A 56,642-nucleotide genomic window follows, 5' to 3' on the forward strand; every position below is an offset into this window, starting at 1 on the left:
AAGTACGTGGAGCGTGAAGGCGTCACCGGCCAGGTGCTAGTGGGCATCGACTCCGGCGCCAACGTCAACTTTGACCGCCTGCGCCATGTCGCTGAGCGCGCCGAACTGGGCGAGGGCCGCGAAGCCATCATCGCCGTGACCATTCCGGAGAAACCGGGCAGCTTCAAAGCCTTCTGCGAAGCCATCGGCAAGCGGCAGATCACCGAGTTCAACTACCGCTACCACACCGACAAAGAAGCGCACATTTTCGTTGGCGTGCAGACCCACCCGGAGACCGACCCCCGCGCGGCGCTGGTCGACGGCCTGCGTGCCCAGGGTTTCCCGGTGCTCGATCTGACCGACAACGAACTGGCCAAGCTGCACATTCGCCACGCCGTTGGTGGCCATGCAGCGGCGGTGCCGGATGAAAGCGTATTCCGCTTCGAATTCCCCGAGCGTCCGGGCGCGCTGTTCAACTTCCTGACCAAGCTGGGTGGGCGCTGGAACATCACCATGTTCCATTACCGCAACCATGGTGCGGCGGACGGTCGCGTTCTCGCGGCGCTGCAAGTGCCGGAAGATGAGCGTCATCTGGTGCCGGCCGCACTGGAAGAAATCGGCTATCCCTACTGGGACGAAAGCAACAACCCGGCCTACAAACTGTTTCTGGGTTAATTAACGAACAGATGCGCCGCCACCGCGGGTGGTAGGCGCACACCGCCTGACAGGGACGCAAGAATGGAACACTACCTGCTGTTCAAGATCATCCACAGCGCCGTCGCTGTGCTGCTGCCACTGGGCGTGATCGGCCATATCTTCATGCTCTGGAAAGCGCAGAAAGGCGGCGACCTGGCGGTATTGCAACGCAAAGTACGACGCACCCGCCTTATGAGCCTGCCGGCGTTCGCCGTGCTGGCGGCGACCTTGCCGGTCAGTGGCTTCTACCTGGTGCACATCGCCGGCTGGCCACTGAGCCAGCTGTGGCTGCTGCTGAGCACCGGGCTGTTCATTGTGCTGTTCGTGGTGGGCTTGCTGTTGTCGGGCCGTCTGGCCGCTTGGGAAGCGCTGGGGCCGGTCGCGGCGCCACAGCGGTTGCAGCGCTTTGCCCTGGTGTACGGCGTGCTGATTCTGGTGCTGCTGGTGGCCATCATGGGGTTGATGGGCGCGAAGCCGGCTTGATCTAACACTTGACCCTGTAGGAGCGGCTTCAGCCGCGATGCTTTTTAAGATCAAGCGCATCGCGGCTGAAGCCGCTCCTACGAAATGGGGGGCAGGTTAGTCGCGCAGACTGATCACCGGCCAACCACGCCGCTCAGCCTCGGCCCGCAGCGTCGGGTCCGGGTCCACGGCAAACGGGTTCGCGACCTTTTCCAGCAGCGGCAGGTCGTTCATCGAGTCGCTATAGAAGTAGCTGTCGTCCAGGCTCAGGCCCGTTTCAGCCAGCCAGCGATTCAACCGCGTCACCTTCCCTTCTTTAAAGCACGGCACATCGGTAGTACGCCCGGTGTAACGGCCGTCGACCATTTCGCATTCAGTCGCCAGCAAGGTATCCACGCCCAGACGAGCGGCAATCGGTCCGGTTACGAAGCGGTTAGTGGCGGTGATGATCAGCAGCTTGTCGCCGGCTGCGCGGTGTTGGTCCAGCAGGGCTAGCGCTTTGGGCGTGATGATCGGCTCGACACAATCGCGCATGAACTCGCGGTGCCATTGGTCCAGCTGGGCCATTTCGGTACGGCCGAGGATCTCCAGGCTGAAATTCAGGTAGTCGGTGATGTTCAGCTTGCCGGCCAGGTAGTCCTGATAGAAGGCATCGTTGCGGGTTTTGTACGCCACGCCGTCAAGGATGCCGCGTTCGCACAGGTAATCGCCCCAGGCATGATCGCTGTCGCCAGCCAGAAGGGTGTTATCGAGGTCGAACAGAGCCAGGCGCATGGGTAATCTCGCTTTACAGGTAAAGGGTGGAAATTAAAAAGGCCCACAGAATACGGGCTTTACGCGCACCTGCCCATAAGGTGGGTCGTCGCGTTGCTGGCATCACGACCTTTGTGAAAGAATGCCGAAACATGCGTTTGCGAGGTTGTACCGTGATCGATTCTGATGGTTTTCGCCCTAATGTCGGCATCATTCTGACCAATGATGCCGGGCAAGTGCTGTGGGCACGCCGCATTAATCAGGATGCCTGGCAGTTTCCCCAGGGCGGCATTAACGATCATGAGTCGCCGGAAGAGGCGCTGTACCGCGAATTGAATGAAGAAGTGGGCCTGGAGCAAGAAGATGTGCAGATTCTTGCCTGTACCCGTGGCTGGTTGCGGTATCGTCTGCCGCAGCGCCTGGTCCGTACCCACAGCCAACCGCTGTGCATCGGGCAGAAACAGAAGTGGTTCCTGCTGCGCCTGAAGTCCGCTGAAGAGCGCGTGCGCATGGATTTGACCAACAAACCTGAGTTCGATGGCTGGAAGTGGGTGAGTTACTGGTACCCGCTGGGGCAAGTCGTGACATTCAAGCGTGAGGTTTACCGCCGCGCATTGAAGGAACTGGCCCCGCGGTTGTTAGCGCGCGACTGAAACACTCAAAAAATTTGCGGGATCCTACGAGGGAGTTGAACTCGAGCCATGCTCAACACGCTGCGCAAGATCGTCCAGGAAGTGAACAGCGCCAAAGACCTCAAGTCGGCGTTGACGATCATTGTGCAGCGGGTAAAAGACGCCATGGGCAGCCAGGTCTGCTCGGTTTACCTGCTCGACCCGGAAACCAACCGGTTTGTGCTGATGGCCACCGAGGGCTTGAACAAGCGCTCCATCGGCAAGGTCAGCATGTCCCCCAGCGAGGGTCTGGTGGGTTTGGTCGGTACCCGCGAAGAACCGCTGAACCTGGAAAACGCCGCCGACCACCCGCGCTACCGCTACTTTGCTGAAACCGGGGAAGAGCGTTACGCCTCCTTCCTTGGCGCGCCGATCATTCACCACCGTCGGGTGATGGGCGTTCTGGTCATCCAACAAAAGGAGCGGCGCCAGTTCGACGAAGGCGAAGAAGCCTTCCTGGTGACCATGAGCGCGCAGCTCGCCGGGGTAATCGCCCACGCTGAGGCCACCGGCTCGATCCGTGGCCTTGGCCGTCAGGGCAAGGGCATTCAAGAAGCCAAATTCACCGGTGTTGCCGGATCCCCCGGCGCTGCCGTCGGTACCGCAGTGGTGGTACTGCCGCCCGCCGACCTGGAAGTGGTGCCGGACAAAACCGTTACCGATATCGCCGCCGAGCTGCTGTTGTTCAACCAGGCGCTGGAGCGAGTGCGTGCCGACATGCGCGCGCTATCCGCCAAGCTCGCCACCCAACTGCGCCCGGAAGAGCGCGCGCTGTTCGACGTCTACCTGATGATGCTCGACGATGCGGCCCTCGGCGGTGAAGTCACCACCGTGATCAAGACTGGTCAATGGGCCCAAGGCGCCCTGCGCCAGGTGGTGGGCGAGCACGTCAACCGCTTCGGTCTGATGGACGACGCCTACCTGCGTGAGCGCGCCTCCGACGTCAAAGACCTCGGCCGCCGCCTGCTCAGCTACCTGCAGCAGGCCCGCCAGCAAAACCTGGTGTACCCGGACAACACCATTCTGGTCAGTGAAGAGCTGACCCCGGCGATGCTCGGCGAAGTGCCGGAAGGCAAGCTGGTGGGCTTGGTCTCGGTACTCGGTTCGGGCAACTCGCACGTGGCGATCTTCGCCCGCGCCATGGGTATTCCCACGGTGATGGGTGCGGTTGACCTGCCCTATTCGAAAATCGACGGCATTCAACTGATCGTCGACGGTTACCACGGTGAAGTGTTCACCAACCCCAGCGACGTGCTGCGCAAGCAATACGTTGAAGTGGTGGAAGAAGAACGCCAACTGACCCAGGGCCTCGCTGCCCTGCGCGAGCTGCCCTGCGAAACCCTCGATGGCCACCGCATGCCGCTGTGGGTCAACACCGGCCTGCTGGCCGATGTGGTGCGCGCTCAAGAGCGCGGTGCCGAGGGCGTCGGCCTGTACCGCACCGAAGTGCCGTTCATCATGAAAGAGCGCTTCCCCAGCGAGAAGGAACAGCTGGCTATCTACCGCGAGCAGTTGGCCGCCTTCCACCCGCTGCCGGTGACCATGCGCAGCCTGGATATCGGCGGCGACAAGGCGCTGTCGTACTTCCCGATCAAGGAAGACAACCCGTTCCTCGGCTGGCGCGGCATTCGCGTCACCCTCGACCACCCGGAAATCTTCCTGGTGCAGACCCGCGCCATGCTCAAGGCCAGTGAGGGCCTCGACAACCTGCGCATCCTGCTGCCGATGATCTCCGGCGTCGCCGAACTGGAAGAAGCGCTGCATCTTATCCACAGGGCCTGGGGCGAAGTGCGCGACGAAGGCACCGACGTGCCGTTGCCACCGGTGGGCGTGATGATCGAGGTGCCGGCGGCGGTGTATCAGGTGCGCGAACTGGCGCGTCAGGTGGACTTCCTCTCGGTCGGCTCCAACGACCTGACCCAATACCTGCTGGCCGTCGACCGCAACAACCCGCGGGTCGCCGACCTCTACGATTTCCTCCACCCCGCCGTGCTGCACGCGCTGAAGCTGGTGGTCGACGGCGCCCACGCCGAAGGCAAACCGGTGAGCATCTGCGGCGAAATGGCCGGTGACCCGTCGGCTGCGGTGCTGCTGATGGCCATGGGTTTCGACGGCCTGTCGATGAACGCCACCAACCTGCCCAAGGTGAAATGGCTGCTGCGCCAGATCAGCCTGAGCAAGGCCAAAGAGCTGCTCGCGCAGATCATGACCATCGATAATCCACAGGTTATCCACAGCACCCTGCACCTGGCGCTGCGTAACCTGGGCTTGAGCCGCGTGCTCAATCCCGCCGCCACTATTCAGTCCTGAGACGCTGCCGCTGATGGCCGGCGGCACGCTCGACCTCTCGGTACTCGCCCACCTGCGTCTGTCCGCCGCCAGCGGTTTGGTCCTGCAAGGGCCGACGCTGTGGGTGGTGGCCGACGATGCCTTGGCCTTGCATGCCTACGACCTGGCTGGCGTGTGGCAAAGCCAGATAGTGCTCCTGCCCGGCTCGCTACCCAGCGACGAGAAAAAACGCAAAAAACGTAAACCCGACTTCGAAGCCCTGCTGGCCTTGCCCGACGGCGCCTTGCTGGCGCTGGGCTCTGGCTCCAAGGCGCAACGCCAGCGCGGCTGCTGCGTGCGTGAAGGCAGTGTGCAGGTCATCGACCTGGCGCCACTGTACGAAGCGCTGGCGCAGCAGTTCCAGGAGTTGAATATCGAAGGTGCGGTTATCCACGGCGGGCACCTGATCCTGGCTCAGCGTGGTAACGGTGCTGGCGGCGAAAACGCCTTGGTGTTTCTCGAGCTGGCGCAGGCCTTGGCCGATATCGCGGCAGGCCAGCTCAGCGCCGTTGGGTTACGTCATAGCCTGCCGGTGAGCCTGGGTGAGGTGCAGGGCGTGCCGCTGAGTCTGACCGACTTATGCACAGGCCCGAACGGCCAGCTGTTTTTCAGCGCGGCGGCTGAAGCAACGGATTCCAGCTACCTCGACGGGCAATGCCTGGGCAGCGTGCTCGGCTGCTTCAGCGCCGACTATGCCGTGGCATGGCAGCGGCCGTTGGCGCCGCTGGTGAAGGTAGAGGGGCTGGCGTTTCAGGCGGATGGGCGTTTGCTGCTGGTGGCGGATGCTGATGATCCCGAGCAGCCGGCGCCGTTGTTTGCCCTGGATGGCGTGCTGCTTCAACAACATCGAGGCTGAAGCCTCGATGTTGTTGATCTTCAGTCTTCTATCCGCACTTCGCCAAGATGCCCGCCATAAGGCCCGAAGCTGCGCTCCACCAGCAACCGTCTGCCGTCGCCCTGCGTGATCAGCGCGCTGCACGCCCGTGTGCCGTAGGTGCGACTGGCAATGAACACGCTCGACAGCAATTGCTCGCTGGCCAGGCCAATGCCGGTGTCCGGCAGGCTGTTGTCGGGCGGGCGTTGCGGGTCGGTGAGGATGGCGAACAGGGATTCCGGATCAGGCTCGGCCAGCACCTCGGCCAGTGCCTCCTTGGCTTTGTCCAACTTCGGCCAGGGCGTATCCAGGGTGGCGTTGGACAGGCCGTAGATGCCGGGCTCCAGCAACCGTACCTGGCCTTCGCGGGAATTGAAGAACCACAAGCCGTCGTTATCGCCCAGCAGCAAATTGAAGCCGGCGTAGTTGCCGGCGCGTTGCATCAGGTCATCAAGGTAGGCGGCGGGGGACAGTTCACCGCGCAGAAACTCGGCCACCAGTTCGCCGCGGGAGCGCCCAAACGGCGGCTGGCGCGGGTCGCGGATATTGGTCAGGGCGGCAAAGCGGCCGCCGCCGCCCAGGCCCAGCCAGCTGCCGCCGGCTTCCAGATCGCGCCCAGCGAGCACTTGCGGCGCATCTTCCCAAGGCCCCAATGGCAGTGAGGGGCGGTCATAGAACTCATCACGGTTGGCGGCTAATACCAGCGGTTGCGCATGGCCAGGGCGCCAGGCGAATACGATCAGACACATAACCCATTCCTTGTGCGTTCTGGCGCAATGGTCGACTGCGTACAGGTACTCCCGTGCCGGGAGCCTCGCTAACTGTAACCGTGGGCGACATCCATCGCCATCTCTGGAGGGGGGCGGACGCTTCCGTTACCATGCCGCATTGTTTTCGGGGGTACCGATGGAATTCCTGCTCTATTTGCTCCTGGGTGCCGGGGCCGGTGTACTGGCCGGGCTGTTCGGTGTGGGCGGCGGCATCATCATCGTGCCGGTGCTGGTATTCAGCTTCAGCGCACAGGGTTTCGACCCGGCGGTGCTCACCCAGATGGCGGTGGGCACCTCCTTGGCGACCATCATCTTTACCTCGATCAATGCCGTGCGTGAGCACCACCGCAAGGGCGCAGTGAACTGGCCGATCGTCACCTGGATGGCCCTGGGCATCGTCCTCGGTTCCGCCCTCGGGGCGCTGACGGCGAAGTCGATTCACGGCGAGTACCTGCAGAAAATCATCGGTGTGTTTGCCATCGCCGTCGCCATTCAAATGGCCTTTGCCCTGAAACCCAAAGCCAGCCGTGGTGTCCCAGGCAAGCTCGGACTGGGCTCGGCGGGGGCGTTGATTGGTTGGGCTTCGGCCTTGTTTGGTGTGGGTGGCGGGTCGATGACCGTGCCGTTCCTCAGCTGGCGCAGCGTTCCCATGCAGCAGGCAGTGGCCACCTCGTCGGCCTGCGGCTTTCCGATTGCCGTGGCCAGTACCTTGAGTTTTATTCTGTTGGGTTGGCATGACCCGCGGCTGCCCGAGTGGAGCCTGGGTTTCGTCTACCTGCCGGCACTGGTGGGCATCGCCCTGACCAGTATGTTTTTTGCCCGTTTCGGCGTGCGCCTGGCACACCGGTTGTCGCCGTTGTTGCTCAAGCGTCTGTTCGCCCTGCTGCTGGTCAGCGTGGGTTTGAGTTTCTTGATTTAAGGAGTCCACATGCTGGCTTACCCGAATATCGACCCGGTGGCCGTGGCCATCGGTCCGCTGAAGATCCACTGGTACGGCCTGATGTACCTGGTCGGCATCGGCGGCGCCTGGTGGCTGGCCTCGCGCCGGCTGGCGCGCTTCGACGCCGCCTGGACCCAGGAAAAACTCTCAGACCTGGTGTTCTGGGCCTCGATGGGGGTGATTCTCGGTGGGCGCCTGGGCTACGTGCTGTTCTACGACCTGCCGGCCTACATCGCCAACCCGCTGCTGATTCTCGAAGTGTGGAAGGGTGGCATGTCCTTCCACGGTGGTTTCATCGGCGTGATGCTGGCCATGCTCTGGTTCGGCCGGCGCAACGGCAAGACCTTCTTCGAGCTGATGGACTTCATCGCCCCGCTGGTGCCGATCGGGCTGGGCGCCGGGCGCATCGGCAACTTCATCAACGCCGAGCTGTGGGGCAAGGCCACCGACGTGCCTTGGGCAATGATCTTCCCCACCGATGACAAGCAGCTGGCCCGCCATCCGTCGCAGCTCTACCAGTTCGCTCTGGAAGGCGTGGCGCTGTTCCTGATTCTCTGGCTGTACTCGCGCAAGCCGCGGCCGACCATGGCGGTGTCCGGCATGTTCGCGCTGTTCTACGGGATCTTCCGGTTTATCGTCGAGTTCGTCCGCGTACCGGACAAACAGCTGGGCTACCTCGCCTGGGATTGGCTGACCATGGGCCAGGTGCTCTGTGTGCCGATGATCATCGGCGGCATCGCCCTGATCGTCATCGCCTACCGCCGCGCCCCGGCCGCTGCCAATGGAGTCGTGCAATGAAACAGTACCTGGACATGATGCGCCTGGTGCGCGAGACCGGCACCTTCAAGGCCGACCGCACTGGCACTGGCACCTACAGCCTGTTCGCGCACCAGATGCGCTTCAACCTGGCCGACGGTTTCCCCCTGGTGACCACCAAGAAGTGCCACCTGAAATCGATCGTTCACGAGCTGCTGTGGTTTCTGCAGGGCGACACCAACATCAAGTACCTGAAAGACCACGGCGTGCGCATCTGGGACGAATGGGCCGACGAAAACGGCGACCTCGGCCCGGTGTACGGCTACCAGTGGCGCAACTGGCCGGCGCCCAACGGTGAGTCGGTGGACCAGATCAGCAAGCTGATCGACATGATCAAGAAGAACCCGGACTCGCGCCGCCTGATGGTGTCGGCCTGGAACCCGGCGCTGGTCGATCAGATGGCCCTGCCGCCGTGCCACGCGCTGTTCCAGTTCTACGTTGCCGACGGCAAGCTCAGCTGCCAGCTGTACCAGCGCTCGGCCGACATTTTCCTGGGGGTGCCCTTCAACATCGCCAGCTACGCGCTGCTGACCTTGATGGTGGCCCAGGTGTGCAACCTGCAACCAGGCGAGTTCATCTGGACGGGCGGCGACTGCCACCTGTACGCCAACCACCTGGAACAGGCCGACCTGCAACTGACCCGCGAGCCGCTGCCGCTGCCGACTATGAAGTTGAACCCGGAAGTGAAGGACCTGTTTGCCTTCAAGTTCGAAGACTTCGAACTGCAGAACTACCAGGCGCATCCGCATATCTCGGCGCCGGTGGCGGTTTAAAAAAGCATCGAGGCTTCAGCCTCGATAGATTTTTGCCTTACGCTGCGGCGCCCGGCAGATAGGGCTGCCAACTCTCCGGCACATGCTCCAAACGCGGGTAGTTCAGCGCATTGAGCTGCAGGTGCGAGAGCACAAACGGTGTGTGGCGCATGTTGGCTGGCAAGGCGCGCAGCTCGCTCAACCACAGGCTGACGTAGGTCGCTTCGGGGTCAAAGCGGCGGGCTTGCAGCAGTGGGTTGAGGGTCTGGCTGCGCACTGGGTCGCAGGCGATGCCGGTGAGGTAGGCCCAGTTGCCCCAGTTGCTCGCCGCTTCGTAATCGAGCAAATGCTCTTCGAACCAGGCCGCGCCATGGCGCCAGTCCTGGCGCAATTCGTTGACCAGGTAACTGGCCACCACCTGTCGCCCGCGCTTGCTGACAAACCCGGTGGCCGCCAATTCGCGCATGCAGGCATCCACCAGCGGCATGCCGGTGCGGCCTTGGGTCCATTGCAGGAAACGTTCATCCACCGCCGTCGGCGCCTGTTGCGTGGCTTTCAGGCCGCCGGCCTGGAACAGTGCTTCGCCGCGACGCACCAGGGTCCAGCGGAAGAACTCGCGCCACAGCACCGCGCGCCACAGTTCCTGGGTTGATTCGTTGCGCCCGTACTGCGCTTCATGGCGGCGCAGTTCGGCCACCACCCGGCGTACCGATAGGCACCCGTTGGCCAGCCAGGGCGAGAGCTTCGAAGAGAATTCGGTACCGATCAGGCTGTCGCGCGCCGTGGCGTATTGGCGTACGCCCTGGCTTTCCCACAGGTAGTCGCGCAGGCGCGCCTGGGCGGCGACTTCGCCGCCGGAAAACGGGAACGCGCTGTCGGCGATATGAATCGGTTCGCCCAGGCCAAGGTGCGACAGGGTCGGCGGCGGCATCAGCAGTTCCACCGCCGCTTCCGGAATGGCTGGCAGGCGCTCCGGCGCGCTCAGCGGCTGGAACACCACCAGGCGTTCTTCCATCACTGCGCAGAAGTCGCGGTACACCGCTGGCAGTTGTTCCACCGCGCAGGGCAGCTCGATGGCTTGCAGCAGGCCGTGGCCGGCGACTTCGCGCAGCGCCACGTCACCGAGCTTGGCGCGCAGGCGGGTGATTTCGCCCTGGGCCTGAGGCGCGATCTCCTCGTGGGTGACGACTTCGCTGATCTCAAGGCGCTCGGCCAGCAGTGGCAGGATATGTTCTGGCTGCCCCTGCACCACCAGCAGATGGGAGCCACGGGCCCGCAGCGCGCCGTCCAGGGCCAGCAGGCTTTCCAGCAGGAAGCGCGCGCGATGCACGCCGAGCTGACGGGAACCAAGCGGGCCTTGCTGCAACAGTTTGGGGTCGAGGACATACACCGGCAGCATGCGATCGGCGCTGGCGGCAGCGTGCAAAGCGGGGTGGTCATCCAGACGCAAGTCGTGTTTGAACCACAATAGAGAGCGGCGCATGCATGATTTCCTTGTCAGTGCTTGGCGGCGTGGCAGAGCGCCCGAAGCGGGCATGCAGCTAAATATAGGCGGGCGTTTTTTTTCCATAACGCCGCTTGTCTGGCGCTTTTTTCGCCGGGAAACTGACACACGCCATATCGGCCCTGCAGTACCGGTCTTAAAGCACTAAACTACCGTCCGTTATACCTAGGGCGCCGCTGAAGTGGCAACTAGCCACCCCTGTTTTAACCCGAGCCCACTCGCGATTTCCGATGAAGAACCTGCTTTTAGTTGTCCTCCTCACCACGCTCGTGGGCTGCACTGGCGGCCTGCGCATCGACACCAGCCATCCTTCGCAAAACCAGGATGAGCGGGTGCAGTACGTGATCCTGCATTACACCTCCACCAACCTTCAGCGCTCCCTGCAGTTGCTGACCCAGGGTGAGGTCAGCAGCCACTACCTGATCGACGCCGGTCCGGCCACCGTTTACCAGTTGGTGGACGAGCACAAACGCGCCTGGCATGCAGGCGAAAGCGAGTGGGAAGGGCGCACCTGGCTGAACTCCAGCTCCATCGGCATCGAGCTGGTCAATGCCGGCTACGACGAAACGCCGCAAGGGCGGGTGTGGTACCCGTTCAGCGACGTGCAGATCGAGGCGTTGATCTCGTTGCTCAAGGACATCACTGCGCGCAACCACATCGAACCGCGCCATGTGATCGGCCACAGCGATATCGCCCCGCTGCGCAAACTCGACCCCGGTCCGTTATTCCCCTGGGAGCGCCTTGCCAAGGCTGGTTTTGGCCTGTGGCCGGAAGCCAAAGCAGTGGCCGAGGCACAGACCGCGTTCGACCAAAGCCTGCCGCCGATCAGCTGGTACCAGCAGCAACTGGTCAGCCTGGGCTACGCCACGCCGCAGAACGGTGAGCTGGATGTTGCCACCCGCCATGTGCTGGCGGCGTTCCAGATGCACTACCGCCCGCACCGCTTCGACGGCACGCCGGATGCACAGACGGCAGCACTGTTGGTGGTGCTTAACCGGATGAACAAGCTGCGGTAGGTGGGGTTGAGCGCAGCGAAGCCCAACAGGGAGCCCGAAGGGCTCCGCGTGGAAGGCCGAAAAGAGCCGCTTCGGACGACGCTCAAGCCAGCATATCGGCGACGGTCGTGCGCAGCAGGTCGAGGCTGAACGGCTTGGTGATGGTCGCGACTTTGGCGCTGCTGGCGCTGGTCTGGTAGTCCTGGGCGGCATAGCCGCTGGCGAACAGCACGGGTAACTGCGGGCGCAGCTGGTGGGCGGCGGCCATCAATTGCGGGCCACTCATGCCGGGCAGGCCGATATCGCTCATCAGCAGATCCAGGTGCTGGTCGCTGGTGATGATGGCCAGCGCATCAATGCCGTTGTCGGCTTGCAACACCTGGTAGTCCAGCTCTTCCAACACCTCCACGGTGAGCATGCGCACCACCTCGTCGTCCTCGACCAGGAGGATGGTTTTGTGGGCGTTCTGGCTTGGGCTGTCGGGCATGAAACGGTCTCGGCTAAGGGGCAAAAAAAGCGCTGAAAAATAAAACTGCAACTGCTTGGCAAAGTCGCTGACCAACTCTCTGGCCTGGCATTTGTTCACTGGCCTGCAGGCCCCAGGCAGAGTACCTGTGGCCATGCCACACGGGCTATGACCGGCGGCTGAATCTTTTCCAGCTTGTAGGAATAAGCATGCACATTTCCAGGGCTTTACGGCAGAATCCAGACTTTTTACGCAGGGACAGCATATGAGCAATGCCACTGCCATCGACGAGAAAAGCTTTCGTCGCATCCTCAGCCGCAACGTGGCCTTGCCGTTGGGCGTCGGGGTTATCAGCGCGATCTTCTTTATCGGCCTGGTCTATTACCTGCTCAACGTACTGCAGTGGGTGGAACACACCGACCGGGTGATCGGCAATACCAACGAGGCCTATCGCCTCACCGTAGACCAGGAAACCGGCATGCGCGGTTTTCTGATTACCGGTGACGAGAACTTCCTCGCGCCCTTCGATGTTGCCCGCCCGCGGATCATGTCCGAGCTGCAGGCGTTGCAGGAGCTGGTGAAAGACAACCCGATCCAGGTCGACCGCTTTCGCCGTATGGAAGCCCTGCAACAGCAGTGGAGCAAATTCGCCGACGCCATCATCGAAAGCCGGCGCGCGGGCAACGACTTCCAGCAGATTGTTTCCAGCGGCCGTGGCAAAGAACTGACTGACGAAATCCGCAAAGGTTTCGACGAAGTTATCGCCACCGAGCAGCAACTGCGCTTTCAGCGCAACAGCGACGCCAACAGCACGGTCATTCTGACCATTGCCCTGTACCTGGTGTTCAGCCTGATCGTCAGCGGCATTCTGGCCTTTATGGGCCGCCGCGAACTGCTGGGCTTGTCCAACAGTTATGCCAAGTCGCTGGAAGATCAGCAACGCAGCGCGGCCGTCATCGAGCAGAAGTCCTGGTTGCGCAACGGTCAGAGTCTGCTCGCCGAGCAGGTGCTGGGGCAGAAAACCCTGCCGCAGCTGGGCGAGGCTGTGCTCAGCCAGCTGGCTGGCTACCTGGGGGTCAGCGTCGCGGCGTTTTATGTGCGCGAGCCGCTCGGCAACATCGAGCGCGTGGCCAGCTTCGGGCTGCCCGCTGAGCAGGCAAACACCGAGCAGCGTTTTACCGGTAACGACACCATGGTCGGCCAGGCTGTGCAGGAGCGCCGCCTGATTCGCCTGGACAACCTGCCCCACGCCTACCTCAGCGTGGCCTCGGGCCTGGGCAGCACCTCGCAGTTGAACATCGTGGTGATGCCGATCAGCAACGAAAACAGCGTCAACGGTGTGTTGGAACTGGCCTTCCTGCGCCCGGTCGAGGACCTCGATATCGAGTTCCTAGAGTTGATCGCCGCCAATATCGGCACCTCCATCGATGCGGCCCATTACCGCAAACGCTTGCAGGATGTGTTGGCCGAAACCCAGCAGCTCAACGAGGAGCTGCAGGTGCAGCAGGAAGAACTGCGCACCGCCAACGAAGAGCTGGAAGAGCAGTCGCGGGTGCTCAAGGAGTCCCAGGCGCACCTGGAAAGCCAGCAGGCCGAGCTTGAGCAAACCAACGAGCAACTCGCTGACCAGGCCCAGCGTCTGGAAGACCAGCGCGACGCGCTGGATGAGAAGAACAACGCCCTGAGCCTGGCCCAGCGTGAGCTGGAGGACCGTGCCCAGGAGCTGCAGCGCGCCAGCCTGTACAAGTCCGAGTTCCTCGCCAACATGAGCCACGAGCTGCGCACGCCGCTGAACAGCTCGCTGATCCTGGCCAAGCTGCTGGGTGACAACCCGGATGGCAACCTCACCGCCGAGCAAGTGAAATTCGCCGACTCGATCTACTCCGCCGGCAATGACCTGCTGCTGTTGATCAACGACATCCTCGACATCTCCAAAGTCGAGGCCGGCAAGCTGGAAATGCGTCCGCAGAACATCCCGGTCACCCGTCTGGTGGAAAGCCTGCGCACCGTGTTCCAGCCGCTGGCGACGGACAAGCAATTGGCCTTCGATATCGACATGCAGCCCAGCGTGCCGGGCACCCTGTTCACCGACCAGCAGCGGGTCGAGCAGATCCTCAAGAACCTGCTCTCCAACGCGATCAAGTTCACCGAGGTCGGCCAGGTCACCCTGACCATCTCGCGCCTGGACGACGGTCGTGTGGCGTTCGCCGTGAAGGACTCCGGCATTGGCATTCGCGAAGACCAGCAAGGCTATATTTTCGAGGCCTTCCGCCAGGCCGATGGCACCACTAACCGCCGCTATGGCGGCACCGGCCTGGGCCTATCGATTTCCCGCGACCTGGCTACCCTGCTGGGTGGCTCCATCGGCGTCGTCAGCGCACCGGGCCAGGGCAGTACCTTCACCCTGGTGCTACCGCAAGCCTATGAAGAAGGCTTCATATTGGAGTCTATGCCCGAGCTGCCTCCGATAATGCCGGCCACAGCCCCTCTTTCGCCTACCCCGGCAGCTACCGTCTCGCCGGTGGCCATCGCCCAGTTCGACGATGACCGTGAGCACCTGGTGCAAGGCAGCCGCCGTATTCTGGTGATCGAGGACGAGCCGAACTTTGCGCAGATCCTCTACGACCTGGCCCACGAGTTGAAGTACAACTGCCTGGTGGCCCACGGTGCTGACGATGGCCTGCAACTGGCTGATCAGTACCTGCCCGACGCCATTCTGCTCGACATGCGCCTGCCGGATATATCCGGCCTGGCCGCCCTGCAACGCCTCAAAGACAATCCGCGCACCCGGCATATTCCGGTGCACGTGATTTCCGTCGAAGACCGCATGGAAGCAGCGCTGCAACTGGGCGCCATCGGCTACGCGGTGAAGCCCACCACCCGCGAGCACCTCAAAGGCGTGTTCGCCAAGCTGGAAGCCAAGCTGGCGCAGCAGGTCAAACGGGTGCTGCTGGTGGAAGACGACGCCTTGCAGCGCGACAGCATCGCGCGCCTGATCGGTGATGACGACATCGAGATCACCGCCGTCGAGCTCGCCGGTCAGGCCCTGGACCTGCTGCGCACCACGGTGTTCGACTGCATGATCATTGACCTCAAGCTGCCGGACATGCGTGGCAATGAGTTGCTCAAGCGCATGTCCGAGGAAGACATCTGCTCGTTCCCGCCGGTGATCGTCTACACCGGGCGCAACCTCACCCGCGACGAAGAAATCGAGCTGATGAAGTACTCGCGCTCGATCATCATCAAAGGGGCGCGCTCGCCAGAACGCTTGCTCGATGAAGTCACCCTGTTCCTGCACAAGGTCGAATCGACCCTGTCCAGCGAGCGCCAGAACATGCTGAAGACCGCGCGTAACCGCGACAAGGTGTTCGAGGGCCGGCGCATTCTTGTGGTCGACGACGACGTGCGCAACATCTTCGCCCTCACCAGCGCCCTGGAGCACAAAGGCGCGGTCGTCGAGGTGGCGCGTAACGGTCGCGAAGCACTGACTAAGCTGGAAGAGGTTGAAGACATCGACCTGGTGCTGATGGACGTGATGATGCCGGAAATGGACGGCTACGAAGCCACCGCGGAAATCCGCAAGAACCCGCGCTGGCGCAAGCTGCCGGTCATTGCGGTGACCGCCAAGGCGATGAAGGACGACCAAGACCGCTGCCTGCAGGCCGGCGCCAACGACTACCTGGCCAAACCCATCGACCTGGATCGCTTGTTCTCCCTGATCCGCGTCTGGCTGCCCAAACTGGAACGTATCTGATGTCGCCTGATCGCAATATCGAGATCGAGCTGCGCCTGCTGATCGAGGCCATCTACCTCAAGTACAACTACGACTTCCGTGACTACAGCGGCGCCTCGTTCAAGCGCCGCGTGCGCCACGCGTTGCAGCAGTTCAACTGCGCCACCATTACGGCCTTGCAGGAGCGCATCCTGCACGAGCCGAGTGCGTTCATGCAGCTGTTGCAGTACCTGACGATCCCGGTCAGCGAGATGTTCCGCGACCCCAGCTACTACCTGGCGCTGCGCCAGCAAGTGGTGCCGCTGCTGAAAACCTACCCGTCGGTGAAGGTTTGGGTGGCTGGCTGCAGCACCGGCGAAGAAGTGTATTCGCTGGCCATCCTGCTCAAGGAAGAAGGCCTGCTGGAGCGTTCGATCATCTACGCCACGGACATCAACCCGCGCTCGCTGGAAAAGGCGGAACGCGGGATTTTTTCCCTGGAAAATATCCGCACCTACACCGAGAACTACCAGAAGGCCGGCGGCCAGCGCGCGTTTTCCGACTACTACACCGCCGCCTACGAAGGCGCGTTGTTCGACAAGTCGCTACGTGACAACGTGACCTTCGCCGACCACAGCCTGGCCACCGACAGCGTGTTTTCCGAAACCCAACTGGTGTCGTGCCGCAACGTGCTTATCTACTTCAACAAGACCCTGCAGGACCGCGCGTTCGGCCTGTTCCACGAGTCGTTATGCCACCGTGGTTTTCTCGGCCTGGGCAGCAAGGAGAGCCTAGACTTCTCCAGCTATGCCAAGCGTTTCGAGCCTTTGGTCAAACACGAACGGATCTTTCGCAAAGCATGAACACCAGCGCCCTCGACGACTTGTTGCTGACCCGCGCCTCGGCGCTGGAAGCCGTGGTGGTGGGCGCCTCGGCCGGCGGCGTGCAAGCCTTGCTGGCGATTTTCAATGGCTTGGGCGCCGACTACCGGCTGCCGATCATCAGCGTGCTGCATCTGCCCGATGACCGCCGCAGCCACTTGGCCGAAGTGTTCCAGCAGCGCCTGGGCATTCGGGTGAAAGAAGCGGACGACAAGGAGAGCCTGCAAGGCGGAACCCTGTACTTCGCCGGCGCTGGTTACCACCTGCTGATTGAGGACGACCGCAGCTTTTCCCTCAGCCGGGAAGAGCCGTTGCATTTTTCCAGGCCGTCGATCGACGTGCTGTTTGAATCCGCCGCCGATGTGTACGGCGCAGGACTGATGGGCATCTTGCTCACGGGCGCCAATGAGGACGGCGCACAAGGATTGGCAACGATAAAACGCTGTGGTGGTTTGACCGTGGTTCAGGACCCGGCCGACGCCCAGGTTCCCACCATGCCCCAAGCCGCGCTGGCGTTGCACCCAGCCGATTTCGTGCTGCCGATACCTGGCATCCACGCGCTGCTCGCGGAGTTGAATAAAAGCCCATGTTAAGCACCATCGAAGCCAAACTGCTGATCGTCGATGACCTGCCGGAGAACCTGCTGGCCCTCGACGCTTTGATCCGTGGTGAGCGTCGCCAGGTATTCCAGGCCACCTCCGGGGAAGAAGCCCTGGGGCTGCTGTTGCAGCACGAATTTGCCCTGGCCATTCTCGACGTGCAGATGCCGGACATGAACGGCTTCGAGCTGGCCGAGCTGATGCGTGGTACCGAGAAGACCAAACACATCCCCATCGTCTTCGTCAGTGCCGCCGGGCGTGAGATGAACTACGCCTTCACCGGCTACGAAAGCGGCGCCGTCGACTTCCTGCAAAAGCCCCTGGATATCCAGGCAGTGCAGAGCAAGGTGACGGTGTTCGTCGAGCTGTTCCGCCAGCGCCAGGCCATCAACGAGCAAGTGATTGCCCTGGAGAAAAGTCGCAAGGAGCAGGAAATTCTGCTCAGCGAACTACGCGCCGCGCAGAACGATCTGCAACACGCGGTGCGCATGCGCGACGACTTCATGTCCATCGTTTCCCACGAGCTGCGCACGCCGCTCAATGGCTTGGTGCTGGAAACCCAGCTGCGCAAACTGCGCCTGAACAAGGGCGACACCAGCGCCTTCACCCCGGACAAGCTCAAGGCCATGACCGAGCGCGATGAGCGTCAGATCAACAGCCTGGTGCGGCTGATCGAAGACATGCTCGATGTGTCGCGCATTCGCACCGGCAAGCTGTCGATCCGTCCGACCCGCTTTGACCTGGCTGCCCTGGTGGGGCGAGTGCTGGAAAACTACAGCGCACAAATCGCCGCCGCCGGTTGCGAAGTGACCCTTAGCGCCGCCGAGCCGGTGACTGGCCTGTGGGACGAATTCCGCATCGAGCAAGTGGTGGTCAACCTGCTGACCAACGCGTTGCGCTACGGCGCGAAAAAACCGGTCGACCTGCGCGTGCGAGCCACCCCGGAAGGCGCCTGCATTGAAGTACAAGACCACGGCATCGGCATTTCCGTGCCGGACCTGGCGCGGATTTTTCAGCAGTTCGAGCGGGTGTCCTCCAATGAGGTCACCCAGGGCTTGGGCTTGGGCCTGTACATCACCGAACAGATTGTCGCCTCGCACCAGGGCACCATTGAGGTCGAGAGCCACCCGGGGCAGGGGTCGTTGTTCCGCGTTTATCTGCCGCTGGAGTCGCGCAGTGTCGATGCTGTTTGAGCGCCGGTGCGCTTAAGGCCCGCACTGTTGGCGATAAACGGTCGTGCAAATTGCAATCCTGCAAAATGCCCGGTCGTGCAATGTGCAACCGGGTCGCTCGAATTTGTTTTGTAAGTTGTTGATTTATAAGGAATAAAAATCACATTTTAATTGGCACGACGCCTGCAATTTCAGATACAAGAATCTGATCTGCGATGGAGTCGCCGCCATGAACACCGTACTGAACCTGCTGAGTGCCGCTGCTGTGGTTGTCGCTGGTGCTTATGCTGCCGCTACTACCCCTGCACCCGCTGCTGTTGCTGTTCAGTCTGTGACCAAGGCCAGCCATTCCGAGCTGCTGAACAAGCCGCTCACCGAGCCGCAGTGGGCGGAAAGCCCGTTTATGCAGCCTGAGCCGCAAATGGCCAGCAATCAGGCGGCACCTGCCGGTGATGTGTTGCGCGGGGCGCAGTGGCAGAACGTCAGTGACGACCTGGAAACGGCCCACGCGCCTAAGCCTGAAAATCAGCGCTGGACCTTCTGATTTCCCTTTTTTGTGGATGCTGACCGACGAACGTCAGGGCGTGTGTGTGCCTGGCTGTCACATGGGTCGGGTTAGTTAGTGTGTGGTTGAGTGTGAGGATGGATGCCATGTCTAAAGCCGCGATGGTCTTGCTGGTGTTGGCGTTTGTTTGTTGTGGGGTGGTGTTGTATGCGCCGCTGAGCAACATGGTGGTGATCGGGATGTTGAAGCTGGCGACAGGGTTGCTGGTGGGGATGTTTGTAGTGGCATTGGCGATGGGGCGGCGGATCAAGTTTGATCCGGTCCTGCGCTGATTAGGTTTTCACGGTTGTTCTGATTTACCGCGTGCGCTGGGCGTTTTGTTTCGCGCCTTTCACGGCGATTCTGCTCGGCGTTCGCCCACGGGGCGGGTAGAGCAACAGTCACATCAAGATCAAAAAATCAAAAGCCCCTCTCCCCAACCCTCTCCCGTAAACGGGAGAGGGGGTTGATCGAGTTGGATTGAGGCCTTTCGTCACCCCTCTCCCGCTTTCGGGAGAGGGGCTGGGGGAGAGGGTAAAGGTGTTGCAGGGGCTAAATCGGCAACGCCATGTAGAACTGTGAGCCTTTGCCTGGGCGCGAATACACGCTGATCCGCCCGCCGTGCAGTTGCACGATCTCTTTGCACAGGGCCAGGCCCAGGCCGGCGCCGCCTTTGCGTTTGCCGATCTGTACGAAGGGTTCGAAAATCCGTGCCTGTTGGCTGAAGTCGATGCCCTCGCCGTAGTCCTGCACGCTGATGATCAGACGCTCGCCGTGACGGCGGGCTTGCACCTGGATTTCACTGCCGCTGATGCTGTGGCGCAGAGCGTTGCCGAGCAGGTTGTCGAGCACCCGTTCGATCTGCTGACGGTCGATGTTCACTTGGGTCAGCGGTTCCAGCACTTCGACCACGATGTTGATTTCACGCTCGCTGGCTTTGGCGGCAAAACGCTGCTGGGTTTTTTCGATCAGCTCGTGCAGGTCGCACGGGGCACGTTCGAGTTTCTGCAGGCCGTTCTGGTAGCGGGAGAAGTTCAGCAGGTCGGTGATCAGCTGCACCAGGCGCGCCATCTCTTCGTCAACGGTGCGAATCAGGTCGGCCTCGCGTGATTCCGCGCCGAATTTCAACCGCTCCTGGAGCAGGCTGAAGGCCATGTGCATGCCGGTGACCGGGGTGCGCAGTTCGTGGGAGGCGCGCAGGACGAATTCCATGCGGATACGTTCGAACGCGCGTTGCTCGGTGACATCGCGCAGCACCATCACCGCGCCCACGGGGCGGCCGTCGGTGTGGTGCACCGGAGTCAGGGCCCAGGCCAGCAGGCGCCTCTCGCCGGCGGTTTCGATCAGTAGGTCTTCGGGAATCTGCTCCAGCTGTTTGCCGCTGAGCACCAGGCGCACCGCATCGTCCAGCTCCGGGCGATTGATCACCGCGCCGAAACTTTTGCCCAGCAGGTCGTGTTCCCAGAACAGTTGGCGGATGGCCACCGGGTTGGCATGTTCGATATGGCCGTGGGTGTCGATGATCACCAGGCCATCGTCGATGCTGTCGAGCACTGCCTGCAGGCGCTTCTGGCTGGCCATCAAGGCTTCGACGTCGGTTTCCTTGAGCTGGCGCAGGGCTTCGGCCATCAACCCGAAGCGACGGCTGAGGGAGGCCATTTCGCTGACAGAGGACACCGGTAAGGTCACCTCGAAATCGCCTTGACCAATCTTGTCGGCGGCAGCTGCCAGCGCCTCGATCGGGGTACCGAAGCGGCGCGCGATGCTTTGTGCGGTGAGCACGCCGATCAGCAGCACGGCAGCGCCGAGCAGGCTCAGCAACAGGGCAATCAGCTTGGCCCGATCACGCGCCTGGGCTTCGGCCATGCTGACGTTGTTGATCGCCACCTGTTGCACTTCCAGCATCTGTTTACGCACCAGGTTGAAGGCCTGGCTGACGGTATTGTCGTTGTTGATGTCGCCGCTGGCCGGGTCGGCCTTGTCGAGGATGGTGAGGAACTCGCCGTAGACCTTTTCGATGCGTTCGAAGCCTTCACGGTCGCGGCGGTTTTCCAGGTCCAGGCTTTCTTCCAGAAGGGCACGGAACTGCGCTTGCGAGGCGCGCAGCGCGGTCATGTCCGGCTTCTCGCGCAGCATGATGGTCAACTGGTCGCCAAAGCTGGTGCGCAGGCGCTGGCTGAGGTCGATGGTGGCGAAGCTGTTCTGGATCAGGCCTTCCTGGGTCTGGGCCATGTGTAACACGCTGACCACCCCCAGCAGCAGGCCCAGCAACGCCACGGTGATCAGTGCCGAAAAGCTCAGGAAGAACCGCGTTCGCAGGGTCATGGCTGGCTTCATAGGTTGTACTGTTTACGTTTGCGGTACAGGGTCGAGGCATCAATGCCCAGGGTTTTGGCGGCCGCATCCAGGGTTTCGCTGGTGGCCAGTACGGCGGCGATATGGGCTTTTTCCAGGTCTTCCAGGCTGAGGTCAGCGCCCACGCGGGGGGCGTTGTTGCTGGCCGGTGCGGTCAGGCCCAGGTGGCTGAGGTCCACCAGCTCCTGCGGGCAGATGATGCTGGCGCGCTCGATGACGTTGCGCAGTTCGCGGATGTTGCCCGGCCAACGGTAATCCAGCAGTGCGTTGCGGGCTTCGTCGGTAAAGGCCCGGGCCGGGCGCGCGTAGTCTTTGACGAAGCGGGCGAGGAAGCGGTCGGCGAGCATCAGCACATCGTCGGCGCGTTCGCGCAGCGGTGGCAGCTTGAGAGTGATGACATTGAGGCGGTACAGCAGGTCTTCGCGGAACTTGCCCTCGCGGACCATGGCGTCCAGATCAAGGTTGGTCGCCGCAACAATGCGCACATCGGCGCGGCGGGTCACCGGGTCGCCGACCCGTTCGTATTCCTTGTCCTGAATAAAGCGCAGCAGCTTCGGTTGCAGGCTCAGCGGGAAGTCGCCGATCTCATCGAGAAACAGCGTGCCGCCGTCGGCCTGGCTGACCCGCCCAAGGGTGCTTTCGCTGGCGCCGGTAAAGGCCCCGCGGCTGTGGCCGAACAGCTCGCTTTCCATCAGCTCGGCAGTCAGCGACGGGCAGTTGATGGTCACCGAGCCTTTCTTCGAGCGCTGGCTCCAGCCGTGGATGGCGCGGGCCAGTTCGCCCTTGCCGGTGCCGGACTCGCCGAGAATCAGAATGTTGGCGTCGGTGCCGGCCACCTGCCGGGCGGTTTCCAGCACGGCCATCATCGCCGGGCTGTGGGAGTCGAGGTCATCGCCGGGTTTGCGGGCCTGGCCTTCCAACTGTTCCAGGCGCGCGGCCAGGGAGCGGATTTCCAATTGCTTGGAGGCGACCATGCGCAGTTGGTCGGGGCTGCAGGGTTTCACCAGGTAATCGCTGGCGCCGGCCTGCATGGCGTCTACGGCGGTGTCGATGGCGGAGTGAGCGGTGACAATGATCACCCGCATCCACGGCGCCTGCAGGCGCATCTGCGCGAGCACGTCGAGGCCGTTGTCTTCTCCCAGGCGCAGGTCCAGCAGGCACAGGTCGAAGACCTGGCGTTGCAGCAGGGTATCGGCCTGCATGGCGCTGGTGGCGGTGGCCACGGTGTAGCCCTCGTCTTCCAGGCAATAGCGGAAGGTACGCAGGATTGCCGACTCATCGTCGACCAACAAAATACGGCCACTTTTCGGGCTGGAAGCTTCCATGGTTGTTCTCAGATCGGTTGCAGTGAGCGTTAGTCACGGAAAGTACAGGCAAGTTCGTGCAACTTGCACGGTGGATTTATACCCATCCTGCAAGCTGCATGGCCATATTTACCGGTTCGCATACTTAAGTAATTGTTTTTAAACGACTAAAAATCATTTTAAAAGCTGGCATAGGCCTTGCGATATCCCTCTCAACCCGGCCAAGAACGGCCCCCTACAAGAGAGGAAATCGTCATGAGCAGTCGCACCAGCCAACTGAACGAATTGATCGAAATCACCCGAGACGGCCAGCGCTTCTATGAGCACGCCATCACCGAGGTCAAAGACCCACAACTGCAGGCCCTGTTTCGCGATATGTCGCAAGCCAAGATCCAAGTGATTCAGGCACTGGCGGTAAAAGTCGCGGCCAACCACGAAACCCCCGCTCAAGGCGGCACCGTGATGGGCAAACTGCGCCAGGTGTATGCCGACACCAAAGCGAGCATGACCAAAGACGAAGGCGCCGCCTACGTGGCTGAACTGGAAGACACCGAAGACCGCATCCTGCATGCCTTCGAAGACGCCATGGAAGACGCTGATCCGGACGTGCGTGCCGCCCTGGCGGTAGAGATGCCGAAAGTACGTGCTTGCCACGACCGTATGCGTGAACTGAAACACGCTCTGAAGTAAGCCTGCTGCGGCCAGGGATTGGCCGGGGCTCCGGCCTTGCGCAGGTTTTGTTCTAACCAGGTACAGGTTTGTTTTTTAACCGCAAGACACCGAGCAAAGGAACCTGAACCAAGCCGCCAGGCCTCGGTTCCAACCCAGTAAGGGTTCCTGACAAACAGGGGCTAGAACCCTAACCAAATGTAAGGAGAGACATCATGTTGAGTTGGGCCGTTACCTTCCTGATCATCGCCATCGTTGCAGCTGTTCTGGGCTTTGGTGGTATTGCGGGCACCGCAACCGGCATCGCGAAAATTCTCTTTGTCGTGTTCCTGGTGATGTTTATCGTCTCGCTGATCTTCGGCCGTCGCGGTCGAGTCTGACGTCGTTCAGCACCACGCAAAACGCCCTCACAAGAGGGCGTTTTTTTGTGCGCGATTTCCAGGTTGGTGTAGGGCGGATATCCCCACCTGGGATATCCGCCGCTACCTCAAACGGTGAACCGGCGGATACCCGCACGCGGGTATTCGCCCTACGGTTTGAAGTTACGCGCGTCCTTGGCCCACACGTCCAGCACGGGCTTCAGGTCCTTGACCGTCAACTGAGTGCTGTCGTTTTCCAGCGACAGCCCGGTGCCTTTGCGCACGATTTCGGCCACCGGTTTGCTGGTGGCGCCATCCAGGGCCTGCATCTCTACATAGATATCGGTGGATTCGTCACGGGTGCCGGCTGCGGTGTTGGCCGCGGCCAGTACCAGCGCAATTGGAATCACCTCGTAGAACTTCAGGCCTTCGGCCGATACGTCCACGGCGGTGATCGCCGAGCGCAACACCAAGGTGTCAGCGTCCGGCTGGGTGACGATGCGCAGGCGCCCGGCGAGCTCACGTTGCATGGCTTGTTGCAGGTAGTCGGAGATGTCGTTCAGCGATTTCTGGCTGACCTGATCGGTAGGGGTGGGCTTGGGGTAGAACTGTGGCTTTTCCACCAGCACCGAGCTGTAGTGATTCAGATCCAGCCCCGGCTTCACCCACCGCAACACCGGCGCGCCGCTGGCCGACGTGGCGGGCTTGAGAATCGAGTAGTCCGAGAGAAAGCCCGAATACTGCTCTGGCTTGGTGGTGGAACTGGAGCAGCCGGCGAGCAGCAGGCTGGTGGTAACGGCAAAGCTGGCAAGTAACTTTATAGTCATCCATGAAGCTCCCAATGGCTGAAATAGACCGGTTCTACGCCGGCACTTAGTGCATAGCGATTTCAGCCTAGACGATAAAAATGACTGTGCAGCGTCCATCGCCACCGCGAGCTAAAACTCTGGGTTTGGTGGCAATGCCACCAGCAGCGCCGCTATCATCCGCGGCACATCAAGAGGACACACCATGCTCAACGGCTTGTGGCTGAGCTTTTTTATCGTGGCTGCCGTGGCGGCGTTGGGGCAGTGGCTGGTCGGCGGCAACGCCGGGGTATTTGCTGCCATGGTCGAAAGCCTGTTCGCCATGGCCAAGCTGTCGGTGGAGGTGATGGTGCTGCTGTTTGGCACCCTGACGTTGTGGTTGGGTTTTTTACGCATTGCCGAGAAAGCCGGCCTGGTCGATGTGCTGGCGCGGCTGCTCGGCCCGCTGTTTGCCCGCCTGATGCCCGACGTGCCTCGTGGTCATCCTTCCCTGGGGCTGGTGACCCTGAGTTTCACTGCCAACGGCCTGGGCCTGGACAACGCGGCCACGCCGATTGGCCTCAAGGCGATGAAGTCGCTGCAGGAACTCAACCCCAGCAGCACCGACGCCAGCAACGCGCAAATTCTGTTCATGGTGATGAACGCCTCGTCCTTTGTGCTGCTGCCGGTGTCGATCTTCATGTACCGCGCGCAAGCCGGCGCCACCGACCCTGCCCTGGTGTTTCTGCCGATTCTGCTGGCCAACGCGATTTCCAGTTTCAGCGCCTTGCTGGCGGTGGCCTTTATGCAGCGCCTGAAACTCACTGACCCGGTGGTGCTCGCCTGGTTTGGCGGCGCCGCCTTGTTGCTCGGCACCTTTATGGCGGTGCTAGCAGGCCTATCGGCCACCGCCTTGACGGCGCTGTCGTCACTGTTGGGCAACCTCACGTTGTTTGGCTTGATCCTCAGCTTTGTGCTGATGGGCGCGATCAGGCGTGTGCCGGTTTACGAGAGCTTTATCGAGGGCGCCAAAGAAGGTTTCGAGGTGGCCAGGAACCTGCTGCCTTACCTGGTCGCCATGCTCTGCGCCGTTGGTGTGCTACGCGCCTCGGGGGCGCTTGATGCGTTGCTCGCCGGTATTCGCTGGTGCGTCGAAGGCCTGGGCTGGGACAGCCGCTTCGTTGATGCGCTGCCCACCGGGCTGGTCAAACCCTTCTCCGGCAGCGCGGCGCGGGCCATGCTGATCGAAACCATGCAGAGCAAAGGCGTCGACAGCTTCCCCGCTCTGGTCGCGGCGACCATGCAGGGCAGCACAGAAACCACCTTCTATGTGCTGGCGGTGTACTTCGGCTCGGTGGGCATCCAGCGCGCGCGGCATGCCGTCGGTTGTGCGCTGTTCGCCGACTTCGTTGGCGTGGTCGCCTCAATCGGCGTCTGCTACTGGTTCTTCGGCTAACGCTTTTCGTAGGAGCGGCTTCAGCCGCGAGCTTTTAAAATCTAAAGCTCGCGGCTAAAGCCCCTCCCACACTGATTCACGCCCGCACACATTCACCGTGCACGTGCCCGCCCACTGTCTAGACTCAACGAACCCCCTTGGTATTTCTGGAGTTCGCCATGTCTTTGCGTTCCGTGAGTGTGGGCCTGCGTAATTTCATCGGTTTTGGCGCATTGACCCTGTGCTTGTTGATCACCGGCGGCGTGGCCTTGAGCGAGCTGTCCAGTCTCAAAGGCAATCTGCTGGAAGTGAAAGATGTGTGGATGAGCGGCCTCGACCTGATGGCCAAGATCAAGTCCGACCGCCAGTTGATGCGCCTGGACGAAAACGAGATCACCGCCCAGCCCAGCGAATTGAGCGCGCTGACCAGTGAGATCCGCACCATCGAGCAGCGGGTGCGCGGTTACGACAAGGAATACGAAGGCACCATCATCCTTGATGAAGACCGTCGCCTGTTTGGCACCTACCAGGAAAAAAGCGCCGCCTATGAGAAGGCCCTTGACGCCGTGCTCAGCGGCCTGGGCACTGGCAGTGTGGCACCGGCAGTCGCCAGCCAATCGGAGCAAAGCTTCGATGCCCTGATCAGCGCCCTCGACGCCCTGATCGCCCTCAACAACCGCGGCGCCACCGATGCCGGCCAGCGCGCCGAAGCCAGCGCCAACAACGCCACCATCACCTTCAGCGTGATTTTGCTGGCCAGCTTGATCTTCACCATCTTTGCTGCCGTGCTGCTCAGTCGCAGCATCACCCGGCCGTTGGCGATGCTCGCCGCCTCCGCCGAACGCATAGCCTCGGGCGACCTGACCCAGCCGGTAGTCGCCGACGGCGCCGATGAAGTCACCCAGGTGCAACGCTCCCTGGGCGGCATGCAGGGCACCCTGCGCGAGACCTTGCTGAACATCCAGAACTCCGCCACCCAGTTGGCCTCTGCGGCCGAGGAGTTGCACGCAGTCACCGACGATTCGTCGCGCGGCATCACCCGTCAGAACGATGAAATTCAAATGGCCGCCACGGCGGTTACCGAGATGTCCGCTGCCGTGGACGAGGTGGCGCGCAACGCCAACCACACCTCCGACTCCTCCCGCGAAGCCCAGGAAACCGCCCAGGCTGGCCGCGAACAAGTGAGCAGCACACGCAGCACCATCGAACAGCTCACCGAGCGCCTGAACATCACCTCCACCACCATCGCCACCCTGGCCGACGAAGCCATCGCCATTGGCCGCGTGCTGGAAGTGATCCGTACCATCGCCGAACAGACCAACCTGCTGGCCCTCAACGCCGCCATCGAGGCCGCCCGCGCTGGCGACCAAGGCCGCGGTTTTGCCGTGGTCGCTGACGAAGTGCGCGCCCTGGCGCAACGCACCCAGACCAGCACCCAGGAAATCGAACGGATGATCAGCGCCATCCAGAGCGCCAGCCAGCAATCGGTCAGCGCCATGGCACAAAGCAGCGAATACGCCGGCCGCAGCCAGATCATGGCCAGCCAGGCGGACAGCGCCCTGGCACTGATTGCCGAGCGGGTGAATCAGATCAACGACATGAATCTGGTGATCGCCAGCGCCGCCGAAGAGCAAGCCAGCGTGGCCCGCGAAGTGGACAGAAACCTGGTGGCCATCCGCGACATCGCCGAACAGAACGCCACCGGGGCGCATGAGACGTCGGTGGCCAGTGATCAATTGGCGAAATTGGCCAGCGATTTGAATGGGATGGTGCAGCGATTTCGGCTCTGACCGGAATTCACCCTCCTTCGACCGTCGTCCCAGCGCAGGCTGGGACCCAGAATTTCGCGGTGAGCGCCAGGTCGATTCTGGATTCCGAAGCGTCGGACTGCAGCCTGCTGCTGGAATGACGAAGGTGGTTGAAGTTCAGCGTCGCTAGCCCACCAGCTCACCCCACAAATCCACCCAGCGTGGATTCCGTGCTTCGATCAAACTCACCTTCCACTGTCGTTTCCACCACTTGAGCTGCTTCTCTCGAGCGATAGCACTCTGCATGTCTCCATGCACTTCGTAATACACCAGCGTATGAACCCCATAGGTCTGGCTAAAACCAGGCACACAGTCATTGCGATGCTGCCAAATGCGTTGGATAGGGTTGGAGGTGACGCCGATATAGAGCGTGCCGTTCTTGTGGCTGGCGAGAATGTAGACCGTGGGCGTCCGTGCCATGCGCTGCCTTCCGTTGGCTGTGAGTAATGCTCACACGCTAGAGAGGCAGATGCTGTTTCGAAGTCACCTGAATCGTTTGGCTGGACGGAGTTTTCTGAAGTTTATCGTCGTCTCAGCTCGGGCTGGGACCTGGTAAGCCGGATTGCACGGTGATTGTCCGGGCAATTCTGGATTCCAGCCTGCGCTGGAATGACGGAGTTTTTTTGAAGTTCGCCGTCGTCCCAGCGCAGGCTGGGACCCAGAATTCAGGATCAAACCTCGTTTAGCACACGAACGCCACGGAATGAATTACGGCGTCACCTCAAACCGCAGTACCCCAATCACCTGGCCATCCTCGGTCAACACCCGCACTTCCCAATCCCCCGCCACGTCCTGGGGGAAGTTCTGTTTGTGGGTCCACGAGCGGTAACCCTTCTTGCGTCCGCCGCTGATGTCCAGGGCGATGCGGTCCATCTCTTCGCCGTTGTGCCGCCACACGTGGTAGATGCGCTCGGCCAGGCCGCGGGGGGCGTTGATCGCGGTGTAGGCGTAGATGCCTTTGGTGCGCAGGTCGGTGGCGGTCATGGTGCTGAGGCTTTCACCGGGGGAGCGGTTGAAGTCGTCCAGCTCGGTGGTCACCGCCACTTCGGTCAGCCATAACGTGGCCGGCGGCACCCAGGAGCGGAACAGCCAACCGGCACCACCAAGGGCCAGGGTCAGCACGATCAATGCCAGGCCACGCCACCAGCGCTGCACCGGAAAGGTCACCAACAAGCTGGGGAACGACAGCGCCACGGCAATGCCCAGGGCCAGTTTGTAACTCTGCGCGGTGGTCAGGTGCAGGATGATCGGCAGGGCAGTGAGTAGCGCAGCGAACAGGGTCAGCGTGTGCATCGCCAGGTACAGCCAACGGCGCGGCGCCAGCCACTTGTTGTAGATCGGGTCGATGATGGTCACCAGCCCGGCGCAGGCCAGCAGGCCAGTGAAAAATAACTGGCCGCTGTTCCAGGTGGTGGTGATGATAAAAAACGGCAGCACGAAGAACAGGCTTTCCTGGTGGATCATCTGGGTCAGATAACGCACCAGCGGCTGCGGCAGCTCACGCCCGAACAGGCGGGCGAACACCCGGGTGAACAGGCTTTCCAGGGTCAGCCACAACCAACTCACCAACAACATCACCGCAATCGGCGTGGCCAGCCGCGCCTGGCGGTCGACCAGAATGAAGCTACAGATACCGGAAATGAAACCGAACGCCGCCACCACCCCTGGGTAGCGTTGCAGCAGGGCGATTACGGCAAGAGCGCGGGTTTTCCAGATCAGCATCAAGGCAGTGAGTCGGCAGGTAGAAAGTAGGTGCGCAGGATACGGGTGAGCCTCTCAAGGGTCCATGTTCCATCGCGCTAAATGTGGGAGTGCGCGGCGCGCGATACGTTGCGCCTACCCGATCAACTGCACATGCGCTATAGCTGTTGGCGCAAATGGCCACAGCCGCTGTCGGGCTCTGCCACTGTTGCCCTCCTGCCTGCGCCTTACAGTGCTGCGGGCTAAAACAAAAAGAAAAGGCCCGTTTTTATGAACTACGACGCGAGTTCCCAACTGATCCTCGGCCTGGTGCTGGCGGCGCTGATTTTCGGCGTGTCGCTGGAGCTGCGCCTGGAGCAATTTCGCGCGGTGCTGCGCCACCCGCAACCGGTACTCGCCGGCATGCTCGGGCAATGCCTGCTGCTGCCCTGGCTGACCCTGCTGGTAACCCTGATGGTCGACCTCAACCCCGGCCTGGAACTGGGCTTGCTGCTGGTCGCCTGCTGCCCCGGCGGTAACCTCTCCAACGTCATGACCCACCTGGCCCGCGGCAACACCGCGCTGTCGATGAGCATGACCGCGCTGTCCAGCCTGCTGGCGCTGGTGCTGCTGCCCCTCAACTTCGCCCTCACCAGCTCGTGCAACCCCGAAGCTTCGGCCTACCTGGCCGAACGCCTGAGCACCCTGCACGTCGACCACATGAGCATCATCCTCAACCTCCTATGGCTGCTCGGCCTGCCGCTGGTGCTGGGCATGCTGGTGGGCAACCTGTGGCCGCACGTGGCCGAACGCATCATGCCCTGGTTCAAACGCTTCGCCCTGCTGGCCTTCGCCTTCTTTGTGATTGGCGCCCTGGCCAACAACTGGAAAATGTTTACCGCCTCCCTCGGCCTGGTGCTGGTGTTGGTGGTGCTGCACAACGCCAGCGCCATCGTGCTCGGCTGGCTGATGGCCAAACTCGCCCGTCAGCGCGGCGCCAACCTGCGCGCCATGGTCATCGAGATTTCCATGCACAACTCCGGGCTCGCCCTGGGGCTGATCTTTTCCCAATTCGGTGGCGAGCCGAACATGGCCCTGGTGGCCGCACTGTGGGGCACCTGGCACCTGGTCAGCGGCTTGGCCCTGGTGATGTTCTGGCGCAATCGTCCGCTGGCTGTTTCTTCCACCTCCAAGGAGCCGCAAGCATGCGCGTCCTGATTACCGGCGCTGCAGGTTTTATTGGCCAGCAACTGCTCAACGAACTGGCAGTTCAGCACCCCAAGTGGACCCTGATCGCCGCCGACATCCGCCCGCAAACCAAGCAGGGCCTGAAAATGAACGTCGAGCCGGTGCTGCTCGACATCAGCCAACACAACCAGGTGCTCGAATGTGTGGCCGCCTGGAAGCCTGACGCCATCGTCCACCTGGCCTCGGTGGTCACCCCGCCGCGCGGCATGAGCGATGATCAACTGCACGCCATCGACGTCGGCGGCACCCGCTCCATCGTCGAAGCAGCGCTGGCCAACAAGGTGCAGCAACTGATCGTCACCAGCTCCGGCGCCGCCTACGGCTACTTCCCGGAAAACGCCGAATGGATCGACGAAAACGACCCCCTGCGCGGCCATGACCATTTCGCCTACGCCAAACACAAACGCGAAGTGGAAGTGCTGCTGGCCAACACCCGCCGCCATCACCCCGAGCTTAAACAACTGGTATTGCGCCCCGGCACCATCCTCGGCAAACGGGTCAACAACCAGATCACCGACATGTTCAAAAAGCGCGCGGTGCTCGGCATCAAAGGCAGCGACAGCCGCTTCGTATTCATCTGGGACCAGGACGTGATCGCCATCATCCGCCAGGGCCTGGACAGTGGCGCGCAAGGCATCTACAACCTGGCCGGCGACGGCGCCCTGAGCCTGCAAGAAATCGCCGGCATCCTCGGCAAACCCTACCGCCCTTTACCGGCCGGCCTGATCAGCGGCGCCCTGCGCATTCTCAAACCGTTGGGGTTGAGCCAGTACGGCCCGGAGCAGCTGGACTTCTTGCGCTACCGGCCAGTGCTTAACAACCGGCGGTTAAAGGAGGAGTTCGGCTACCAGCCGCGGTATACCAGTCGGGAGGCGTTTATGGCGTTTCTGGAAGCGCGTAACGGCTGATGTCTGCGCGTAGTCCAAAAATATCGAGGCTGAAGCCTCTCCCACAGGGTTCTGTGATTGCAGGTGGGAGCGGCGTTAGCCTTGATGCTTTGTCTTCTCGAATTCTCCAGCCGCGTAAGCTACAACTCTCCACTCCGCCCGCCGTAGCCGACAGCTTGCCATCTGCACAGAACCCTACAGTTCGACGGCGCTGAATACTCAGCGAGCCGGTTTGGTCGCCGGACACTAAGGGCGCATGAGCGCCAAAAGCCCATGAGACTGCAGTCGTGCAAATCCTCAGCGAAATGGCTCAGGCTTTGGACAAGGCCTGCAGAGGTGGCGGGACTGGCTGGCGTGAATCCCAGCCGTAAGACGGTTGATCGAGTACGTGAAGAACAAGGGGGGGCAGGTCCCCTTGTTTTTAAGATGCTGGGAGTGGCCAGGCGATGCGGTTAAGCCTCTAACTTCGAAAATTGTATGCACATAGGCATACATTATCTTATATTTCGATCGCCTATAGGCGTACAAATAGTAAAATGTTGCGTGCCTATAAGCACTCATATTGGTGTATTTTGATTACCTGTAGGCGATCAATTTCAGTTTGCCGATTTGTTCAGCGGGCACCCGTCATGCAAAATCCTTCGTTATCCAAATTACGCGTCCACCAGGTACAACGGGCCATTGAGCCCTTTATGCCGATGCAAGGCATGCTCAAACCTCGTGGCGGGTGGCTGCGTGCGATCAGAGAAGCACTGGGTCGTTCGGTGCGCATTCAAGCCGCGCGGATAGGCATTTCACCCTCCACATTGCAAAAATCTGAGGTCTCAGAGGCGGACGACAGGATCACACTGGGGCAACTCAGAAAGCTGGCAAGTGGGCTGGACTGTGAGCTGGTTTATGCGCTTGTGCCGCGGCAGCCTTTGCAGGCCATGGTTGAAGAGCGAGCAGATCAGTTGGCCAGGGCAGAGGTCATGAGCGTTGCGCATACCATGGCGCTGGAGGACCAGCGCCCGTCGGACAGCTTTCTCGAGCGCAAAGTGGCTGATCGACGTCAGGAGCTGCTGGCGGGCTCATGGTCGCGTTTGTGGCGGTAAGCAGTGAGATCAAGGCTGGGCAGACACCATTGGACGCAGACGAAGCGTCCGGGCTTTTGCCGGCTCACATCAGCACCCAAGGTGAGCTGGATGAGTGGGAGGCAGAAAATATCCACAACGCGCAGCAATGGCTGTTGCGGCAGAAGACTGTCGATGTACTCAGCGACCATTTCTGCCGCGAGTTACACAAACGGATGTTCTGCGACACTTGGAAATGGGCCGGCACCTTTCGCAAAACCGGGAAAAACATTGGTTGTGAATGGACCCAGATTGGTGTGCAACTTCGGCAACTAATGGGCAACGTGAATTACTGGTTGGAGCAGGGTGTATTTCCGCTGGACGAAGTCGCCACTCGTTTTCACCACCAGTTGGTCTGGATTCATCCGTTCGCCAATGGCAATGGCCGGCATGCGCGACTGATGGCGGATGTGCTGTTGCGCCAGAACCAAGGGCAAGATTTTTCCTGGGGCAGCAGCGTCAACCTGGTGCCCGCCAACGAGACGCGCAAGCGCTACATCGATGCCCTGCGAGCTGCTGATGCAGGGGACTACCAGCCACTTCTTATCTTCGTACGCAGTTAAAACTGCACACCTCAAAACGTCTCCCCCAGCCGCCGCATCACACAAACCTCTTCCGTTCCCTCAGCCGTCGGCTTAACCAACAAAATGTCCTTGGCCCGATTAGCAGGGTCCAGCAGCAGGTAAGTCTTGCCCCCCTCAAACAGCACCAGCGCGTGCTGGTAAACGAAGGCCAGAACGCCTTTTGCCCTGGCCTCATCCGGCGCATGGGGGTCGAACGGTGTGGTGAGAATGCCCGGCTGTTCACGGGCCAGGACGCTGCCGTCGAAGTAGTGGTTGTCTTGTTCCAGGCGGTAGACGGTGCCGACCTGGCCGCTGTTGTCGAGGTCGAACCGGGCCTGCTCGACTTCGCCGCGGGTGGAGAGGGTGACATCGTCGCCTTCGTTTGGCTTCGGCACCTTGAGGGCCTGCCACACCGGGGTCTTGACCTCGGCGGGCACGTTCAACGGGTAGCGGGTATTGGCCGCGACCAGGCGCTCACACAAGGGTTTCAGCTGCGCGTTGCTACTGATCAGGCTGAGCGAGCCGAGCACCGGTTGAGCGCTGCCCTGGGTGGGGTATTCGTCCTGGTCGATGGGCGCGTCGGAGCTGAAGCGGATGTGTTTGCAGCCGTCGTTGCCGGCCTGGCCGGGGGCGTCGTTGAGCAGCGAAGAATCGGCAGCGCTGGGCAACACGCAGTAATCGGTGCCGTCGGGACGTAGGGTCATGGTCTTGAGCAGCGGTTCATTGCAGGTTTCGGCGTAGGCCAGGCCGGCGATGGCTTTGCGTTGATCGACCCAGACACTCAAGCGGGTTTCCGGCGCCGCGCCGCAGCGGCCATAGGCTTGTGCGGGCGAGCCGTTGCCTGTTTTCACGCGGATGGTCTGGCCGCTGGCGAGGGGGCAGTCGGCCCAGGCGGTGCTCAGCGTGCCACGTCCTTGCAGGGTGTTGGCGAGGATGCTCATGGGCAGATTCGGGTCGGGGAAGGCGAGCTGTACCGAGTCGGCGTTGCAGGTCAGTAGCACCTGATTGAAATACACCGTGCCGCCGGTGCGCAGGCGTATGGCGTAGTCGTTGGCGCCGCTTTCTTCCTCGGGTGCCGCCCGCAGTTCGGCCAGGCGCTGTTGGTACTGCTTGAGCAAACAGGCATTCAAACCCTCGCTGCTGCAGGCCTGGTTGCGGCTCTTCAGCCAGGCCCGTTGCGCGTTGCCGAGCGCTGCTTTGCTGGCGGGGTCGGCTTCCAAAGCAGCGCGATAGCGGGCGGCCAGTTGCATATCGGCCTCAGCCAGCAGCGGGTCGGTGCAGATCGCGGTTTCCACCGGGCTGAGTTTGCCGGTGCAGAGAAAACTGGGGGCGGCCTGGACAGGGGTGGCGAGATATAGAAGTGGAAGCAAAGCAAGGAGGGCGGGGCACAGCTTACTGCTCATGGGTGTTGCTTCCTTTGGCGGCGAGCGGCAATTCTGAAACACAAAGGCGAGCTTTGTCCCACGCTTAGCCGCCCTTTTTCGCCGTAAGAAACGCATGCCATTGAAACGCCTCGTAGCTGACGTAGGTCGCCGCCACCAACCAAACAACCGCGAACAGAAAAGCGGCTAGCCAGAGACTAAAGCGCTTTTGCTTGGGTGCTTGGCCTGGGTAGAAAAAAGCCTTGCGGCCAGCCAGCAATGAAAGAGCGCCAAACAGGAGTGCGATAGCAGTAAAGAACCAGTGGAAATAGGAGGCGTAGAGATCGCTAAGCCAGGTCATTTTGCTTGTCTTGTGCTGAGTTGAGTGGACTGTTCATATGCCCAACTACCGGACTTGGCGCTCAAATAGAGGTGTTCCAACGTTACAGGTTTGAACGAGATTTTATTCGCGAACAGTTGCCAGAGCGCACAATCAAATCGTCGCATGAATCGGATAAGTGTGTGTTTGGACGGGGCAGCGACTCGCGAGAGATATGCAAGCATCTCGGCAGATCCCTCGGCCGGAAAGTGATCGGAAAAAACGAAGCCCGACAAATCAACGTTAAATTGCTCTGAGAACCGCTCAATAAACTCACTGGCGTCGTCGCCAAGTAGCTTTAAGTCTTCTGCCAAACGGGTGCTCAGTGTAATCGCGCGCTGGTACTCAGGGAATTCAGATTTTGCGAAGGTATAGATATCCTCAGGGGTGAGTTGATGCTGTGGCATTTTTACTCCTAAGTCTGGATATCAACTACGAAGTTAGTTGAGCCAGAAAGTGACGAGCTAATTCATCAAGGTTAATTAGAGTAGGAGGATAAAGCTGTCTTTTATAGGGTTCCAAAAGCAGCAAAGACCACATTTTTCAGGACCTTGAAACACGTTGTATTTACCTGTTTCCGGAAGTTTTTATTCGAGACTAGAATGCGCATTCGCAGCCTTCGGATTTACTCATAATCTGCTGAAGATGGAATGTGTGAAATTTCATTTCCGTCGGCGTTGAAATACCGGTTAAGGCTGTATTCGTCTTCCGGGTTGTCAGGAATGGAAAAGCCCATCTTCAGCCCATGCGCAAAATAATCGGTGCGCTCAATCTTGCATCGCTCATTGAGGGTGTTTGAAACCCTCCATATCTCGATATTCGAAACTGGGTCGCGCGCTTCTGACTCAAGCAAAGCCCCGGTCTGGGCAAAAGTGTTTTCTATGACTGACAGTACTTTATGGTCGACATCCATAACGACACCGGAAAGGCAACGGCCCTCACCATCGTATTCGTAAGTCCATTCACGAAATACCTCGCCAGCGGCGTTTTTGAGTATTCGTCTGATCAAATCACCACGCGTTGAGGTGATGGTTATTTCGATGGGGTACTCACCGGCGCCATGTTGTTCGGTTTCGACGCGAATCATATTTTTCCCCCGTTGGACTTCTCGGAATCCACGGCAGGTTGAGTATTAACCAGCCTTTTTTCATATTCACCCACCGCCCGTTCCACATCCGTAACGGCTTTATTCCCTGTTGCGTACTGCTGCATCACTTTTGCCAGCGTTACCAGGCTGTGCATGTCCGTATCTGCATCCGGGCTCCATGTCGACCCACTCAATACTCCATAACCGTGTACCCGCATCGAAAAGGTAAAGGTGGTGCCGTCCAAGCCGAGCTCGGGTTCTACGGGTTGCCTTGCCGACAGCAGCGCGGACTTCCAGACGCTGGAGATGCGTTTTGCCAATTCTGCATCGACGGGGACAGACGCTATGTCCAGCGGGACGTCCCGATAGCTTCCGGGCAATTGCGCACGCTGTGATTTGTAGTCGGACTCCTCTATCAGGTAGCTATACGGCTCGTCTCGTTGCGCGGCTTCGTAGGACTCCACGTCCACATAGCCCCAGATACTCTGACGTGCGGCAGCCACCACCACTTCGTCTTTACCGTCTCGACTTCTAATGCCGACCACCTGCTCCGGCTTGAAGGAAGGAGTAATCAAAACTGCCAGCTTAAGGTCTCGTTCCTGGTAGATCGGGTGAAAGACTTGGCTGAGCATACGTTGGTAGAGGTCGGGTTCTACAACGTATGAAGTATTTGGCTGCAGGTGGTCGTTGGTAGCAGCGGCGTGGCGCCCGCTGAGCAGCAGTAGAGCAATGGCTAAAAATGTGCGAGTGGTGTGTTTCATTTTTGCCTCCATGCAAAAAGTAGTGTGGTGACCCTTCAGCCCGACGGTTGTGCCTCAGCCCTTCCCCCGCAACCGATACTCCCCCGGCGTCAACCCCGTCCAATTCCTGAACGCGCGAAAAAACACGCTCGGTTCCGAATACCCCAGCAACAGCGCAATCTCCGCCGCAGGCAGTTGCCCATCGTCGAGGTAACGTTCGGCCAATTGCTGGCGGGTATCGCTGAGCAGTTGTTGATAGCTGCTGCCTTCGTCGGCGAGGCGGCGTTGCAGGGTGCGTTCGCTGAGGTTGAGGGTGCGGGCGAGTTCGGCGCGGTCGGGTTCGCCGTGGGCCAGTTGGGCGCCGAGCAGGGTGACGACGCGGGCGACGAGGCCTTCGCTGGGCAGGCGGGCGAGGAGGGCTTCGGCGTGTTGGCGCAGGAGGGTTTGCAGCGGTGGGTTGGCTTGAATCAGCGCGGCGCTGCGCAATTCCAGGGGCAGCACCAGGCTGTAGTCGCTGGCGCCGAAGGCCAGGGGGCAGCCGAAGGCTTCGCTATAGGGGCTGAGGTCGCCGGGTTGCGGGTGGGCGAATTCGGCGCGCAGCAGGCGGTAGTGGCTGACCAGCGGGGCCATCATTTGCACCCAGAACACCATCAGTGCCAGCACGCGGGTGCGGGTGGCGGGCGCGTGCGGGTGGACGGGGCGGTACAGCACGCGCAGCTCTGCGCCGTGTTCTTGCAGTTGCAGTTCGCCGCCTTCACCCACCAGGCGCTGGTAGCGCAAGGCGGCGGCCAGGGCCTCGCCGAGGGTGGCGCTGCTTTGCAGCAGGTAACCGAGCACGCTGAACGGGCCGGGGGCCAGGTTGGCGCCGATGGCCAGGCCCGGTTCGGACAGCGCCAGGCGCTCACACAGGGCTTGCCAGAGTTGTTCGTGGGCGCTGAAGGGAATGCGTGCGTCGGGGTCGCCGAGTTGGCTTTCGCTCAGGCCGCAGGCGGCGAGTAGTTCAGGGCGCGATACGCTCAGGCGCACGGCGGCATGCAGCACCGCTTGGGTGATGCTGGCGCTGACGGAGGCGTGGCGTGGGTCGATGGCGTTGGGCATGGCACAAGATTCTGCCCAAGCCGTCAGTTAAAAGACAGCGCTCAGCGCGCTGCCGGTTTGGCTTCGTGGCTGTCCAGCTCGGTGGCGTGCTGCTCGGCGGCCTCGGGGTGGTCGTCGTCGCCATCGGCCAGCGTGCCGTGTTCGTGGCTTTCCAGGGCGGCGTAGGCGCTGCTGCAGAACAGTGAGTTGAGGCGCTTCATGTCGGCAATCAGTTCCAGGTGCAGCGAGCTGGTTTCGATGCTTTGCACCACTTGGTGATGCAGGCGGTGCACATGGGCGTGGGCCATGCGCCGCTCTTGCGCGCGGAAGCGACGTTTTTCGCGCAGCAGTTGGCGGGCGCTGTGGGCGTCGCCGGACAGAAACACGCTGAGGCCCAGGCGCAGGTTGGCCACCAGTTGCTGGTGCATTTCGGTGAGTTCCTGCAGGCCGTTTTCCGAGAAGGAATGATGCTGCGCGGTCTTCTGGTTCTGCACTTTGCCGAGCATGCGTTCCAGCAGGTCGGCGGCTTGTTGCAGGTCGACGCTGAGCTCGATGATCTCCGCCCAGCGCCGGCGGTCATGGTCGCCGAGCGCTTCGCCGGGCACTTGTGCCAGGTACAGCTTCACCGCGCTGTACAGGGCGTCGACGTCATCGCCCAGGCGCCGCAGTTCCTTGGCGGCCAGCGGTTGCGGGCCGCGCAGTACGGCGAGGAAATGGCCGAGCATGGTTTCCACCAGGTCGCCGATGCGCAGGGTTTCGCGCACGGCGTTGTTCAGCGCCAGGCTCGGGGTGTCGAGGGCGGTCATGTCCAAGTGGCGGGGTTTGGCCACGCCGTTGTCGAGTTGGTGGTCGGGCAGCAGCCAGTTGCAGAAGCGCGCCATGACGTTGACGGTGGGCAGCATCAGCAGGCAGCGGCTGGTGTTGTAGGCCAGGTGGAAGCCGATCACCAGGGTTTGCGGGCTCATTTTCAGGGTGCTCAGCCAATGCACCAGCGGGTGGATAAACGGGCTGATGAGCAGCAGGCCGATGACTTTGTACAACAGGCTGCCGAGCGCCACGCGCCGGCCCGCTTCGGTCTGCATGCTGCTGCTTAGCAGGGCCAGAATGCCGCTGCCGATGTTGGCGCCAATCACAAGGCCGAGGGCCACGGGCAGGCTGATCAAACCGGCGCTGGCCATGGTCGCGGTGAGCAGCACGGCGGCCAGGCTGGAATAGGAAATCAGGGCGAACAGCGCGCCCACCAGGGCATCGAGCAGCACGTCGCCGGTCAGTGAGGAGAACAGCACTTTGATGCCGTGGGCTTCAGTGATCGGTAGCGCGGCACTGACGATCAGCTCCAGCGCCAGCACGATCAAACCCAGGCCGATAGCCACCCGCCCGAGCTGGCCGGCGCGGCTCTGTTTGCGTGAGAGAAAGAAGATCACCCCGAGGAAGATCAGCAGCGGCGACAGCCACGACAGGTCGAGGGTCAGCACCCGTGCCATCAGCGCGGTACCGACGTCGGCGCCGAGCATGATGGTCAGCGCCGGGGTCAGGGCCATCAAGCCCTGGCCAACGAAGGAGGTCACCAGCAGCGCGGTGGCATTGCTGCTTTGCACCAGCGCGGTCACACCGATGCCGGCGGCGAACGCCAGCGAGCGCGTGTTCATGTTGTGGCTGAGGACTTTGCGCAGTTGCGAGCCGTACACCCGCAGGATGCCGGTGCGCACGATATGGGTGCCCCAGATGAGCAGGGCGACGGCGGACAGCAGGTTGAGCAGGGTCAGCATAAGGCGGCCTCCCTGGCAGCGATTGTGAAGCTGGCGTGACACTAATGTTATGGGCAATGGACCGACCTGGCCCCTGACTCGTTCGATTTTTTCTTGCCCGCCATAGTCTTAGCTGTAGTTGGCGAATGCCGTTGGCGCCAGTTTTTGCCCGCCTATTTGGCCTTGCCGAAGTGGTAACCTACGCCGACTCCAGCCTGCGATTTCGCTCATGCTCACGCTTTACCACGCCCCCGATCTGGAAACCCTCGGCGCGCTGGCCACTACCCTGTTGGCCCAGCCGCAACGGGAGCCGTTTGCCCCGGCGTTGGTGGTGGTGCCGAGCCAGGGCATGGGCCGTTGGCTGACCCTGGAATTGGCACGCAAGCAGGGCATCGCCATGCAGTTGGAGGTGCAGCTGCCGGCCAAGTTTGTCTGGGAAGTGTCGCGCCTGGTGCTTGGGCACTTGCCTGAACAGTCGGCGTTTTCCCCCACCACCTTGACCTGGCGTCTGTACGACTGGCTGTGCGAGCCGAGCCACCTGGAGCAGGCGCCCCGTTTGGCGCAGTACCTGGAAGGTGGCGACGAGCGCCGACGGTTGTCCCTGGGCGCGCGCATCGCCGACGTCTTCGACCAATACCTGCTGTACCGCGATGACTGGCTGGCCGCCTGGGAGCGCAACGAGCTGCTTGAGCTCGGCACCGACGAAGCCTGGCAAGCCTTGCTGTGGCGCGAGCTGACCCGCGACGGCCACCCGCACCGCGCCCGTTTGCTCGACGACCTGCTGCGCCGTCTGCACGACGACAGTCCTATTGCCGGCCTGCCAGAACGCCTGCTGGTGTTCGGCATCAGCAGCCTGCCGCCGCACCATATGCGCGTGCTCGAAGGGCTGGCACGGCATGTCGAGGTGGTGGTTTGCGCCCTCAACCCGTGCCGCGAAGCCTGGGGCGATATCCGCGATGTGCGTGAGCTGGCGCGCCAGCCGGTGATCGCCAGTGCCACCGCCGCCGATGATTGGTACCTGGATGTCGGCCATCCGTTGCTGGCCAGCCTGGGCAAGCAGGGGCGGGACTTTTTCGATGCGCTGTTCAGCCTCGGCGGCCATGAGGTCGGGCTGTATTCCGAAGACGCCGACCTGCACGACAGTTCGCTGCTGCGAGCGCTGCAGAACGACATTCTGCGCCTGCGTACACGCAAGCCCGAGGAGCGCCTGGCGCTGCGTGCCGACGACCGTTCGCTGGAAGTGCATATCGCCCACTCGCCGCTGCGCGAGGTGGAAATTCTCCACGACCAGTTGCTCGCCCGGTTCGCTGCGGACCCGACGCTGACGCCCGACCAAGTGGTGGTGCTGACCCCGGATATCGAGCGCTACGCGCCCTATATCGAAGCCGTATTTGCCAGCCGCGACAACGCCGGCCGTGGCCCGCGGTCGCCGCGTATCCCGTTCAGCCTGGCCGACCGCAGCCTGCGCGCCGAGGTGCCGCTGATCGAAGCCTTCCTCGGCTTGCTGGCGCTGGAGCAGAGCCGCTTTGGCGCTGAAGAAATTCTCACCTGGCTGGAGCAACCGGCGATTGCCCGTCGCGCCGGCATCGAAAACGAAGACCTGCCGCTGCTGCGCGATTGGCTTCGCGAAGCCGGCGTGCGGTGGGGCCGCGACAGTGAGCACCGCGAACAGCTGGGGTTGCCGGCGGATGCCGCCTTCACCTGGCGCCAGGGTCTCGACCGCCTGCTGCTGGGTTTTGCCGCGCCGCCGAAGCTGGCCGGCGATGCGGCGCCGCTGCTTGGTGAAACCTGGCCGCTGGATGCGCTGGAAGGCGCGCGGGCGCAATTGCTTGGGCGCCTGGCGGGGTTCGTCCAGCGCCTGGCGTCGTTAGCCGAAGACCTGCAACGCCCGCGGCCGCTGGCCGACTGGGCCGACACCCTGCAGGCGTTGATCGACAGCCTGTTCGATGAGCGTGAAGCCGGCGATACCTTGCTGTTGCTCAGCCAGGCCTGCGCCGCCTTGCGTGACCAGGCGGTGGCCGCCGGCATTCAGCGGCCGCTGGAGTTGGCGCTGGTACGCCAGCAACTGAGCACGGCGCTGGAGCAGGGCAGTGGCGCTTCGGGTTTTCTCACTGGCGCGGTGACCTTCTGCACCATGGTGCCGATGCGTAGCCTGCCGTTCCGTCTGGTCTGCCTGCTCGGCCTGGACGACGGCGCATTGCCTCGTCGCACCCCGGCGGCCGGCTTCGATCTGATCAGCCAGCACCCCCGTCGTGGTGACCGTGCACGGCGTCTGGACGACCGCTACTTGCTGCTGGAAATTCTGCTGTCGGCCCGCGATGCGCTGTACCTCAGCTACGTCGGCCGCGACCCGCGCAATAACGCCGAGCTGCCGCCATCGGTGTTGATCAGCGAAGTGCTGGAGTCGGTCGATTTAACGGCTTATGCGGTCCGTAGGAGCGGCTTCAGCCGCGATGCTGTTGATCCAGAAGCATCGCTCCTGCAAGAGCCAGCCAGCAAACACCTGACCATCGCCCACCCGCTGCAACCCTTCGCCCCCGGCAACTTCGCCGGCGGTGCGCAGCGCAGTTACGCCGCGTCCTGGTTTCGCGCCGCCCAGCGTCTGGCCGAGCCACCGCAGAGCAGCCCGGCGGCATTTGCCGGGCGCCTGCCGGAGCCGGGTGCAGACTGGCTGCATATCGAACCGTCGCAACTGCTGCAGTGCTTCCGCCACCCGGCGCGGTTTCTCCTCGAGCAGCGCCTGGGCCTGCGCCTGGCGGATGCCGATGAAGCGCTCGCCAGCGACGAACCCTTCGCCCTCGAAGGCCCGGCCTGGCGCGGCTTGCGCCAGCTGGCACTGGAAGCAGTGGAGCGCAATTGGTCGCCGGAGCAGGAGCGCAATGTCGCCCGCGCCGCCGGCTGGTTGCCCACGGGCGAGTTGGGCCAGGCCCTGTGGGGCAAGCTGCGTGGCCCGGTGCGCGCCTTTGCGCCGCGGCTGTTCGAAGCGCGCCCGGAAGAACAGGCGCAACCGCTGCTGGTGGATGTGCAACTGGGCGGCGTGCATATCCATGGCTGGCTCGAAGGGGTGACCAGCAGCGGCCTGTTCGAATGGCGCCTGAATGCGCCGAGCGCCTGGGACCTGCCGGCGTTCTGGTTGCGCCACCTGCTGCTCAACCTCAGCGCGACGCCGGCCATTGCCCGCGAAAGCCTGCTGATTTCCCCGGTGCAGGACTGGCAGCTCGGCCTGTTGGTCAACCCGCGCGAACTGCTGTTGCCCTGGCTCGAGGCCTACCGCGAAGCCCTCTGCGAGCCGCTGCCGCTGATGCTCAAAAGCAGCTACGGCTTCGCCGAAGGGCTGCTCAAGCCGGGGCGCAAAGAACCCATCGAAGCGGCCCGCTACAAGGCGCAAGTCGCCTGGGAAGGTGCCGACTTCAGCCCGCTGCCCGGTGAGTCGCAAGACCCCTGGTATGCCCTGGCCTTCCGCGACCGCGAAGTGCTTGGCGAGCGTTTCGAAACCCTGGCCGAGGAGCTGATTGTGCCGGCCTTGCAGGCCCTGGCACCGGCGGCGGAGGACGAGGAATGAGCCTCGACCTGCACAGCTCCTCATTCAGCGGCCGCTCGCTGATCGAGGCCAGCGCCGGCACCGGTAAAACCTGGACGCTCACCGCGCTCTACGCGCGTTTGCTGCTGGAGCGGCAACTGAGCGTCGGGCAGATTCTGGTGGTCACTTACACCACCGCCGCCACTGCCGAGTTGCGTGAGCGCATTCGCGCACGCCTGGCGGAGTTGTTGGCCGTGTATGAGGGCACGCCCAGTGACGACGATTTCCTCAGCCGTCTGCATGCCCAGTACCCCGGCGAAGAAGCGCGGCGGCGCTTGCTGCTGGCGGTGCATGGCTTCGATGAAGCGGCGATTTTCACCATCCACGGCTTCTGTCAGCGCGCCCTGCAGGACGCGGCGTTTGAAGCCGGTGGTGATTTCGACAGTGAGCTGGCCAGCGATGACCGCGAGGTGCTGGATGCCTTGCTCACCGATGCCTGGCGCCATGAACTGGCCAGTGCCGACCCGGCCTGGGCGCGCTTTCTGGCGAAGAAAAAAATCACCCCGGCGCTGCTGCGGCAGCGTTTGCGCCCGCACCTGGGCAAGCCCTATCTGCGCATCGAGCCGCGTATCGATGAAGCAGGCCCTGCCTCGGATGAGTTGACCGCTGCCAGCCTGGCCTGGAACCGCGCCGCCGAGCTGTGGCGCCGTGGCGGTTACGCCTGGATCGAGCAGTTGCAGGAGCATGGCGGGCTGAGTCAGAGCACGCACAAACTGCCAAAATTTCCCCAGTGGTCGGCCGAGTTGGACAGCTATTTCGCCGACCCCGCCGCGCTGTTCGAAGTGCCCACCGGGCTGGAAAAATTCACCGCCAGTGCGCTGCACAAGGCCACCAAAAAAGGCCACGAGGCGCCCAGCCACAACATTGCCGATGCTTTCGATGAGTTGCTGGTAGCAATTGCCGACGCCTTGCCCGCTGGCGAGCAACGGCTGATCGCCCTGCAGGTGCGCCTGCTCGACAAGCTCAATGCCGAGCTGCCGGCGCGCAAGGCCGCGCAGCGCATTCTGGCCTTCGATGATTTGCTCAACCGCTTGAACGAAGCGCTGCAGGGCCCGGCCGGCGATGCCCTGGCGGTGACCCTGCGCACCCGTTATCCGCTGGCGTTGATCGACGAATTCCAGGACACCGACCCGGTGCAGTACCAGATATTCGACCGGGTGTATCAGGACGGCAGCGACCTGTGTTTTGTCGGCGACCCCAAGCAGGCGATCTATGCCTTCCGCGGTGCCGACCTGGCCACTTACCTGAAGGCCCGTGACGCTGCTGAGCGTTGCTATGACCTGCCGTTCAACTACCGCTCCACCGCCGAGCTGATTGCCGCGCTGAACCTGCTGTTCGCCCGCCCGCAACCGTTTGCGGTCAACGGCCTGGACTACCCGCCAGTGCGAGCCGGCGCCAAGGCCCGTTCGCAGCTGGTGCTGCCGCCGGGCAATGAGGCGCCGCTGGCGTTGGTCTGGCTCGGTGATGAGCCGCTGAACAAGGGCCGCGCCGACAGCCTGGTGGCGGTGGATACCGCGCAGCGCATTGCCAGCCTGTTGGCGGCCAGCGCCCAGGGCCAGGCCTATTTCGAGAAAGACGGCGAGCGCACGCCGCTGAAGGGCGGGGACATTGCCGTGCTGGTGTCCAACCACCGCCAGGCCTCGGAAGTCGCCGAGCAGTTGGTCGCCCGTGGCGTGCCCAGCGTGCGCCGTGGCAATCAGAGCGTGTGGCACAGCGAGGAAGCGGCTGAGCTGGCGGCGGTGTTGGCGGCCTATGCCGAGCCGGGGCGCGAGGGTGTGTTGCGTTATGCCTTGTCCACGCGCCTGCTCGGCCGCGACGCCTTGCAGCTGGCGCGCTGCCAGGATGATGAACGCGCCTGGGACCGTGAGCGTGAAGACGCCGAGCTGTATCACCAACTCTGGCAGCAGCAAGGATTCATGCGCGCCTTCCGCGCCTGGCTGGATCAGGAGCAGGTGGCCGAACGGCTGCTGGCCGCGCCCGATGGCGAGCGGCGGCTGACCAACCTGCTGCACCTGGCCGAGCTGCTGCAAGCCGAGAGCCAACAGCGCCCCGGCCTGGAGCCGTTGCTGGCCTGGCTGAACGCCCAGCGCGGCAGCGAAGGCGCTGGCGAAGACGCTCTGCTGCGCCTGGAAAGCGATGCTGAACGGGTGCAGATTGTCACCATCCACACCAGTAAGGGCCTCGAATACCCGTTGGTGTTCTGCCCGTATCTGTGGAACGGCCGCCTACTCGGGCAGCATAAAGACAGCGCGACCTGCCACGACGACGACGGCCAGCCGCTGTTGGATATGGGCAGCGAAAACCTGGCGGTTCACCTGCAGCGCGCCCGCGAAGAAGTGTTCGCCGAGCACCTGCGCCTGGCCTATGTAGCGCTGACCCGCGCCCGTGATCGTCTGTGGTTGCACTGGGGCCCGGTGGCGGTGCCGGCGCCGGTGAAAAAAACCGGCCTGCTGCCGGAAGAGGGCCTGCACAGCAGCGCCCTTGCCTGGCTGCTGCACGGTCGGGAATTGCCCGGTACCGATGCCCTTGATGAATTGGCCCAACACCTCAACGAACGCAGTGGCGCCAGCCTCGCAGACGAGATCGATCAACTGGTGACTGCCAGCGCCGGCACCTTCGCCCGCTTGCCGCTGCTCAGCAGTGAAGCCAGCGCCGGCGGCGAGCAGCGTGCGCCGGCACCCGAGCAACTCGGCCAGTTCGAGCGCAGCCTGCACAGCGCCTGGCGGATTGGCAGCTTTTCCGGGCTGTCGGCGGGCATGCACATGGAAGCCCCGGACCGCGACAACCTGAGCATTCCCGCCGCCACCGACCCGGGCCTGGGCTTCTTTGCCTTCCCCCGGGGCGCCCGCGCCGGTACCTGCCTGCATGCGGTGTTGGAAGACTGGGCGCGTGGCAAGGGCGAGCTGCCGGCCCTGGTCGACGCTGCCTTGATCGACCACGGCCTGCCGCGCGACTGGAGCGAACTGGCGGCCGCGCACCTGCAGTTGGTGCTCGACAGCGACCTCGATGGCCAGGGCCTGACCCTGGCCAGCCTGGTGTCGGCGCGGCGTCTGCCGGAGCTGGGCTTTACCTTCCCGGTGGCCAACCTCGATGTGCTGCGCCTGCGGGCGATTCTTGCCGACCCGCAGTACGGCCTGCCGGCGCCGATGCGCGAGGCGGCGCAACGTCTGGAATTCGACAGCCTCAAGGGCTTTCTCAAAGGCTTTATCGACCTCACGTTCGAGCATGAAGGTCGCTGGTATATCGCCGACTACAAGTCCAACTGGCTGGGCCCGGACGTCAGTTACTACGGCGGCGAACGCCTGCTCCAGGCCCTGGCCGGCGAGCACTACTACCTGCAATTCCTCATCTACCTGGTGGCGCTGCGGCGCTTCCTGCGCCAGCGTCTGGCCGACTTCCAGGATGAACAATTGGGCGGCGCTTACTACCTGTTCCTGCGCGGCATGCCGAGTGCCGGGGTGTATTTCTCCCGTCCCTCTGATGCCCTGCTGGACGCCCTCGACCAGTTGTTCAACGAGGAGCAGCCATGAGCCTCGCCGACCTGCCGTTAGGGCCGCTGGAGCGCGCCTTTGTCGCCAGCTTGCAGCGCCTGGACCACGAGGCCGAGGAGGCCGTGCTCTGCGCGGCGGCGCTGACCTGCGCGGCGTTGGTCAACGGCGACGTGTGCCTGCCGCTGCGCCGTTGGGCTGGGCAGCGCGCCTGGCCTGAGGTGGCGGGCGGCCTGCTGCTGCCGCCGCTGGCGCTATGGTCGGCGCAGTTGCACGCGTCGTCTTTGGTCGGTGCTCCGGGCGAATTTGCTCCGCTGATTCTGGATGGCGAGCGCTTGTACCTGGCGCGTTATCACCATTACGAAACCCAGCTCGCCGAGCAGTTGCTGACGCGCGGCAGTGCCAACCCCGAGGTGGATGAGCAGCTGTTGAGCGACGGCCTGGCGCGTCTGTTCGCGCGCAACAACAGCCAGGCTGGGCCGGACTGGCAGCGGCTGGCGGCGGCGCAAGCCGTGCGGCGCAACCTGGCGGTGATTTCCGGCGGCCCGGGCACCGGCAAGACCACCACCGTGGTGCGCCTGCTTGCCGCACTGCTCGAACAACCGGGTGGCGAACGCCTGGCCATTGGCCTGGCCGCGCCCACCGGCAAAGCGGCGGCGCGTATGGCCGAAGCGATCCGCAACGCTAAAGCTGAACTGCCAGTAAGTGAGGCGATCAAGGCCGCCCTGCCGGATGAAGCGCGCACCCTGCACCGCCTGCTGGGCAGCCGCGGCGACAGCCCGCATGTGCGCCACCACGCCGCCAGCCCGTTGCCGCTGGATGTGCTGGTGGTGGACGAGGCGTCGATGGTCGACCTGGCGCTGATGGCCAAGCTGGTGGATGCGCTGCCGGCCACGGCCCGGCTGATTCTGCTCGGCGACAAGGACCAACTGTCGGCGGTGGAGGCCGGTGCGGTGTTTGCGGAGCTGTGTGAAGGACGCGGATTTTTGCCCGATACCGCCGCGGCGTTGCAGCAGATTACTGGCCAGACCGTTGAGGCTCAGGCTCCCAGCTCGCGCCTGGGTGACGCCGTGGTGCTGCTCACCCACAGCCACCGTTTTGCCGGCGACAGCGGCATTGGCGAGCTGGCGCGGCGGATCAACAGTGGCGATGCTGCCGGCACCCTGAACCTGTTGAAAGAGGGGCGCGCGGACCTGGCCTGGCAGGCCGAGCCGACGCCCAACGCCTTGCTCGAACGCTTGGAGCAAGGCTACGCGCCGTACCTGGCCGCCGCCCGCAGCGGCAATGTGGCCGCCACCTTCGCCGCCTTCAACGGCTTTCGCGCCCTGACTGCGCAACGCCAGGGCCCCTGGGGCGTGGAGGGCATCAACGAAGCGCTGGAGGCACGGATCAAACGTCGCTTCAGCCTGGCCAGCCGCGAGCGTTGGTACCCCGGCCGGGCGATCATGGTGCGCCAGAACGACTACGCCCTCGGCCTGTTCAACGGCGATATCGGCATCTGTTTAGCCAGTGAACATGGCCTGCGGGTGTTCTTCGAAAGTGCCGGCGAAAGCGAGCCGACCTTCCGCCCGTTCTCGCCGGCGCGCCTGCCCAGCCACGACAGCGCCTTTGCCATGACCGTGCATAAAAGCCAGGGCTCGGAATTCAGCGAAGTGCTGTTGGCCCTGCCCGACACCGCCAGCCCGCTGTTGACCCGCTCACTGTTCTACACCGGCATTACCCGGGCGAAACACAAGGTGGAAATCTGGGCGCTGCCAGCACGTTTGGCCGAAGCCGTGAGCACCCGCGCCGAACGCGCGGCAGGGTTGGCCGAGCGCTTGCGGGTGCCGGTGGAGGTGTTTGCCGCGCAGCCTGTTAAACCTGCGAGCGATCAGGATCAGCTCAGTTTGTTTTGAATGTCGCTCGTACCTAGCTTGAATCACCGCGCCTGGATCCCAGCCTGCGCTGGGATGACGGAGTAAGTAGCAAAAACTACCGTCGTCCCAGCGCAGGCTGGGACCCAGAATTTTGCGGCAAACCATTCTCCAGCCGCAAACAAAGCACGCCTTTCGTCAGTTGCGGCCGCTCCAGTTTGACTCTGCGAAAAAGCCGTCAATGCTTTGGCACCAGCAGTGTCTTCCACGCATCGACAAGGAGTTGTCATGGCCAAGCGCCCTGTCTCGCCTCGTGTCAAAAACCAGACCGCCGCGAGCAAAAAAGCCGCGAGCACCTCCGCCAAAACCATCCCTGCCAAAAAGCCCGCGGCGGCGAAGAAGCCCAGCCAGCCGAAGCTGGATGTACGCCGCGATTCGATGGACTTTCGCGACCTCACCTACAGCGCCTCGCTCACCCCGTTGCCGGATGAACTGTACCCGGTCTGGCCGCACCTGAACGTGCTCGACCAGGGCGTGCAGGGCGCCTGCACCGGCTTCGGCCTGGCGGCGACGATCAATTACCTGCGCGCGAGCCGCGGCCAGAAAGGCCTGGTGAGCCCGGCCATGTTGTTTGCCATGGCCCGCCGCTACGACCAGTGGCCGGGGGAAAACTACGACTACAGCAGCGCCCGTGGCGCGATGAAGGGCTGGCACAAGCACGGCGTATGCCTGGATAAAAGCTGGCCGCTGACGCGCAAGGCCGGCATCACCCCGGCACTGCAGCAAGAGGCCCTGGATATTCCGCTGGGTGCGTACTTCCGGGTGTTCTCACGGATCAACGATGTGCAGGCCGCGCTGCGCGATGTCGGCGTGCTGTTTGCCTCGGCCAAGACCCATGGCGGCTGGGACGCGCCGCGCGGCGGCAAGATCGCCTGGCGGCCTAACGCCGGTGAGGAAGACACCGGCCATGCCTTCTGCATCATCGGTTACACCCGCGATGGTTTTCTGGTGCAGAACTCCTGGGGTGACTGGGGCGGCTTCACTGTTGGCAAGCACACCTACTCAGGGGTGGCGCTGTGGAGCTACGCCGACTTCGAGGCGAATGTCTGGGACGTGTGGGTGGCGCAGCTGGGGGTGAAGGTCAACTTCGAGGTCACCGACACCGCCAGCCGCTACACCGCCGATGGCGGCGTGGCCCGCGCGGCGCAACCGGCGCCGCCGCAGGAATCGATCTACCTGCACTACCTGCACATCGACAACGGCCGCCTGGACAACCAGGGCCAGTACGCCTCCGACAATACCCAGCTGGACGCCATCATCGCCTCGCTGCAGGCCAGCCAGCCCAAGCACATTGTGCTGTATGCCCACGGCGGCTTGAACGAGGTGGAAAGCTCGGCCATGCGTGCCTTCAAGTGGCGGCCGGTGTTCGAAGCCAATGGCATTTACGAGCTGCATTTCATTTGGGAAACCGGGCTGTGGAGCGAGCTTGGTGACCTGCTGCGAATCAAGAAACCGGCGGTGGACGAACGCGTCGGCTCGGCCAGTTCGTGGTGGGACAACCAGGTGGAAAAACTCACCCAGCCCCTGGGGTTTTCCCTCTGGCAGGAAATGAAGCTGGATGCCCAGCGTGCCTTCGTGCCACAGGGTGCCGGCACCCAGGTGCTCAAGCGCCTGCTGGCGTTTCTCGACGGGCTGGGCAAGGCCGCGCCGCAGGTGCACCTGGCCGGCCACAGCGCCGGCTCGATCTGGCATGCGCACCTGCTGCAACGCTGGCAAGCGCTGAACGGCCCGCAGATCGCCAACCTGGTGCTGTTCGCCCCGGCGTGCACCGTGGCGTTATACGAGCAGAGCTTTTTGCCGGCCTTGGGCAAGGCCAAGGGCATCGCCCAGCAGAAGTTGCTGGTGCTGTCTGACCAGGCCGAGCAGGACGACAACGTCGCCCAGGTGTACCGCAAGTCGCTGCTGTACCTGGTGGCCAACGCCTACGACAACAAGACCGCGCGGGTGCCGATTCTGGGCATGGAGGTTGCCCATATGGACAAGGGCAAATACAAACCGCAACCGTCGGGCAGCACCCTGGTGATCGCCAGCAGTGCCAGCGCACAAAGCAGCAGCCGCAGCCACGGCGGCTTCGACAACGACCTGCCGAGCATGAACAACCTGCTGCAAACGATGCTGGGCAGTGGCGTTAAGCGCTTGTTCAAAGACGAGGAGATGAAAGGGTATTAGCGCGGCGTGCCAGGCATAAAACAACGGGACCCGAAGGTCCCGTTTTTCTATCCACAGGGTTGTGTTACTCGCCCGGGATGTCCTTGCGCAGCTTCACCACGTCGGCTTTTTTGCGGTCGCGGGCCGTGCGCATTTTGATGTTCACCGCTTCTACCGCCAGCGAGAAGGCCATGGCGAAGTACACGTAGCCTTTGGGCAGGTGCATGTCGAAGGCTTCGGCGATCAGCACGGTACCGACCATGATCAGGAAGGACAGGGCGAGCATCTTCAGTGACGGGTGCTTGTCGATGAAGTCGCTGATGGTGCCAGCGGCTAGCATCATCACCATCACGGCTACCACGATGGCCGCGATCATCACCGGGACATGGGAAACCATGCCGACCGCAGTGATCACCGAGTCCAGGGAGAACACGATGTCGATGATGGCGATCTGAATGATGGTGCCGATAAAACCGCCGCCCATGCCTTTGGGCTCGTCGCCGGTTTCGTCTTCGCCTTCCAGGCCGTGGTACATCTCGGTGCTGCTTTTCCACAGGAGGAACAGGCCACCGAAGAACAGGATCAGGTCACGGCCGGAGAAACCCTGGCCCATGACGCTGAACAGGTCGGCGGTCAGGCGCATCACCCAGGTGATCGACAGCAGCAGCAGGATGCGCGTGACCATGGCCAGGGCGAGGCCGAAGAAGCGGGTCTTGGGCTGCATGGCCTTGGGCATGCGGCTGACCAGGATCGAGATCATGATGATGTTGTCGATCCCCAGGACGATTTCCAGCGCCGTCAGGGTAAAAAATGCGATCCAGATTTCCGGGCTGGTCAGCCATTCCATGTACAGCTTCCTCTTACGCGAGCTTTCAAATGATTAGCCGCCGAACACTGGGAAAATTCCCATCAGCAGCGCGGCGACAAGGATACACAGGCAAACCAGAACTGCCCATTTCAAGGTGAAGCGCTGGTGGTCGCCAAATTCGATGCCGGCCAGGCCCACCAGCAGGTAGGTGGAGGGCACCAGCGGGCTGAGCAAGTGCACCGGTTGGCCAACGATGGAGGCGCGGGCCATTTCCACCGCGCTGATGCCGTAATGGCTGGCGGCTTCGGTGAGCACCGGCAATACGCCGTAGTAGAAGGCGTCGTTGGACATGAAAAAGGTGAAAGGCATGCTCACCAGGGCCGTGATCACCGCCAGGTACGGGCCCATGGCGTTGGGGATCACCGCCAACAGGCTTTTCGACATGGCGTCGACCATGCCGGTTCCAGAAAGAATGCCGGTGAAAATCCCCGCCGCGAAGATCAATCCGACCACTGCCAGGACATTGGCCGAATGCGCGGCAACCCGCTCTTTCTGCTGCTGCAGGCAGGGGTAGTTGACGATCATGGCGATGCCGAAGGCCAGCATGAACAGCACCGGCAGTGGCAGCAGGCCCTGAATCAGCGCCACCATCAACGCCACGGTGAGGGCCGCGTTGAACCACAACAGCTTCGGCCGGCGCGCGTCGGGGAATTGCGACACGCTGATCTCGCCACCTTCTACCTCATCGCCGGGCAAATGCAGTTCACCCAGGCGCGCCCGTTCCCGTTTGCCGTAGGCATAGGCGATGGCCAGGATCGCCAGCACACCGGCGGCCATGGCCGGAATCATTGGCACGAAGATGTCAGAAGGGTCGACATGCAGGGCGCTGGCGGCTCGAGCAGTCGGCCCGCCCCAAGGTGTCATGTTCATTACCCCGCCGGCCAGAATGATCAGCCCGGCCATGATCCGTGGGCTCATGCCCAGGCGCTGGTACAGCGGCAGCATGGCCGCCACGCAGATCATGTACGTGGTGGCGCCGTCGCCATCCAGGGACACCACCAGCGCTAGCACCGCGGTGCCGACCGAGACTTTCAACGGGTCGCCTTTGACCAGCTTGAGGATCTTGCGCACGGCCGGGTCGAACAGGCCGGAGTCGATCATCAGGGCGAAGTAGAGAATCGCGAACATCAGCATCACCCCGGTGGGGGCGAGCTTGGTGATGCCCTCGAGCATCATCGGCCCGATCTTGCCGGCAAAGCCGCCGAGCAGGGCGTAGACGATGGGGATGATGATCAGGGCAATCAACGCCGACAGGCGTTTGCTCATGATCAGGTACATAAAGGTGATGACCATGGCAAAGCCGAGGAGGGTCAACATGGCAGTTCTCCGAAGGTTAACGGGCGAGGCGGCGGACGGGCGTCAGCAACGGGCGCGAGGGGGACGGAGAACGGGGGTACGCAGGGCGCAGCGGAACATGGCAATCACCACTTTTTATTGTTGGAAGTCGCCGGTCTGCGCTGGGCAGCCGGCAGCCGGTCAGGTGCCGGCGGTGGTGGGATGCTAAGGGGCGAAACTTTCAGCCAGCTTTCATTGGCTGAAAGCGGACCAGCGGCTAGCCGAGCAGGCTGAGTACCAGCATCAGGCTGATGGCGGCGAGGGCGGTTTGCAGGGTGATGATGCCGGCCATCAACTGGCTGTCACCGCCCAGTTGGCGGGTGAGTACGTAGGAGGTCGGTGCAGTGGGCAGGGCAAAAAACAGAATCAGCACGCTGCTGGGCAACGCCGGCAGATTCAGCCCGCGCGCCACCGCATAGGCGAGCAGCGGCATTAGCAGCAAACGCACTGCGCAGTTCCAGCTCAGCGCCGACGCCTCGCCGGCCAACTGTTGGGGACGTAGCGCGGCGCCCACGCACAGGAGGCCGAGTGGCAGGCTGGCGACTGCCAGCAGGCTGAGCAGGCGGTCGCTGCCACCGGGCAACCCGATGCCCAGCAGGTTGACCAGCGCGCCCGCCGCGCAGGCGAGAATCAGCGGGTTGCGGGCAATCGGCAGCAACAGGCTGCGGCTGCTGACACCACGCTCGGCGGTTAGCGCCCACACCGACAGCAGGTTCACCGCCGGCACCATCATCGCCAACATCAAGGCCGCCAGGGTCAGCCCCTCCTTGCCATACAACGCGCCGACGGCGGCCAGCCCCAGGTAGGTATTGAAGCGCAGTACGCCCTGGCTGATGGCGCCGAAGCGCGCTGCAGTCCAGCCGCGCAGGCGTTTGCCCAGCAGCAGCGCTAGCCAGGCCACGCCCAGGCCAAGCAGCACCGCCAGGGCCAGGCGCGGCAGTGCCGGATTATCCAGCGGTGCGGTGGCCAGGTTGCTGAACAGCAGGGCGGGAAACAGCACGAAGTAGTTCAGACGTTCGGCGGTCGGCCAGAACTCGTCACCGGCAAAGCGCAGGCGGCGCAGGGCGTAACCGGCAACAATCAGCGCAAACAGCGGCCACAGGGCCAACCACAACTCCAACACGACGAACTCCCAGGGTGGGTGAGTCGGCATCTTGCGCAGGCGATGGCCGAGGTGCAAGGCGCAGGCGTGCGGGCTAGGCTTGGGGGCGCCATCAAGGAGCCTGACCATGACCGACATCTACACCGGCGGCTGCCAATGCGGCGCCCTGCGCTACCGCTTCAACGCGCCGCTTACGGACATCGCCCACTGCCACTGCAGCATGTGCCGCCGAACCTCTGGCGGCATCGTCACCACCTGGATCACCGTGCCGCTGGAACGCTTCGAATGGCTGCAAGGCACGCCGCAGGGTTTTGTTTCCTCGCCCGGCTGCACCCGCTCGTTCTGCGGCCAATGCGGCGCGCTCCTGACCTTCTTCACCGAACAGAGCCCGCAGAGTATGGACATCACCGTCGCCACCTTCGACCACCCGGAACTGGGGTTGCCCGACCGGCATATCTGGGTGACCACGCGGTTGCCGTGGTTGCATCTGGATGAGCAGTTGCCGAGCGAAGAGGGGGAGAAGCTTTAAGTGGTCCAGCCGGGAGAGGCTTCAGCCTCGATGCTGTTGAACGTGCAGAGCGGGTGAAAGCACTGTTTGCAGGGGCGACCAATCGAGGCAGACGCCGCGTCCACAAAACGTCATCACGGGAGGATCAGTCCCCCCGAGGCTTTGTGCAGCGCCCGCAGGTGTTCGCTGAGCTGTTTGAGGTTGGTTTCGCCGGCGTCGATCTCGGCCAGGCGTTCGGGTTCGAGCAGGCTACGGACCTGGCCGTCGAGGTCATCGCTGAGTTGGCGCAGTTGCTTCTGGCGGCTGTCGCTTTCTTCTTGCAGGTGCTGCCATTCGCCGGCTTGCGGCAGGCCGTAGCCGCCTTCGAGCAGCTCGGCGGGGCGGCTCAGGAAGCCGCTGTTGGCGAGGATTTTTTCCAGGGTCTTGCCGGCTTCGCCACTGCTGCCATCGGCCAGGGCGCGGCTGCTCAGGTAGCGACGTTTGAGTTCGTCCTGGGCGAGCAACAGTTGCCGGCGTTGCGCGGCCTGTTCGAGCAACAGCATGGCGGCGCTGGCGCGCAGGTCGGCTTTTTCGAACCAGCTGCGGCGCTCGCTGGCGGGCAGACTGATCCACTCATCCACTTCCTTTTGCGAGATCGGCAAGCGTTCTTTGAGCACCTCGAACATGGCCTGGTAACGGTCGCGGAAGGAGTCGAAGCGGTAGCCGCGGCGTAGCGCTTCGCTGCGGTCGTCGAGCACGCTGAGGTCGGCCAGGCCGCGCCCGGCGAGCACTTCCAACAGGCCGTTGGGCATGATGTTGTCGAGGCTCTGTAGCTGCGGTTCGGCGCTGCCGCTGCGCAACAATTTGAGGGTTTCCACCGCGCAGTTGTTGGACAGGAAGTAGTAGTTGCCGTCGTAGCTCCAGTGCTGCTCAGCGGCGTGTTCGACCAGGGCTTCGAGCTGGGGCCGATCAAGCTTGAGCGGCACCGACACCAGGCCACGCAGCTCGACCTTGGTGTACTCCTCGATCACCTGACTGAGCGGTAAGACAAACAGCCGCGACGGATAAACCCCGGTCAGACCATCCCAGCTGGACAGCTGCAAGTCGCCGACAAACGCGCGGTAAGACAGCACCAGGCTGTACTCCATATCCAACCGGCAATCCGGCCCGCGCGGGCGCCCCGGCGCGCAGATCACCAGGCGCAGCATGCTGTGGCCCCAGCGGCTGGCCCACTCGTCGTTGGCTTCGGCGAGCAGATAGTCCACCGCATAGACCCGCTCGGGGTCGAGCTTGCCCAGCGGTTGTCGGGCGAAGTCGCGGCCGGCATTCAGGTAGGCGAAGGTGCTTGGGCAGGTTTCGGTGTTGGCCGGTGCCCAGCCACCGAACTGTTCGCGGTAGTAGCGGTACAGCGCCGGGCGGCGGCAGGGGTAGGCAGGGTCGAGCAGGAAGTACTCCATGTTCACCGCGACGAATTCGCGCGGGTTGCTCAGTTCGTAGATGTCCGGGCTGCGGGCGACCTGCCGGTTGTTGGCTTCACGCTCGCCACGCCGGCCGACGTATTGCGGCCAGCCGGCGAGGTCGAGCAGGCGTGGGTCGTCGCTGAGGGTGAAGCGACGCTCGGCCTGGCCGCGGCAATCGTCCATCTGGCCGATCAGGCCCTGGCTTTTCAGCTGGCGCTGGCAGCGCAGCAGCAGGGTTTTCTGCTCGGGCGACCAGAGGCGGGCACGGTCGTAAATATGGGTGAGTTCGTGCAGCACGGTGGCCAGCAGTTCCTGGCGCACGGTGCCATGGGGGCGGTTGGTTTTTGCCTGCGCGGCGGAGCCGTCGGTGAGACTCGGTAGTAACTGCTGATTGAGGAGCAGAACAGTAGGGCTGCGCGCCTGGCCGTACGTGTCGAGCTCCAGGCTATCGGTCCAGCGGATCTGCACCTGGCGGTCCAGGCGCTGCACAAAGGCTGGCGGCAGCTTGCTCAGGGCTTCGTCGAGCAGGGCCTGGCTGGCCTGTTGCTGGCTGGCACTCAGCCCGTCGTTATCGAGCTCAAGGCGCAGCTGCGCCTGGGCCAGGCTGGCGCTGCCTAACAGCGCCGCGCTCAGCAGCCAGGCGCGCAGGGGCCTCACAGAGCGAGGATGGCTTCGGCCAGAGTCTGGTCGCTGGCGTCGCGCGCTTCCGGAACGCGGTCACGCAGGGTGCTGAAGGCGGCTTCCAGTTGC

49 protein-coding genes and 1 pseudogene (2 of these 50 running past the window's edge) are annotated in these 56,642 nt (G+C 62.7%); 29 read left to right on the forward strand and 21 right to left on the reverse strand.

Annotated elements, in window-relative coordinates; genetic code table 11:
* Together ilvA and C8K61_RS24205 are read left to right on the forward strand one after the other, a co-directional pair.
* On the forward strand, window positions 1-654 hold the final stretch of the coding sequence (gene ilvA / locus C8K61_RS24200; RefSeq protein WP_256589545.1) for a threonine ammonia-lyase, biosynthetic. It extends 912 nt beyond the left edge of the window; the window shows 654 of its 1,566 coding nt (coding positions 913-1,566); its start codon lies off the left edge, out of view; it ends in the stop codon at window positions 652-654.
* A gap of 63 nt (window positions 655-717) precedes the next feature.
* Window positions 718-1,158, forward strand: a complete 441-nt coding sequence (locus C8K61_RS24205; protein ID WP_108099025.1) for a DUF2269 family protein — start codon at window positions 718-720, stop codon at window positions 1,156-1,158.
* 96 nt (window positions 1,159-1,254) lie between these two features.
* On the opposite strand, the gene C8K61_RS24210 is transcribed toward C8K61_RS24205, so the two are convergent.
* Window positions 1,255-1,911: an HAD family phosphatase gene (locus C8K61_RS24210; RefSeq protein ID WP_108099027.1), complete on the reverse strand. Its 657-nt coding sequence runs from the start codon at window positions 1,909-1,911 to the stop codon at window positions 1,255-1,257.
* 152 nt (window positions 1,912-2,063) lie between these two features.
* Here C8K61_RS24210 and C8K61_RS24215 point away from each other — a divergent pair, with 152 nt between their 5' ends.
* The 3 genes from C8K61_RS24215 to C8K61_RS24225 are packed head-to-tail and all read left to right on the forward strand — an operon-like array spanning window position 2,064 to window position 5,745.
* Window positions 2,064-2,543 carry an RNA pyrophosphohydrolase gene (locus C8K61_RS24215; RefSeq protein ID WP_108099135.1) on the forward strand — a complete coding sequence of 160 codons (480 nt, stop codon included), beginning with the start codon at window positions 2,064-2,066 and terminating at the stop codon, window positions 2,541-2,543.
* 48 nt (window positions 2,544-2,591) lie between these two features.
* Window positions 2,592-4,871: a phosphoenolpyruvate--protein phosphotransferase gene (gene ptsP / locus C8K61_RS24220; protein WP_108099029.1), complete on the forward strand. Its 2,280-nt coding sequence runs from the start codon at window positions 2,592-2,594 to the stop codon at window positions 4,869-4,871.
* A 13-nt stretch (window positions 4,872-4,884) separates the two neighbouring features.
* Entirely contained in the window at window positions 4,885-5,745 is an 861-nt protein-coding gene (locus tag C8K61_RS24225) for a hypothetical protein (protein WP_108099031.1), read from the forward strand.
* 20 nt (window positions 5,746-5,765) lie between these two features.
* On the opposite strand, the gene C8K61_RS24230 is transcribed toward C8K61_RS24225, so the two are convergent.
* Window positions 5,766-6,512, reverse strand: a complete 747-nt coding sequence (locus C8K61_RS24230; RefSeq protein ID WP_108099033.1) for an NRDE family protein — start codon at window positions 6,510-6,512, stop codon at window positions 5,766-5,768.
* 157 nt (window positions 6,513-6,669) lie between these two features.
* Here C8K61_RS24230 and C8K61_RS24235 point away from each other — a divergent pair, with 157 nt between their 5' ends.
* The 3 genes from C8K61_RS24235 to C8K61_RS24245 are packed head-to-tail and all read left to right on the forward strand — an operon-like array spanning window position 6,670 to window position 9,062.
* The gene (locus C8K61_RS24235; protein ID WP_108099035.1) at window positions 6,670-7,452 is read left to right on the forward strand and encodes a sulfite exporter TauE/SafE family protein; all 783 of its coding nucleotides are present in this window, start codon (window positions 6,670-6,672) and stop codon (window positions 7,450-7,452) included.
* A 9-nt stretch (window positions 7,453-7,461) separates the two neighbouring features.
* Window positions 7,462-8,271: a prolipoprotein diacylglyceryl transferase gene (gene lgt, locus C8K61_RS24240; protein WP_108099037.1), complete on the forward strand. Its 810-nt coding sequence runs from the start codon at window positions 7,462-7,464 to the stop codon at window positions 8,269-8,271.
* Window positions 8,268-9,062 carry a thymidylate synthase gene (locus C8K61_RS24245; protein ID WP_108099040.1) on the forward strand — a complete coding sequence of 265 codons (795 nt, stop codon included), beginning with the start codon at window positions 8,268-8,270 and terminating at the stop codon, window positions 9,060-9,062. The genes lgt and C8K61_RS24245 overlap by 4 nt, the downstream gene beginning before the upstream one ends.
* 37 nt (window positions 9,063-9,099) lie before the next feature.
* Here C8K61_RS24245 and C8K61_RS24250 read toward each other — a convergent pair whose 3' ends face one another.
* Window positions 9,100-10,524, reverse strand: coding sequence for a DASH family cryptochrome (locus C8K61_RS24250; protein ID WP_108099042.1), 1,425 nt, complete (start codon window positions 10,522-10,524; stop codon window positions 9,100-9,102).
* A 251-nt stretch (window positions 10,525-10,775) separates the two neighbouring features.
* Between C8K61_RS24250 and C8K61_RS24255 the strand changes: the two genes are divergently transcribed.
* Window positions 10,776-11,561, forward strand: coding sequence for an N-acetylmuramoyl-L-alanine amidase (locus tag C8K61_RS24255; RefSeq protein ID WP_108099044.1), 786 nt, complete (start codon window positions 10,776-10,778; stop codon window positions 11,559-11,561).
* Between the two features lie 82 nt (window positions 11,562-11,643).
* Here the strand turns inward: C8K61_RS24255 and C8K61_RS24260 are convergent, their stop codons facing one another.
* Complete coding sequence (locus C8K61_RS24260; RefSeq protein ID WP_108099137.1) at window positions 11,644-12,027, reverse strand: response regulator; 384 nt, start codon at window positions 12,025-12,027, stop codon at window positions 11,644-11,646.
* Window positions 12,028-12,271: 244 nt separating this feature from the next.
* On the opposite strand from C8K61_RS24260, the gene C8K61_RS24265 reads away from it, so the two are divergent.
* The 6 genes from C8K61_RS24265 to C8K61_RS24290 all read left to right on the forward strand — a co-directional run bounded on the left by C8K61_RS24265 (window position 12,272) and on the right by C8K61_RS24290 (window position 19,207).
* Complete coding sequence (locus C8K61_RS24265; protein WP_108099046.1) at window positions 12,272-15,760, forward strand: response regulator; 3,489 nt, start codon at window positions 12,272-12,274, stop codon at window positions 15,758-15,760.
* A complete protein-coding gene (locus C8K61_RS24270; protein WP_108099048.1) occupies window positions 15,760-16,581 on the forward strand; it encodes a protein-glutamate O-methyltransferase CheR in 822 nt (273 codons plus the stop codon). Before C8K61_RS24265 ends, C8K61_RS24270 begins: the two co-directional genes overlap by 1 nt.
* Window positions 16,578-17,192, forward strand: a complete 615-nt coding sequence (locus C8K61_RS24275) for a chemotaxis protein CheB (protein WP_108099050.1) — start codon at window positions 16,578-16,580, stop codon at window positions 17,190-17,192. Before C8K61_RS24270 ends, C8K61_RS24275 begins: the two co-directional genes overlap by 4 nt.
* Window positions 17,186-18,391 (forward strand): hybrid sensor histidine kinase/response regulator, encoded by a 1,206-nt coding sequence (locus tag C8K61_RS24280; RefSeq protein ID WP_108099052.1) that lies wholly within the window; start codon window positions 17,186-17,188, stop codon window positions 18,389-18,391. Before C8K61_RS24275 ends, C8K61_RS24280 begins: the two co-directional genes overlap by 7 nt.
* Before the next feature lie 208 nt (window positions 18,392-18,599).
* Complete coding sequence (locus C8K61_RS24285; protein ID WP_108099054.1) at window positions 18,600-18,914, forward strand: hypothetical protein; 315 nt, start codon at window positions 18,600-18,602, stop codon at window positions 18,912-18,914.
* Between the two features lie 107 nt (window positions 18,915-19,021).
* On the forward strand, window positions 19,022-19,207 hold the full coding sequence (locus C8K61_RS24290; protein WP_146174331.1) for a PA3371 family protein: 186 nt from the start codon (window positions 19,022-19,024) through the stop codon (window positions 19,205-19,207).
* 259 nt (window positions 19,208-19,466) lie between these two features.
* Here the strand turns inward: C8K61_RS24290 and C8K61_RS24295 are convergent, their stop codons facing one another.
* Together C8K61_RS24295 and algB are read right to left on the reverse strand one after the other, a co-directional pair.
* The gene (locus C8K61_RS24295; RefSeq protein WP_108099058.1) at window positions 19,467-21,251 is read right to left on the reverse strand and encodes a KinB sensor domain-containing domain; all 1,785 of its coding nucleotides are present in this window, start codon (window positions 21,249-21,251) and stop codon (window positions 19,467-19,469) included.
* Entirely contained in the window at window positions 21,248-22,594 is a 1,347-nt protein-coding gene (gene algB, locus C8K61_RS24300) for a sigma-54-dependent response regulator transcription factor AlgB (RefSeq protein WP_108099060.1), read from the reverse strand. The genes C8K61_RS24295 and algB overlap by 4 nt, the downstream gene beginning before the upstream one ends.
* 234 nt (window positions 22,595-22,828) lie before the next feature.
* Between algB and C8K61_RS24305 the strand changes: the two genes are divergently transcribed.
* Entirely contained in the window at window positions 22,829-23,263 is a 435-nt protein-coding gene (locus C8K61_RS24305) for a PA2169 family four-helix-bundle protein (protein ID WP_108099062.1), read from the forward strand.
* A gap of 194 nt (window positions 23,264-23,457) precedes the next feature.
* Window positions 23,458-23,622 carry a DUF1328 domain-containing protein gene (locus C8K61_RS24310; RefSeq protein ID WP_108099064.1) on the forward strand — a complete coding sequence of 55 codons (165 nt, stop codon included), beginning with the start codon at window positions 23,458-23,460 and terminating at the stop codon, window positions 23,620-23,622.
* A 149-nt stretch (window positions 23,623-23,771) separates the two neighbouring features.
* Here the strand turns inward: C8K61_RS24310 and C8K61_RS24315 are convergent, their stop codons facing one another.
* Window positions 23,772-24,428 (reverse strand): DUF3313 domain-containing protein, encoded by a 657-nt coding sequence (locus tag C8K61_RS24315; RefSeq protein WP_108099066.1) that lies wholly within the window; start codon window positions 24,426-24,428, stop codon window positions 23,772-23,774.
* A gap of 184 nt (window positions 24,429-24,612) precedes the next feature.
* Here C8K61_RS24315 and C8K61_RS24320 point away from each other — a divergent pair, with 184 nt between their 5' ends.
* From C8K61_RS24320 to C8K61_RS24325, 3 genes and pseudogenes are all read left to right on the forward strand, one after another.
* Window positions 24,613-25,842 carry a nucleoside recognition domain-containing protein gene (locus C8K61_RS24320; protein WP_108099068.1) on the forward strand — a complete coding sequence of 410 codons (1,230 nt, stop codon included), beginning with the start codon at window positions 24,613-24,615 and terminating at the stop codon, window positions 25,840-25,842.
* A 158-nt stretch (window positions 25,843-26,000) separates the two neighbouring features.
* Window positions 26,001-26,528: pseudogene (locus C8K61_RS27370) on the forward strand (MCP four helix bundle domain-containing protein); the annotation flags it as partial.
* A gap of 24 nt (window positions 26,529-26,552) precedes the next feature.
* Window positions 26,553-27,611 carry a methyl-accepting chemotaxis protein gene (locus C8K61_RS24325; protein WP_371920026.1) on the forward strand — a complete coding sequence of 353 codons (1,059 nt, stop codon included), beginning with the start codon at window positions 26,553-26,555 and terminating at the stop codon, window positions 27,609-27,611.
* 144 nt (window positions 27,612-27,755) lie between these two features.
* Here C8K61_RS24325 and C8K61_RS24330 read toward each other — a convergent pair whose 3' ends face one another.
* Together C8K61_RS24330 and C8K61_RS24335 are read right to left on the reverse strand one after the other, a co-directional pair.
* Window positions 27,756-28,049 carry a GIY-YIG nuclease family protein gene (locus C8K61_RS24330; RefSeq protein WP_108099072.1) on the reverse strand — a complete coding sequence of 98 codons (294 nt, stop codon included), beginning with the start codon at window positions 28,047-28,049 and terminating at the stop codon, window positions 27,756-27,758.
* A gap of 288 nt (window positions 28,050-28,337) precedes the next feature.
* Window positions 28,338-29,351 carry a DUF5924 family protein gene (locus C8K61_RS24335; protein WP_108099074.1) on the reverse strand — a complete coding sequence of 338 codons (1,014 nt, stop codon included), beginning with the start codon at window positions 29,349-29,351 and terminating at the stop codon, window positions 28,338-28,340.
* Between the two features lie 249 nt (window positions 29,352-29,600).
* Here C8K61_RS24335 and C8K61_RS24340 point away from each other — a divergent pair, with 249 nt between their 5' ends.
* From C8K61_RS24340 to C8K61_RS24355, 4 genes are all read left to right on the forward strand, one after another.
* Window positions 29,601-30,527, forward strand: a complete 927-nt coding sequence (locus C8K61_RS24340) for a bile acid:sodium symporter family protein (RefSeq protein WP_108099076.1) — start codon at window positions 29,601-29,603, stop codon at window positions 30,525-30,527.
* Complete coding sequence (locus tag C8K61_RS24345; RefSeq protein ID WP_108099078.1) at window positions 30,515-31,465, forward strand: SDR family oxidoreductase; 951 nt, start codon at window positions 30,515-30,517, stop codon at window positions 31,463-31,465. Before C8K61_RS24340 ends, C8K61_RS24345 begins: the two co-directional genes overlap by 13 nt.
* 608 nt (window positions 31,466-32,073) lie before the next feature.
* Entirely contained in the window at window positions 32,074-32,538 is a 465-nt protein-coding gene (locus C8K61_RS24350) for a mobile mystery protein A (protein ID WP_108099080.1), read from the forward strand.
* Window positions 32,517-33,119, forward strand: a complete 603-nt coding sequence (locus C8K61_RS24355; RefSeq protein ID WP_108099082.1) for a mobile mystery protein B — start codon at window positions 32,517-32,519, stop codon at window positions 33,117-33,119. The genes C8K61_RS24350 and C8K61_RS24355 overlap by 22 nt, the downstream gene beginning before the upstream one ends.
* A gap of 11 nt (window positions 33,120-33,130) precedes the next feature.
* Here the strand turns inward: C8K61_RS24355 and C8K61_RS24360 are convergent, their stop codons facing one another.
* The 7 genes from C8K61_RS24360 to C8K61_RS24390 all read right to left on the reverse strand — a co-directional run bounded on the left by C8K61_RS24360 (window position 33,131) and on the right by C8K61_RS24390 (window position 39,532).
* Window positions 33,131-34,522 (reverse strand): lysozyme inhibitor LprI family protein, encoded by a 1,392-nt coding sequence (locus C8K61_RS24360; protein ID WP_158272540.1) that lies wholly within the window; start codon window positions 34,520-34,522, stop codon window positions 33,131-33,133.
* Between the two features lie 64 nt (window positions 34,523-34,586).
* Entirely contained in the window at window positions 34,587-34,841 is a 255-nt protein-coding gene (locus tag C8K61_RS24365) for a hypothetical protein (protein WP_108099086.1), read from the reverse strand.
* Window positions 34,838-35,266 (reverse strand): DUF1493 family protein, encoded by a 429-nt coding sequence (locus C8K61_RS24370; protein WP_108099088.1) that lies wholly within the window; start codon window positions 35,264-35,266, stop codon window positions 34,838-34,840. The genes C8K61_RS24365 and C8K61_RS24370 overlap by 4 nt, the downstream gene beginning before the upstream one ends.
* Before the next feature lie 218 nt (window positions 35,267-35,484).
* Window positions 35,485-35,946: a hypothetical protein gene (locus C8K61_RS24375; protein ID WP_108099090.1), complete on the reverse strand. Its 462-nt coding sequence runs from the start codon at window positions 35,944-35,946 to the stop codon at window positions 35,485-35,487.
* Window positions 35,943-36,707: a hypothetical protein gene (locus C8K61_RS24380; RefSeq protein ID WP_108099091.1), complete on the reverse strand. Its 765-nt coding sequence runs from the start codon at window positions 36,705-36,707 to the stop codon at window positions 35,943-35,945. Before C8K61_RS24380 ends, C8K61_RS24375 begins: the two co-directional genes overlap by 4 nt.
* Before the next feature lie 54 nt (window positions 36,708-36,761).
* Window positions 36,762-37,784 carry an AraC family transcriptional regulator gene (locus C8K61_RS24385; RefSeq protein ID WP_108099093.1) on the reverse strand — a complete coding sequence of 341 codons (1,023 nt, stop codon included), beginning with the start codon at window positions 37,782-37,784 and terminating at the stop codon, window positions 36,762-36,764.
* A gap of 41 nt (window positions 37,785-37,825) precedes the next feature.
* Complete coding sequence (locus C8K61_RS24390; protein WP_108099095.1) at window positions 37,826-39,532, reverse strand: Na/Pi cotransporter family protein; 1,707 nt, start codon at window positions 39,530-39,532, stop codon at window positions 37,826-37,828.
* Window positions 39,533-39,740: 208 nt separating this feature from the next.
* On the opposite strand from C8K61_RS24390, the gene recC reads away from it, so the two are divergent.
* From recC to C8K61_RS24410, 4 genes are all read left to right on the forward strand, one after another.
* Window positions 39,741-43,073, forward strand: a complete 3,333-nt coding sequence (recC, locus tag C8K61_RS24395) for an exodeoxyribonuclease V subunit gamma (protein WP_108099097.1) — start codon at window positions 39,741-39,743, stop codon at window positions 43,071-43,073.
* Window positions 43,070-46,621 (forward strand): exodeoxyribonuclease V subunit beta, encoded by a 3,552-nt coding sequence (gene recB, locus C8K61_RS24400; protein WP_108099099.1) that lies wholly within the window; start codon window positions 43,070-43,072, stop codon window positions 46,619-46,621. Before recC ends, recB begins: the two co-directional genes overlap by 4 nt.
* A complete protein-coding gene (recD, locus tag C8K61_RS24405; protein ID WP_108099101.1) occupies window positions 46,618-48,474 on the forward strand; it encodes an exodeoxyribonuclease V subunit alpha in 1,857 nt (618 codons plus the stop codon). The genes recB and recD overlap by 4 nt, the downstream gene beginning before the upstream one ends.
* A 246-nt stretch (window positions 48,475-48,720) precedes the next feature.
* A complete protein-coding gene (locus tag C8K61_RS24410) occupies window positions 48,721-50,661 on the forward strand; it encodes a C1 family peptidase (protein WP_108099103.1) in 1,941 nt (646 codons plus the stop codon).
* Between the two features lie 64 nt (window positions 50,662-50,725).
* Here the strand turns inward: C8K61_RS24410 and C8K61_RS24415 are convergent, their stop codons facing one another.
* The 3 genes from C8K61_RS24415 to C8K61_RS24425 all read right to left on the reverse strand — a co-directional run bounded on the left by C8K61_RS24415 (window position 50,726) and on the right by C8K61_RS24425 (window position 53,996).
* Window positions 50,726-51,487, reverse strand: coding sequence for a TerC family protein (locus C8K61_RS24415; protein WP_108099105.1), 762 nt, complete (start codon window positions 51,485-51,487; stop codon window positions 50,726-50,728).
* A gap of 33 nt (window positions 51,488-51,520) precedes the next feature.
* Complete coding sequence (locus tag C8K61_RS24420; protein ID WP_108099107.1) at window positions 51,521-52,825, reverse strand: CitMHS family transporter; 1,305 nt, start codon at window positions 52,823-52,825, stop codon at window positions 51,521-51,523.
* Window positions 52,826-53,060: 235 nt separating this feature from the next.
* Entirely contained in the window at window positions 53,061-53,996 is a 936-nt protein-coding gene (locus C8K61_RS24425; protein WP_108099139.1) for an AEC family transporter, read from the reverse strand.
* A 76-nt stretch (window positions 53,997-54,072) separates the two neighbouring features.
* Between C8K61_RS24425 and C8K61_RS24430 the strand changes: the two genes are divergently transcribed.
* Window positions 54,073-54,474, forward strand: coding sequence for a GFA family protein (locus C8K61_RS24430; RefSeq protein ID WP_108099109.1), 402 nt, complete (start codon window positions 54,073-54,075; stop codon window positions 54,472-54,474).
* Between the two features lie 113 nt (window positions 54,475-54,587).
* Here C8K61_RS24430 and C8K61_RS24435 read toward each other — a convergent pair whose 3' ends face one another.
* Window positions 54,588-56,549, reverse strand: coding sequence for a DUF4105 domain-containing protein (locus tag C8K61_RS24435; RefSeq protein WP_108099111.1), 1,962 nt, complete (start codon window positions 56,547-56,549; stop codon window positions 54,588-54,590).
* Window positions 56,546-56,642, reverse strand: partial view of a DUF2388 domain-containing protein gene (locus C8K61_RS24440; RefSeq protein ID WP_108099113.1) — the final stretch only. It continues 224 nt past the right edge of the window; the window shows 97 of its 321 coding nt (coding positions 225-321); its start codon lies off the right edge, out of view — the gene reads right to left on this strand; the stop codon is at window positions 56,546-56,548. Before C8K61_RS24440 ends, C8K61_RS24435 begins: the two co-directional genes overlap by 4 nt.

Source organism: Pseudomonas sp. GV071, from assembly GCF_003050835.1.
Classification (GTDB): Bacteria; Pseudomonadota; Gammaproteobacteria; order Pseudomonadales; family Pseudomonadaceae; genus Aquipseudomonas.

Coding starts and splice junctions, on each gene's coding strand:
- C8K61_RS24410 (WP_108099103.1), top strand. CDS start 48,721: ATGGCCAAGCGCCCTGTCTCGCCTCGTGTCAAAAACCAGACCGCCGCG.
- C8K61_RS24420 (WP_108099107.1), bottom strand. CDS start 52,825: ATGTTGACCCTCCTCGGCTTTGCCATGGTCATCACCTTTATGTACCTG.
- C8K61_RS24370 (WP_108099088.1), bottom strand. CDS start 35,266: ATGCCACAGCATCAACTCACCCCTGAGGATATCTATACCTTCGCAAAA.
- C8K61_RS24390 (WP_108099095.1), bottom strand. CDS start 39,532: ATGCTGACCCTGCTCAACCTGCTGTCCGCCGTCGCCCTGCTCATCTGG.
- C8K61_RS24385 (WP_108099093.1), bottom strand. CDS start 37,784: ATGCCCAACGCCATCGACCCACGCCACGCCTCCGTCAGCGCCAGCATC.
- C8K61_RS24330 (WP_108099072.1), bottom strand. CDS start 28,049: ATGGCACGGACGCCCACGGTCTACATTCTCGCCAGCCACAAGAACGGC.
- C8K61_RS24355 (WP_108099082.1), top strand. CDS start 32,517: ATGGTCGCGTTTGTGGCGGTAAGCAGTGAGATCAAGGCTGGGCAGACA.
- C8K61_RS24275 (WP_108099050.1), top strand. CDS start 16,578: ATGAACACCAGCGCCCTCGACGACTTGTTGCTGACCCGCGCCTCGGCG.
- C8K61_RS24375 (WP_108099090.1), bottom strand. CDS start 35,946: ATGATTCGCGTCGAAACCGAACAACATGGCGCCGGTGAGTACCCCATC.
- C8K61_RS24310 (WP_108099064.1), top strand. CDS start 23,458: ATGTTGAGTTGGGCCGTTACCTTCCTGATCATCGCCATCGTTGCAGCT.
- C8K61_RS24415 (WP_108099105.1), bottom strand. CDS start 51,487: ATGGAATGGCTGACCAGCCCGGAAATCTGGATCGCATTTTTTACCCTG.
- C8K61_RS24250 (WP_108099042.1), bottom strand. CDS start 10,524: ATGCGCCGCTCTCTATTGTGGTTCAAACACGACTTGCGTCTGGATGAC.
- C8K61_RS24315 (WP_108099066.1), bottom strand. CDS start 24,428: ATGACTATAAAGTTACTTGCCAGCTTTGCCGTTACCACCAGCCTGCTG.
- C8K61_RS24295 (WP_108099058.1), bottom strand. CDS start 21,251: ATGAAGCCAGCCATGACCCTGCGAACGCGGTTCTTCCTGAGCTTTTCG.
- C8K61_RS24320 (WP_108099068.1), top strand. CDS start 24,613: ATGCTCAACGGCTTGTGGCTGAGCTTTTTTATCGTGGCTGCCGTGGCG.
- C8K61_RS24380 (WP_108099091.1), bottom strand. CDS start 36,707: ATGAAACACACCACTCGCACATTTTTAGCCATTGCTCTACTGCTGCTC.
- lgt (WP_108099037.1), top strand. CDS start 7,462: ATGCTGGCTTACCCGAATATCGACCCGGTGGCCGTGGCCATCGGTCCG.
- C8K61_RS24225 (WP_108099031.1), top strand. CDS start 4,885: ATGGCCGGCGGCACGCTCGACCTCTCGGTACTCGCCCACCTGCGTCTG.
- C8K61_RS24340 (WP_108099076.1), top strand. CDS start 29,601: ATGAACTACGACGCGAGTTCCCAACTGATCCTCGGCCTGGTGCTGGCG.
- C8K61_RS24230 (WP_108099033.1), bottom strand. CDS start 6,512: ATGTGTCTGATCGTATTCGCCTGGCGCCCTGGCCATGCGCAACCGCTG.
- C8K61_RS24335 (WP_108099074.1), bottom strand. CDS start 29,351: ATGCTGATCTGGAAAACCCGCGCTCTTGCCGTAATCGCCCTGCTGCAA.
- C8K61_RS24430 (WP_108099109.1), top strand. CDS start 54,073: ATGACCGACATCTACACCGGCGGCTGCCAATGCGGCGCCCTGCGCTAC.
- recD (WP_108099101.1), top strand. CDS start 46,618: ATGAGCCTCGCCGACCTGCCGTTAGGGCCGCTGGAGCGCGCCTTTGTC.
- C8K61_RS24270 (WP_108099048.1), top strand. CDS start 15,760: ATGTCGCCTGATCGCAATATCGAGATCGAGCTGCGCCTGCTGATCGAG.
- C8K61_RS24350 (WP_108099080.1), top strand. CDS start 32,074: ATGCAAAATCCTTCGTTATCCAAATTACGCGTCCACCAGGTACAACGG.
- C8K61_RS24265 (WP_108099046.1), top strand. CDS start 12,272: ATGAGCAATGCCACTGCCATCGACGAGAAAAGCTTTCGTCGCATCCTC.
- C8K61_RS24425 (WP_108099139.1), bottom strand. CDS start 53,996: ATGCCGACTCACCCACCCTGGGAGTTCGTCGTGTTGGAGTTGTGGTTG.
- C8K61_RS24235 (WP_108099035.1), top strand. CDS start 6,670: ATGGAATTCCTGCTCTATTTGCTCCTGGGTGCCGGGGCCGGTGTACTG.
- C8K61_RS24365 (WP_108099086.1), bottom strand. CDS start 34,841: ATGACCTGGCTTAGCGATCTCTACGCCTCCTATTTCCACTGGTTCTTT.
- C8K61_RS24280 (WP_108099052.1), top strand. CDS start 17,186: ATGTTAAGCACCATCGAAGCCAAACTGCTGATCGTCGATGACCTGCCG.
- C8K61_RS24210 (WP_108099027.1), bottom strand. CDS start 1,911: ATGCGCCTGGCTCTGTTCGACCTCGATAACACCCTTCTGGCTGGCGAC.
- C8K61_RS24360 (WP_158272540.1), bottom strand. CDS start 34,522: ATGAGCAGTAAGCTGTGCCCCGCCCTCCTTGCTTTGCTTCCACTTCTA.
- C8K61_RS24245 (WP_108099040.1), top strand. CDS start 8,268: ATGAAACAGTACCTGGACATGATGCGCCTGGTGCGCGAGACCGGCACC.
- C8K61_RS24345 (WP_108099078.1), top strand. CDS start 30,515: ATGCGCGTCCTGATTACCGGCGCTGCAGGTTTTATTGGCCAGCAACTG.
- ptsP (WP_108099029.1), top strand. CDS start 2,592: ATGCTCAACACGCTGCGCAAGATCGTCCAGGAAGTGAACAGCGCCAAA.
- C8K61_RS24305 (WP_108099062.1), top strand. CDS start 22,829: ATGAGCAGTCGCACCAGCCAACTGAACGAATTGATCGAAATCACCCGA.
- recB (WP_108099099.1), top strand. CDS start 43,070: ATGAGCCTCGACCTGCACAGCTCCTCATTCAGCGGCCGCTCGCTGATC.
- algB (WP_108099060.1), bottom strand. CDS start 22,594: ATGGAAGCTTCCAGCCCGAAAAGTGGCCGTATTTTGTTGGTCGACGAT.
- C8K61_RS24205 (WP_108099025.1), top strand. CDS start 718: ATGGAACACTACCTGCTGTTCAAGATCATCCACAGCGCCGTCGCTGTG.
- C8K61_RS24255 (WP_108099044.1), top strand. CDS start 10,776: ATGAAGAACCTGCTTTTAGTTGTCCTCCTCACCACGCTCGTGGGCTGC.
- recC (WP_108099097.1), top strand. CDS start 39,741: ATGCTCACGCTTTACCACGCCCCCGATCTGGAAACCCTCGGCGCGCTG.
- C8K61_RS24285 (WP_108099054.1), top strand. CDS start 18,600: ATGAACACCGTACTGAACCTGCTGAGTGCCGCTGCTGTGGTTGTCGCT.
- C8K61_RS24290 (WP_146174331.1), top strand. CDS start 19,022: ATGTCTAAAGCCGCGATGGTCTTGCTGGTGTTGGCGTTTGTTTGTTGT.
- C8K61_RS24260 (WP_108099137.1), bottom strand. CDS start 12,027: ATGCCCGACAGCCCAAGCCAGAACGCCCACAAAACCATCCTCCTGGTC.